The sequence below is a fragment of the Vibrio sp. 10N.247.311.13 genome (assembly GCF_041467595.1).
Taxonomy (GTDB): Bacteria; Pseudomonadota; Gammaproteobacteria; order Enterobacterales; family Vibrionaceae; genus Vibrio; species Vibrio crassostreae_C.
Window position 1 is genome coordinate 173,015 of the sequence record NZ_JBFSUX010000001.1, and the last position, 57,671, is coordinate 230,685.

Annotated in this window: 44 protein-coding genes (2 of these 44 running past the window's edge); 25 read left to right on the plus strand and 19 right to left on the minus strand. The window is 45.6% G+C overall.

Annotated elements, in window-relative coordinates:
• From AB6E52_RS00750 to AB6E52_RS00795, 10 genes are all read left to right on the plus strand, one after another.
• A protein-coding gene (locus AB6E52_RS00750) for an ABC transporter substrate-binding protein (RefSeq protein ID WP_009847561.1) crosses the window boundary here: on the plus strand, nt 1–1,155 show its 3' portion. 528 nt of this gene lie to the left of the window's left edge; the window shows 1,155 of its 1,683 coding nt (coding positions 529–1,683); the start codon falls outside the window, past its left edge; it ends in the stop codon at nt 1,153–1,155.
• A 169-nt stretch (nt 1,156–1,324) separates the two neighbouring features.
• Entirely contained in the window at nt 1,325–2,311 is a 987-nt protein-coding gene (locus AB6E52_RS00755) for an ABC transporter permease (protein ID WP_017059409.1), read from the plus strand.
• A 2-nt stretch (nt 2,312–2,313) separates the two neighbouring features.
• Nucleotides 2,314–3,339 carry an ABC transporter permease gene (locus tag AB6E52_RS00760; protein WP_017056648.1) on the plus strand — a complete coding sequence of 342 codons (1,026 nt, stop codon included), beginning with the start codon at nt 2,314–2,316 and terminating at the stop codon, nt 3,337–3,339.
• Between the two features lie 2 nt (nt 3,340–3,341).
• On the plus strand, nt 3,342–4,325 hold the full coding sequence (locus AB6E52_RS00765; protein ID WP_017059410.1) for an ABC transporter ATP-binding protein: 984 nt from the start codon (nt 3,342–3,344) through the stop codon (nt 4,323–4,325).
• Nucleotides 4,326–4,412: 87 nt separating this feature from the next.
• Nucleotides 4,413–5,408, plus strand: a complete 996-nt coding sequence (locus AB6E52_RS00770) for an ABC transporter ATP-binding protein (RefSeq protein WP_017059411.1) — start codon at nt 4,413–4,415, stop codon at nt 5,406–5,408.
• Between the two features lie 98 nt (nt 5,409–5,506).
• On the plus strand, nt 5,507–7,228 hold the full coding sequence (locus AB6E52_RS00775) for a glycoside hydrolase family 9 protein (RefSeq protein WP_102319897.1): 1,722 nt from the start codon (nt 5,507–5,509) through the stop codon (nt 7,226–7,228).
• Nucleotides 7,229–7,230: 2 nt separating this feature from the next.
• Complete coding sequence (locus AB6E52_RS00780; protein ID WP_017066804.1) at nt 7,231–8,115, plus strand: N-acetylglucosamine kinase; 885 nt, start codon at nt 7,231–7,233, stop codon at nt 8,113–8,115.
• A 12-nt stretch (nt 8,116–8,127) separates the two neighbouring features.
• Nucleotides 8,128–10,089, plus strand: a complete 1,962-nt coding sequence (locus tag AB6E52_RS00785) for a beta-N-acetylhexosaminidase (RefSeq protein ID WP_102319896.1) — start codon at nt 8,128–8,130, stop codon at nt 10,087–10,089.
• Nucleotides 10,090–10,216: 127 nt separating this feature from the next.
• Nucleotides 10,217–12,622, plus strand: coding sequence for a GH36-type glycosyl hydrolase domain-containing protein (locus AB6E52_RS00790; RefSeq protein WP_102319895.1), 2,406 nt, complete (start codon nt 10,217–10,219; stop codon nt 12,620–12,622).
• Nucleotides 12,623–12,696: 74 nt separating this feature from the next.
• A complete protein-coding gene (locus AB6E52_RS00795; protein ID WP_102319894.1) occupies nt 12,697–14,109 on the plus strand; it encodes a phosphoglucomutase/phosphomannomutase family protein in 1,413 nt (470 codons plus the stop codon).
• Nucleotides 14,110–14,259: 150 nt separating this feature from the next.
• On the opposite strand, the gene AB6E52_RS00800 is transcribed toward AB6E52_RS00795, so the two are convergent.
• The 6 genes from AB6E52_RS00800 to AB6E52_RS00825 form a co-directional block, all read right to left on the minus strand.
• Nucleotides 14,260–15,288 (minus strand): ABC transporter ATP-binding protein, encoded by a 1,029-nt coding sequence (locus tag AB6E52_RS00800; RefSeq protein WP_017059417.1) that lies wholly within the window; start codon nt 15,286–15,288, stop codon nt 14,260–14,262.
• Complete coding sequence (locus tag AB6E52_RS00805; protein WP_017059418.1) at nt 15,288–16,913, minus strand: iron ABC transporter permease; 1,626 nt, start codon at nt 16,911–16,913, stop codon at nt 15,288–15,290. The genes AB6E52_RS00800 and AB6E52_RS00805 overlap by 1 nt, the downstream gene beginning before the upstream one ends.
• A gap of 244 nt (nt 16,914–17,157) precedes the next feature.
• Nucleotides 17,158–18,171, minus strand: a complete 1,014-nt coding sequence (locus AB6E52_RS00810; protein WP_102319893.1) for a Fe(3+) ABC transporter substrate-binding protein — start codon at nt 18,169–18,171, stop codon at nt 17,158–17,160.
• Nucleotides 18,172–18,466: 295 nt separating this feature from the next.
• Nucleotides 18,467–19,696, minus strand: a complete 1,230-nt coding sequence (locus tag AB6E52_RS00815; RefSeq protein WP_017059420.1) for an ammonium transporter — start codon at nt 19,694–19,696, stop codon at nt 18,467–18,469.
• A 27-nt stretch (nt 19,697–19,723) separates the two neighbouring features.
• Entirely contained in the window at nt 19,724–20,062 is a 339-nt protein-coding gene (gene glnK, locus AB6E52_RS00820) for a P-II family nitrogen regulator (RefSeq protein ID WP_004738200.1), read from the minus strand.
• A gap of 238 nt (nt 20,063–20,300) precedes the next feature.
• Nucleotides 20,301–20,669 carry a YacL family protein gene (locus tag AB6E52_RS00825; protein WP_019824378.1) on the minus strand — a complete coding sequence of 123 codons (369 nt, stop codon included), beginning with the start codon at nt 20,667–20,669 and terminating at the stop codon, nt 20,301–20,303.
• 131 nt (nt 20,670–20,800) lie between these two features.
• Here AB6E52_RS00825 and AB6E52_RS00830 point away from each other — a divergent pair, with 131 nt between their 5' ends.
• The 3 genes from AB6E52_RS00830 to AB6E52_RS00840 all read left to right on the plus strand — a co-directional run bounded on the left by AB6E52_RS00830 (nt 20,801) and on the right by AB6E52_RS00840 (nt 24,498).
• Nucleotides 20,801–21,955: a sugar diacid recognition domain-containing protein gene (locus AB6E52_RS00830; RefSeq protein WP_102319892.1), complete on the plus strand. Its 1,155-nt coding sequence runs from the start codon at nt 20,801–20,803 to the stop codon at nt 21,953–21,955.
• 127 nt (nt 21,956–22,082) lie between these two features.
• Nucleotides 22,083–23,348, plus strand: a complete 1,266-nt coding sequence (locus AB6E52_RS00835; RefSeq protein ID WP_017059423.1) for a GntP family permease — start codon at nt 22,083–22,085, stop codon at nt 23,346–23,348.
• Nucleotides 23,349–23,364: 16 nt separating this feature from the next.
• On the plus strand, nt 23,365–24,498 hold the full coding sequence (locus tag AB6E52_RS00840) for a glycerate kinase (protein WP_017059424.1): 1,134 nt from the start codon (nt 23,365–23,367) through the stop codon (nt 24,496–24,498).
• Between the two features lie 101 nt (nt 24,499–24,599).
• On the opposite strand, the gene acnB is transcribed toward AB6E52_RS00840, so the two are convergent.
• From acnB to hrpB, 4 genes are all read right to left on the minus strand, one after another.
• Nucleotides 24,600–27,188: a bifunctional aconitate hydratase 2/2-methylisocitrate dehydratase gene (gene acnB, locus AB6E52_RS00845; protein WP_017059425.1), complete on the minus strand. Its 2,589-nt coding sequence runs from the start codon at nt 27,186–27,188 to the stop codon at nt 24,600–24,602.
• Nucleotides 27,189–27,460: 272 nt separating this feature from the next.
• The gene (locus tag AB6E52_RS00850) at nt 27,461–29,794 is read right to left on the minus strand and encodes a patatin-like phospholipase family protein (protein WP_017059426.1); all 2,334 of its coding nucleotides are present in this window, start codon (nt 29,792–29,794) and stop codon (nt 27,461–27,463) included.
• A 38-nt stretch (nt 29,795–29,832) separates the two neighbouring features.
• On the minus strand, nt 29,833–32,232 hold the full coding sequence (gene mrcB, locus AB6E52_RS00855) for a penicillin-binding protein 1B (protein ID WP_017063253.1): 2,400 nt from the start codon (nt 32,230–32,232) through the stop codon (nt 29,833–29,835).
• Nucleotides 32,229–34,727, minus strand: a complete 2,499-nt coding sequence (gene hrpB, locus AB6E52_RS00860) for an ATP-dependent helicase HrpB (protein ID WP_102319891.1) — start codon at nt 34,725–34,727, stop codon at nt 32,229–32,231. The genes mrcB and hrpB overlap by 4 nt, the downstream gene beginning before the upstream one ends.
• Nucleotides 34,728–34,761: 34 nt before the next feature.
• On the opposite strand from hrpB, the gene sfsA reads away from it, so the two are divergent.
• From sfsA to panC, 7 genes are all read left to right on the plus strand, one after another.
• Nucleotides 34,762–35,487 (plus strand): DNA/RNA nuclease SfsA, encoded by a 726-nt coding sequence (gene sfsA / locus AB6E52_RS00865; RefSeq protein ID WP_017066814.1) that lies wholly within the window; start codon nt 34,762–34,764, stop codon nt 35,485–35,487.
• Nucleotides 35,488–35,622: 135 nt separating this feature from the next.
• Nucleotides 35,623–36,069 (plus strand): RNA polymerase-binding protein DksA, encoded by a 447-nt coding sequence (gene dksA, locus AB6E52_RS00870; protein ID WP_017059430.1) that lies wholly within the window; start codon nt 35,623–35,625, stop codon nt 36,067–36,069.
• A 218-nt stretch (nt 36,070–36,287) separates the two neighbouring features.
• Nucleotides 36,288–37,163, plus strand: a complete 876-nt coding sequence (gene gluQRS / locus AB6E52_RS00875) for a tRNA glutamyl-Q(34) synthetase GluQRS (RefSeq protein WP_102319890.1) — start codon at nt 36,288–36,290, stop codon at nt 37,161–37,163.
• A 183-nt stretch (nt 37,164–37,346) separates the two neighbouring features.
• Entirely contained in the window at nt 37,347–38,702 is a 1,356-nt protein-coding gene (gene pcnB, locus AB6E52_RS00880) for a polynucleotide adenylyltransferase PcnB (RefSeq protein WP_017063249.1), read from the plus strand.
• Nucleotides 38,699–39,184 carry a 2-amino-4-hydroxy-6-hydroxymethyldihydropteridine diphosphokinase gene (gene folK / locus AB6E52_RS00885; protein ID WP_004735459.1) on the plus strand — a complete coding sequence of 162 codons (486 nt, stop codon included), beginning with the start codon at nt 38,699–38,701 and terminating at the stop codon, nt 39,182–39,184. Before pcnB ends, folK begins: the two co-directional genes overlap by 4 nt.
• 22 nt (nt 39,185–39,206) lie before the next feature.
• Nucleotides 39,207–40,001, plus strand: coding sequence for a 3-methyl-2-oxobutanoate hydroxymethyltransferase (gene panB, locus AB6E52_RS00890; RefSeq protein ID WP_017059433.1), 795 nt, complete (start codon nt 39,207–39,209; stop codon nt 39,999–40,001).
• Nucleotides 40,002–40,009: 8 nt separating this feature from the next.
• Nucleotides 40,010–40,900: a pantoate--beta-alanine ligase gene (panC, locus tag AB6E52_RS00895; protein WP_017059434.1), complete on the plus strand. Its 891-nt coding sequence runs from the start codon at nt 40,010–40,012 to the stop codon at nt 40,898–40,900.
• An 85-nt stretch (nt 40,901–40,985) separates the two neighbouring features.
• On the opposite strand, the gene AB6E52_RS00900 is transcribed toward panC, so the two are convergent.
• The 3 genes from AB6E52_RS00900 to AB6E52_RS00910 all read right to left on the minus strand — a co-directional run bounded on the left by AB6E52_RS00900 (nt 40,986) and on the right by AB6E52_RS00910 (nt 44,644).
• Nucleotides 40,986–41,756 (minus strand): ABC transporter permease, encoded by a 771-nt coding sequence (locus AB6E52_RS00900; RefSeq protein WP_010435987.1) that lies wholly within the window; start codon nt 41,754–41,756, stop codon nt 40,986–40,988.
• Between the two features lies 1 nt (nt 41,757).
• Nucleotides 41,758–42,675: an ABC transporter ATP-binding protein gene (locus AB6E52_RS00905; RefSeq protein ID WP_017059435.1), complete on the minus strand. Its 918-nt coding sequence runs from the start codon at nt 42,673–42,675 to the stop codon at nt 41,758–41,760.
• 337 nt (nt 42,676–43,012) lie between these two features.
• Nucleotides 43,013–44,644: a SulP family inorganic anion transporter gene (locus tag AB6E52_RS00910; protein ID WP_017063247.1), complete on the minus strand. Its 1,632-nt coding sequence runs from the start codon at nt 44,642–44,644 to the stop codon at nt 43,013–43,015.
• A 286-nt stretch (nt 44,645–44,930) separates the two neighbouring features.
• Between AB6E52_RS00910 and can the strand changes: the two genes are divergently transcribed.
• The gene (gene can, locus AB6E52_RS00915) at nt 44,931–45,599 is read left to right on the plus strand and encodes a carbonate dehydratase (RefSeq protein ID WP_017059437.1); all 669 of its coding nucleotides are present in this window, start codon (nt 44,931–44,933) and stop codon (nt 45,597–45,599) included.
• A gap of 74 nt (nt 45,600–45,673) precedes the next feature.
• Here the strand turns inward: can and hpt are convergent, their stop codons facing one another.
• Nucleotides 45,674–46,204 (minus strand): hypoxanthine phosphoribosyltransferase, encoded by a 531-nt coding sequence (gene hpt / locus AB6E52_RS00920; RefSeq protein ID WP_102319889.1) that lies wholly within the window; start codon nt 46,202–46,204, stop codon nt 45,674–45,676.
• 336 nt (nt 46,205–46,540) lie between these two features.
• Between hpt and AB6E52_RS00925 the strand changes: the two genes are divergently transcribed.
• Complete coding sequence (locus AB6E52_RS00925; protein ID WP_102319888.1) at nt 46,541–47,146, plus strand: LuxR/HapR/OpaR family quorum-sensing transcriptional regulator; 606 nt, start codon at nt 46,541–46,543, stop codon at nt 47,144–47,146.
• A 203-nt stretch (nt 47,147–47,349) separates the two neighbouring features.
• Here the strand turns inward: AB6E52_RS00925 and lpdA are convergent, their stop codons facing one another.
• The 5 genes from lpdA to ampD form a co-directional block, all read right to left on the minus strand.
• Nucleotides 47,350–48,780 (minus strand): dihydrolipoyl dehydrogenase, encoded by a 1,431-nt coding sequence (lpdA, locus tag AB6E52_RS00930; protein WP_102319887.1) that lies wholly within the window; start codon nt 48,778–48,780, stop codon nt 47,350–47,352.
• Nucleotides 48,781–49,022: 242 nt separating this feature from the next.
• Nucleotides 49,023–50,963 carry a pyruvate dehydrogenase complex dihydrolipoyllysine-residue acetyltransferase gene (aceF, locus tag AB6E52_RS00935; RefSeq protein ID WP_102319886.1) on the minus strand — a complete coding sequence of 647 codons (1,941 nt, stop codon included), beginning with the start codon at nt 50,961–50,963 and terminating at the stop codon, nt 49,023–49,025.
• 26 nt (nt 50,964–50,989) lie between these two features.
• Complete coding sequence (gene aceE, locus AB6E52_RS00940) at nt 50,990–53,653, minus strand: pyruvate dehydrogenase (acetyl-transferring), homodimeric type (RefSeq protein ID WP_017059442.1); 2,664 nt, start codon at nt 53,651–53,653, stop codon at nt 50,990–50,992.
• A gap of 62 nt (nt 53,654–53,715) precedes the next feature.
• A complete protein-coding gene (gene pdhR, locus AB6E52_RS00945) occupies nt 53,716–54,477 on the minus strand; it encodes a pyruvate dehydrogenase complex transcriptional repressor PdhR (protein WP_017059443.1) in 762 nt (253 codons plus the stop codon).
• A 483-nt stretch (nt 54,478–54,960) separates the two neighbouring features.
• On the minus strand, nt 54,961–55,560 hold the full coding sequence (gene ampD / locus AB6E52_RS00950; protein WP_017068879.1) for a 1,6-anhydro-N-acetylmuramyl-L-alanine amidase AmpD: 600 nt from the start codon (nt 55,558–55,560) through the stop codon (nt 54,961–54,963).
• 83 nt (nt 55,561–55,643) lie between these two features.
• On the opposite strand from ampD, the gene nadC reads away from it, so the two are divergent.
• The 3 genes from nadC to pilB all read left to right on the plus strand — a co-directional run.
• Nucleotides 55,644–56,534: a carboxylating nicotinate-nucleotide diphosphorylase gene (nadC, locus tag AB6E52_RS00955; RefSeq protein ID WP_102319885.1), complete on the plus strand. Its 891-nt coding sequence runs from the start codon at nt 55,644–55,646 to the stop codon at nt 56,532–56,534.
• Nucleotides 56,535–56,787: 253 nt separating this feature from the next.
• Nucleotides 56,788–57,192, plus strand: a complete 405-nt coding sequence (locus AB6E52_RS00960) for a pilin (RefSeq protein ID WP_102319884.1) — start codon at nt 56,788–56,790, stop codon at nt 57,190–57,192.
• Nucleotides 57,193–57,671, plus strand: the start of a protein-coding gene (gene pilB / locus AB6E52_RS00965; RefSeq protein ID WP_102319883.1) for a type IV-A pilus assembly ATPase PilB. It continues 1,207 nt past the right edge of the window; the window shows 479 of its 1,686 coding nt (coding positions 1–479); it begins with the start codon at nt 57,193–57,195; its stop codon lies beyond the right edge, outside the window.

The following is a 57,671-nucleotide window of genomic DNA, read 5'->3' on the forward strand; positions in this document are numbered from 1 at the left end:
AAAGACGTTAAAGATCCATCAACGTTTACCAATGAGAACCCGGTAGGTTCTGGTCCATTTACAGAAATCGATACGTTTACAGCGCAGCTATACATCCAGTGTGCAAACCCGAACTACTGGGATGCAGACAACCTAGATGTTGACTGTCTACGTGTTCCACAAATTGCGAACAACGACCAATTCCTAGGTAAAGTTGTAAACAGTGAAATGGACTGGACGTCTTCTTTCGTTCCAGATATCGATCGTACATACGCAGCAGCTAGCCCTAAACACCACTACTGGTACCCGCCAGCAGGTACACAGGCATTCATCGTTAACTTCAAGCACCCAGATGCTGCGAAGCATGAAGCATTGAGCAACGTTGAATTCCGTCGTGCTTTCTCTATGGCTCTTGACCGTCAAACTATCATCGACATCGCATTCTACGGTGGCGGTACTGTAAACGATTTCGCATCGGGTCTTGGCTACGCGTTTGAAGCTTGGTCTGATGAAAAAACTCATGACAAGTACAAAGGCTTCAACACTTACAACGCTGAAGGCGCGAAGAAGCTTCTTGCTGACGCTGGCTTCAAAGATGTAAACAAAGATGGTTTTGTTGACACTCCATCAGGCAAGTCTTTCGAACTAATGATTCAATCGCCAAACGGCTGGACTGACTTCAACAACACAGTTCAACTAGCGGTAGAACAGCTAAACGAAATCGGTATTAAAGCAAAAGCTCGTACACCTGACTTCTCTGTTTACAACCAAGCAATGCTTGAAGGTACATACGACGTAGCATACACAAACTACTTCCACGGTGCGGATCCATACACGTACTGGAACAGTGCTTACAACTCATCACTACAATCTGGTGATGGTATGCCTCGTTTCGCAATGCACTTCTACAAAAACGACAAGCTAGATGGTCTTCTAAACAGCTTCTACAAAACAGCTGATAAGAACGAGCAGCTAGACATTGCACACGGTATCCAGCAAATCATCGCTGCAGACCAAGTGACAATCCCTGTGATGTCTGGTGCTTACATGTACCAATACAACACAACTCGCTTCACTGGTTGGTGGAACGAAGAAAATCCAAAAGGCCGTCCAAACATTTGGGCTGGTATTCCAGAGCGTCTACTTCATGTACTGGACCTAAAACCAGTTAAATAAGTAATCGTTCAATCCTTGCGGCGTAACCTCTTACGCCGCTTATAAAAATCCCCACACTCTCAATTGAAAGTATGGCGCTAGTCGTCAGGGGATTTTTCGTTCCAAATTTCGCTAGGAGCGACCTGAATCCAGAAACAGGGAAACAATCTGGGTGAGTAAGGTGTGAGTTATGGGTTATTTTTTAAGACGTTTGTCATTTTATTTTGTCGCGCTATTAGTTGCTGCGACGTTAAACTTTATTATTCCAAGAGCAATGCCTGGTGACCCAGTTACCATGATGTTTGCGAACGCTTCTGTACAAGTTACTCCAGAGCGTATTGCTGCAATGAAAGAACTATTAGGCTTCGTTGATGGTGGCTACTTAGTTCAATACGTGGCGTACATGAAGAACATTCTTAGCTGGGAACTTGGTACATCAATTCAATTCTACCCACTTTCTGTAAACACACTGTTGGGTGGAGCATTCGGTTGGTCGCTTTTCTTAGCCGGCACCGCAGTTATTCTTTCTTTCTCGATTGGTTCAATCCTAGGTATTTTCGCAGCGTGGAAACGCGGCAGTAAGTACGATGCCTTCGTAACGCCAGGGATGCTGATTCTACAAGCCGTTCCTCAAGTTGTTATCGCGATGATTGCACTATTTACCTTTGCAATTGGCTTGAAGTGGTTCCCAACAGGGTATGCCTACACCGCTGGTACTATACCTGATTGGACAAGCTGGGCATTCATTAAAGATGTCGCTTACCACGCCTTCTTACCACTGTTCTGTGCTTCTGTTGTTCAAATTGGTGGCTTCCTAGTAAACATGCGTAACAACATGATCAACCTATTAGCCGAAGACTACATCACCATGGCGAAAGGCAAAGGCCTGAGCGAAAACCGAGTGGTATTCAACTACGCAGCTCGTAACGCGATGCTACCTAGTGTGACAGCCCTGTCAATGTCGCTAGGTATGGCAATCGGCGGTCAGTTAATTATCGAAATCATCTTTAACTACCCAGGTCTTGGCAGCGTACTTTTCAACGCAATTAACGCTCGTGACTACCAAGTACTGCAAGGTCAGCTGCTTATCATGACGCTATTCATGCTGTTCTTTAACCTAGTTGCAGACATGCTTTACGTTGTTCTTGACCCTCGTCTTCGTAAGGGTGGTAAATAATCATGAAAGACTTTTTAAAACTCATTTGGCGTAACCCGATGGCCCTAACAGGCGTCATCATCCTAAGTATTTTTATTCTTGGCGCGATTGCAGCTCCATTAATCACCAAACATGTACCAGACAAGCGTACAGGTAACCCACACGAATATCCTGGTTTCGTGGTGAAGTCTGCACAAACTAACCCTGATGGCTGGGTTGCTCAAAATCTAGCAGACGACCGTCGTACATTGATCATGTCTAAAAAGGCAGACCACGTACTAGGTACAACTCGTATGGGTCGTGACGTTTGGTCTCAAGTGGTATACGGCGCACGCGTATCTCTTGCTGTAGGTTTTGGTGCGGGTCTAACCGTATGTTTACTCGCAACTGTTATTGGTGTTTCTGCAGGTTACTTCGGTGGCCGTGTCGATGACGTTCTAACAGCCGCAATGAACATCATGCTGGTAATCCCTCAATACCCATTACTGTTCGTAGTAGCAGCCTTTATCGGTGAGGCAGGGCCACTCACCATAACCTTGGTTATCGGCTTTATGTCTTGGGCTTGGGGTGCCCGTGTTGTTCGCTCCCAAACCTTAGCACTGCGTGAAAAAGAGTTTGTAAAAGCCGCTGAAGTTTTGGGTGAATCTTCATTCCGCATCATCTTCGTAGAGATTCTGCCAAACCTTATCTCTATCGTTGGCGCAAGCTTCATCGGTTCGGTGATGTACGCAATCATGATGGAAGCAACCATCTCGTTCCTAGGTCTTGGTGACCCGAACACAATCAGCTGGGGCATCATGCTTTACAACGTTCAAACCTCTTCATCAATGCTGATTGGCGCTTGGTGGGAACTGCTGGCTCCTTGTATCGCACTGACACTACTTGTAACTGGCCTTGCTCTACTTAACTTCGCGGTCGATGAAATTGCTAACCCGCAACTGCGTTCTCACAAAGGCATGAAGCGTTGGAAGAAACTAGCAGCTCAAGACAAAGAAGAACGTGAACCAGAACTACCACCACAAAATGCACTTTGGAGCGGAGATAAATAATCATGTCTGAACCACTAATTTCTATCCGCAACTTATGCGTGGATTACATCACAGAGTCTGGCGATGTTCGTGCGTGTAACAACGTAAGTTTCGACATCGCTCCAGGTGAAGTCTTCGGCCTAGCTGGTGAATCTGGCTGTGGTAAATCAACGGTCGCTTTCTCTCTTATGCGTCTTCATAAGCCGCCCGCTTACATCAGTGGTGGTGAGGTTATCTTCAACGGTGAGAACATCCTTGAATACAGTGATGACCGTATGCAGTCGTTCCGTTGGAGTGAGATGTCGATGGTATTCCAGAGCGCGATGAACGCACTCAACCCAGTACTACCGATGGAAGAGCAGTTCTGTGACGTAATCATGCGTCACACCAACATGACTCGCGAGCAAGCTAAGCAGCGTGCTGAAGGTCTACTTGAAATCGTCGATATTCACCCGAGCCGATTGAGTGACTATCCTCACCAATTCTCTGGCGGCATGCGTCAGCGCTTGGTTATTGCTATCGCGTTAGCACTGAATCCAAAGCTGATCATTATGGATGAGCCGACAACCGCACTTGATGTGGTTGTGCAACGCGAAATCCTACAAAAGATCTATGCACTAAAAGAAGAATTTGGCTTCTCAATTCTGTTCATCACCCATGACTTGTCATTGATGGTCGAGTTCTCTGACCGCATCGGCATCATGTACTCAGGTGAGCTAATCGAAGTGGCTAACTCTCAAGATATTCTAGAAAACCCTTACCACCCTTACACCAAAGGGCTGGGAAATTCTTTCCCTCCACTGACAGGGCCAAAGACAAAGTTAGCAGGTATTCCGGGTAACCCTCTGAACCTGTTAGAGATCCCTGAAGGGTGTCGTTTCCAAGCTCGTTGTGACCGTGTACATGAAAAGTGTACCAAGGTGCCAACCAAGCTGCGTTCTATCGACCCGGGACATTTGTCTAACTGCCACCTGTACGGTGACCCAATAGTACAAAGGAAGCTATAGCTTGCACGCTGACTCAGCGTGAATAACGAACAAGGCGGCTCGACCGCCTAAAAACAAGCAAAGCGAATAAGGATTCTGGAGACAATTATGAGCAAAGATTTCGGTCAATTATTGGTAGAAGGCAAGAATGTCGTAAAAGACTTCCCAATAAGCAGTACCACCATTCAAACCCCAATGATGCGTGCGATTAACGACGTGTCATTCAAGATGTACAAAAGCCGTGGCCTAGCAGTGGTTGGTGAGTCTGGTTCAGGCAAATCAACAACCGCAAAAATGATCGCAAAAATGTACGCACCTTCAGGCGGCACGATCGAATACAAAGGTCGTGATATCCAAGAGATCTCAAGCAGAAAAGATCTTATGCACTACCGTGAAGGCGTGCAGATGGTATGGCAAGACCCGTTTGGTTCATTGAACCCAACGCACAATATCTTCCACCACATTGCTCGACCACTGTTGATCCACAAGAAAGTATCTCCGGGCAACAAGAAAGAGCTAGAAGAACGTGTTTACGATCTTTTAGAGCAAGTGGGCCTGATCCCACCAAAAGAGACGGCGAAGAAGTACCCTCACCAACTGTCTGGCGGCCAACGTCAACGTGTCAACCTAGCCCGCAACATCGCGGTAGGTGCCGAAGTTGTACTAGCCGATGAGCCAACTTCAATGCTTGATGTATCGATTCGTGCCGGTGTTTTGAACCTGATGGAAGAGATGAAGTTCGAGAAGCAAATGTCTCTGCTTTACATCACTCACGATATCGCAACCGCTCGTTACATCGCTGAAGACCTTTCGGTGATGTACGTGGGACACATGGTGGAATGGGGCGATACCGATGACGTGATTGCTAATCCTCAGCACCCATACACCCAATTGCTTGTTTCGGCCGTTCCAGATCCTAAGAAGTCGATCCACGAGCAACTTGCAGGCAACAAAGGTGAGATTCCTCTGTGGACACCAGTATCAGCAGGCTGCCCATTTGCAGGCAGATGTACTCACGCAATGGATAAGTGCAAAGAGCAGCTACCAGGGGTTACGCAGCTCGCTGATAACCACTTTGTGCGCTGTTACCTACACGAAAGCTAAGTAATAAAACCCAAGTTAGGGTCTTCGGACCCTAACTATTTATATCCAAAACATTCAAGTACCTAGCCAATAGAAACTAGGACTGTCGGAGAATATTGATGCTGTTATTGACCAACCATATTGGCTATGAGTCCACAGGCCCGAAGCAAGCTATCCTACAAACTAAGAAAGCTCGCCTATCAAGCACTACGGCTCTACTCGTCTGTGCTGACAACCATATGACTGTCGGAAATTTTGATGTGGTTAAACAAGGCCGCGTAGCAAATTGGCATCAAGGGCAATTCTTCACTATTGATTTCAGTTCAGTCACTGAATCTGGTCGCTACTACCTACGTTTTGACAACCTGCGTTCAGAAGTATTTGAGATTGGTAGCAACCTATTAATGAACCACACGTTTTCTGATGTGCTTCATTACTTTAAGTCACAACGCTGTGGCGGTATTTTCGACAAAAAAGATCGACAAGCACAAATTCTAGGTACCGACCGATACGTCGATGTCCACGGTGGATGGTATGACGCATCAGGTGATGTCAGTAAGTATTTTAGCCACCTGTCTTATGGTAACTACCTAAACCCACAACAAATTCCGATGGTCGTTTGGAACATGCTAAAAAGCGTACGCTTGACTGGCCATAACCCAGACTTCCCGAAATTCTCCATGATTCGTCTAACGGAAGAGGCTCTGTTCGGTGCCGACTTCTTAGTGCGTATGCAAGACGCTGACGGATACTTCTATATGACGGTATTCGACAAATGGAGCAAAGATATCAACCAACGCGATATCTGCGCTTATGCGACTCAAGAAGGTCATAAATCAACGGACTTACAAGCGGGCTACCGACAAGGTGCAGGTGTTGCTATCGCAGCATTAGCCGCAGCTTCTGAGCTTGAAATCTCTGGCAGCTACTCGAGCCACACATACCTTGAAATGGCGGTTAAGGGTTACTGGCATCTAAAAGAGTACAACCTCCAGTATCTAAACGATGGTGAAGAGAACATCATCGATGAGTATTGCGCCCTACTCGCAGCCAATGAGCTGTATCGCGTAACACAAGACCAGCAATACCTATCAGAAGCAAGAACTTGGGCGACTCGTTTAATCTCTCGTCAGCAATCCGATGATTCATTTGAGCACTTCTGGTCGGCAAACTCTGATGGCTCTCGTCCATACTTTCACGCAGCTGAAGCCGGTCTTCCTGTGATTGCACTATGTGAATACATCGACAATGAAACCGATGCTGAATTAAAAGAACAGGCGCGCACAGTTGTTGAACAAGCTTGTCAGTTCGAAATCAACATCACCGACAAAGTCACCAACCCATTTGGCTATCCAAGACAATACGTTAAATCTGTCGATGGTGATAAACGTGATGCCTTCTTCGTCGCTCAACAGAACGAAACCGGTTACTGGTGGCAAGGCGAGAACGCACGCCTTGGCTCACTCGCAACCATGGCTTACCTAGTTCAACCGCACATTAAAGATAGCGAACTTCAAGAGCGCTTAATCCAGCTTTCACAAAATAGCCTTGATTGGATCTTGGGCCTCAACCCATACCACATGTGCATGCTCGATGGTCATGGCCATAACAACCCAGACTACCTACCTCAGCTTGGGTTCTTCAATGCGAAAGGCGGTATCTGTAATGGCATCACAGCTGGTTTTGAAGATGAACAAGACATTGCGTTCAATCCACCAGCACAAAAAGATGACATGCTTCAAAACTGGCGCTGGGGTGAGCAATGGATCCCTCATGGTGCGTGGTTCTTATTAGCAACCGCTGCACAGTTCAACTTCTTAGCTCAGCGTAAGGAGCAATAATAATGACTCTTTACTACGTCGGTATTGATGGTGGTGGTACTTCTTGTCGTGCTCGTATTCGTGACGCTCAAGGCAAACTGATTGGTGAAGCGAAAAGTGGCAGTGGCAACATCCTTTTGGGTGTTGATGTTGCGATGAGCTCAATTATTGATGCCATCACAAAAGCGGCACAACAAGGGCAACTCAACTCAGACCATTTTTCAAATATGCATGTTGGCCTAGCGCTGGCTGGCGCTGAGCAAAAATCAGCATGGTTCGACTTCATGGCTCAACCACACCCTTTCGCAAGCATGACACTAAATACCGACGCTTATGGCGCTTGCATTGGTGCTCACAATGGCCAAGACGGCGCAATCATGATCGGTGGTACGGGTTCTTGCGGTATCTTCCTAAAAGACGGTGAGCAATATGTGGTTGGCGGTCGTGAATTTCCGATTTCAGATCAAGGCGGCGGCGCAGTCATGGGCTTACGTTTGATTCAACAAGTCTTGCTTGCAGAAGACGGTATTCGCAACAAAACCCCGCTGACTCTACATGTGATGAATCACTTTAATAATGATGTGGATGCCATTGTCGAATGGTCAAAAGGTGCTATTCCAAAGGATTACGGTCAATTCTCACCAGTTATTTTTCAACTCGCTAACGAAGGTGACGAACTGGCTATCGATATGCTCAAGCAAACCGCGGCTGATATCGAAATGTTTGTCTTAGCACTGCATCGAAAAGGCGCTGACAAGGTGTGCTTAATGGGAAGTATCGCTGAGCGTATTCTCAACTGGCTATCACCACCAGTACAACAATGGATCGTTAAACCTCAATTCGACGCTATTGAAGGCGCATTGATGTTTGCCGGAAAACCACAACACAACTTGTATCAACAGGCTTAGCAGGGAAGTTATATGAATTATCGCATCGACTTAGCTGTTCTTTCTGAACAAAAAAATAACTGCCGATTTGGCCTTACGGTACATAACTTAAGTGACCTCGACGTAAAAGATTGGTCTCTGCACTTTGCATTTGATCGTTTCATCCTTCCAGAGAGTTTATCGCAAGGAGAGCTGACTCAAGTTGGCAGCTTTTGCTCATTCACACCAAGTTCGTCAGTGTTAAAGGCCAACAACCATTACTACCTTGAATTCAGTATTCAAAGCGCACCATTCCGCTTCTATTCTGATGGCCTTAACGATGCCTTTATCCAGTCACATAATGATGGAGAAACATCGGTACTCCCTGTCGCGATATCACCCATAGTACTGGCTTCGCCATACCGTGAACGCAATCAAATACCTGAAGTTAACGCTGCTGAGATTGCATTGATTCCTCAGCCTAATCAGATCGAATTTCAGCAAGGTAGTTTCGCGCTAAGTAACTTCGCGCTAAATAACGACTGCAGAATTGAGGTTCAATCTCATCTTGCTGATAAGGCAGTCTCTTGGTTCCAGCAAGAGTTGCTCTCGACCTTTGAGCTGTCTCTTTCGACCGCGCTTTCAGCTGAACTTTCAAAAGACGAAAGCGGCAACATTCTATTTCGCAGCAACCCGACGTTAGATGAAGCCGAATACAAACTGACCATCACTGCACAACAGATTATTGCTGAATCAGGCAGCCAGTCGGGCTTTACACACGCTGTGGCAAGCTTGATTCAACTAGTTCAACAACTGGACGCAGAGAACTTCTCTCTACCATGTTGCAAGATAGCCGACCAACCGCGCTTTAAGTACCGCGGCATGATGTTGGACTGCGCTCGTCACTTCCACTCAGTAGAGCAAGTGAAGCGTTTAATCAATCAACTGGCGCACTACAAGTTCAACGTATTTCATTGGCACCTAACTGACGATGAAGGTTGGAGAATTGAGATAAAGAGCCTGCCACAGCTAACAGAAATTGGCGCTTGGCGTGGCCCTGATCATGCACTAGAGCCGCAATATACCCACATTGCGGAAAACTACGGCGGCTTCTACACGCAACAACAAATTCGTGAAGTCATTGAATATGCAGAGCAACGCAGCATCACGGTGATCCCAGAGATCGATATTCCGGGACACTGCCGTGCCGCAATCAAATCACTGCCTGACATGTTGGTAGAGCAAGCTGACACTACTCAATACAAAAGCATTCAGCACTACAACGACAACGTCCTAAATCCAGGTTTACCAGGCACTTACCAATTTCTAGATGCAGTTATTGAAGAAGTCGCAGAGCTGTTCCCGAGCGAATTAATTCACATGGGTGCAGACGAAGTGCCACCGGGAGTGTGGAGCAACAGCCCTGCTGCTCAAGCGTTGATGAAAGAACACCAGTACCAAGACAGCAAAGACCTACAAGGTCACCTATTCCGCTATGCCGAAAACAAGCTTAAGCAACTCGGCAAACGCATGGTCGGCTGGGAAGAAGCACAGCACGGCGACAAAGTGAGTAAAGAGACCATCATCTACTCATGGCTCAGTGAAGAAGCGGCTGTCAATTGCGCTCGCCAAGGCTTTGATGTGGTGTTGCAACCTGCACAGTTTACCTATCTCGACATGACCCAAGATTATGCACCGGAAGAACCGGGCGTAGATTGGGCTGCCGTTATCCCATTAGAACAAGCTTATACCTACGAAGCACTTGCTGAGATATCCGACACCGACCCAATTCGTAAGCGGATCCGCGGAATTCAGTGTGCTCTATGGTGTGAGATCGTCACCAACCAAAAGCGTATGGATTACATGGTATTCCCAAGAATTAGCGCTTTAGCTGAAGGATGTTGGACACATAAAAACAACCGAAACTGGCTAGATTACCTATCTCGCCTAAAGGGGCATCTGCCATTACTCGACAAACTCAATGTTGATTATCGCAACCCTTGGAAAGCTCAATAAAACAAACCAAAGTGACACTCATATCGAGTGGTTGCTGACTCAAATTAAGGTGCTCAGTTAGATACGACTCAGCATCACTATTTAAAAATTAGCTGCATAGATGCAGTTTGTTAAAAAGGAAATGACAATGAAATACGGCTATTTCGATAACGACAATCGCGAATACGTCATCACTCGCCCTGATGTACCAGCACCTTGGACAAACTACCTAGGTACTGAAAAGTTTTGTACCGTGATTTCGCACAATGCGGGCGGTTACTCGTTCTACAATTCTCCGGAATACAACCGTGTTACTAAGTTCCGTCCAAACGGCACCTTTGACCGCCCAGGACACTATGTTTACCTGCGTGATGATGAGACGGGTGATTACTGGTCTATCTCTTGGCAACCAGTGGCAAAGAGCCTAGATGAAGCGAACTACGAAGTTCGTCACGGCCTGTCATACTCAAAGTTCAAATGTGAATACAGCGGCATTACCGCAACCAAGACGCTATTCGTACCTAAGGGTGAAGATGCAGAAGTTTGGGACGTTGTATTAAAGAACAACACTGACAAGCCACGTACTATCAGCACTTTCTCGTTTGTTGAGTTCTCTTTCAGCCATATTCAATCAGACAATCAAAACCATCAGATGTCTTTGTACTCTGCGGGCACGTCTTACCAAGAAGGTGTTCTGGAATACGACCTGTACTACAACACTAACGACTTTGAAGGCTTCTACTACCTAGCTTCAACTTTCTCACCAGACAGCTACGATGGCCAACGTGACAACTTCCTTGGTATGTACCGTGATGAAGCAAATCCAATTGCGGTTGAAAACGGTAAGTGTTCTAACAGCGCTCAAACTTGTTACAACCATTGTGGTTCTCTGCACAAGCAATTTACGATTCAACCCGGTGAAGAAGTTCGCTTTGCGTATGTACTCGGTATCGGTAAAGGCAACGGTGAACGCCTACGTGAGAAGTACCAAGACACAGCAAACGTAGACGCCGCTTTCCAAGGCATCAAAGATCACTGGGACGAGCGTTGCAACAAATTCCAAGTTAAGTCGCCAAACGAAGGCCTAGACACAATGATCAACACGTGGACGCTATACCAAGCGGAAACCTGTGTGGTTTGGTCACGCTTTGCATCATTCATCGAAGTTGGCGGTCGTACTGGTCTTGGTTACCGTGATACGGCTCAAGATGCTATTTCAGTACCCCATGCCAACCCACAAATGACCAAGAAACGTATTATCGACCTGCTTCGCGGCCAAGTGAAAGCGGGCTACGGTCTACACTTGTTCGATCCTGACTGGTTCGATCCAGAGAAAGCCGACGTTGAGCCATCAAAATCACCAACAGTTGTTCCAACACCGTCAGATGACGACAAGATCCACGGCATTGACGATACCTGTTCTGATGACCACCTATGGATCGTTCCGACCATTATCAAATACGTAATGGAAACCGGTGAGCACGACTTCTTTGATGAAGTGATCCCATACGCAGACGGTGGCGACGCGACAGTTTACGAACACATGAAAGCGGCACTGAACTTCTCTGCTGAATACGTGGGTCAAACGGGTATTTGTAAAGGCCTTCGTGCTGACTGGAATGACTGTTTGAACCTAGGTGGCGGTGAATCATCAATGGTTTCATTCCTACACTTCTGGGCGCTACAAGAATTCCTAGATCTTGCTAAGTTCCGTAATAACGATGCTGACGTTGCGAAATACACTGAAATGGCTGCTAACGTTCGCGAAGCGTGTGAAACGCACCTTTGGGATGACGAAGGCGGCTGGTACATCCGTGGTCTAACTAAAAATGGCGACAAGATCGGTACCGCTCAACAAGCTGAAGGTCGTGTACACCTTGAGTCAAACACGCTAGCCGTTCTATCTGGTGCTGTATCTCAAGAACGCGGTGAGAAAGCGATGGACGCTGTTGATGAGAACCTTTTCTCAGAATACGGCCTACACCTAAACTCTCCTTCATTTGCAACACCAAACGATGATATCGGTTTCGTAACTCGCGTTTACCAAGGCGTAAAAGAGAACGGCGCAATCTTCTCTCACCCTAACCCATGGGCCTGGGTAGCAGAAGCGAAACTAGGCCGTGGTGACCGTGCGATGAAATTCTATGACGCACTGAACCCATACAACCAAAACGACATGATTGAAACGCGTTACGCAGAACCATACTCGTACGTGCAGTTCATCATGGGTAAAGATCACCAAGACCACGGCCGTGCAAACCACCCTTGGTTAACCGGTACCTCTGGTTGGGCTTACTTCGCGGTAACCAACTTCATTCTTGGTGTTCGTACAGGCTTTGAAGGCTTAACGGTTGATCCTTGTATCCCGACTGATTGGCCAGAATTCGAGGTTACTCGTCAATGGCGTGGCGCAACTTACAACATCACAGTGCAAAACCCGAATGCAGTAAGCAAAGGCGTTGCCTCTATCACTATCAATGGTGAATCAGTTGAAGGCGCTATCCCAGTACAAGCAGAAGGCAGCGTGAACGATGTTGTCGTTGTTCTAGGCTAGTCACGCAATTTAACGAACAGCTCTTGTCTCAAGTCTTTACAGGCTTGAGACAATGAGACTAAAAGGATTTTCTAATGATTAAATTTGGTACAGGTGGCTGGCGCGCTTTCATTGGTGAGGAGTTCACTAGAGAAAACGTCCGTTTGGTAGCGCAAGCACTCGCTAACATCATCAACAACGAAGATGCAGCCAAGAATGGGTTTGTGATCGGCTATGACCGTCGTTTCCTTTCCGATAAAGCCGCATGTTGGTTTGCAGAAGTACTTGCGGCGAACAACATCAAAGTAAGCTTCATCGATAAGTTTGTTCCAACACCTATCGTGATGTTCCAAGCAAAAGAGATGGGATGCACCTACTCGGCGTGTATTACCGCCTCTCACAACCCAGCCGATTACAATGGCATCAAGGTATTCATTGAAGGTGGCCGTGATGCTGATGAGATCATCACAGAGAAGATCGAACAGCAAATCGCAACACTGACCAACGAAGATATTATTCGTGTCGATTTCGAGCAAGCGTTGAATGACAAAGAGATCGAAATCATCAACCCGATGAACGCCTTTGTTGATTCCATCATTAATGCCATCGATATTGAATCGATTAAGAAAGCGAATCTACGCGTGCTGATCGACCCAATGTTTGGTGTGGCGAAAAACGCTCTGCAAACCGTGCTGATTAACGGTCGCTGTGATGTCGACGTCATCAACGATGGCAAAAACCCAGATTTTGGTGGCTTAATGCCGTCGCCAAATGCTGCAACGCTGTATCGCTTGAAGCACTTAGTTGCAGCAGAAGGCTATGACATTGGTATTGGTACTGATGGCGATGCTGACCGTTTGGGAATCATCGATGAGAAAGGTCACTTCATTCACCCTAACGAAGTACTACTCCTACTTTACTACTACTTGCTGGAATACAAAGGTTGGAAGGGCTCTGTCGTTCGTAACATCGCAACCACACATCTACTGGATAAAGTCGCGGCGGATCATGGTGAGAAGAGCTTTGAGGTTCCTGTAGGCTTTAAGCACATCAGCTCACAAATGGAGGCCGATGACTCTCTGATTGGCGGCGAAAGTTCGGGGGGTTTAACCATTCGTGGTCATATCAAAGGTAAGGATGGCGTATTTGCTTCAAGCTTACTGGTTGAGATGATCAGTGTGACAGGCAAGAAGCTGTCTGAATTACTTGATGAGATTTACTCTAAATATGGCTATGCCTACACCGCAGAAGGCGATTATAAGTTTAAACCTTCAGAGAAAGAAGCGCTCTACACTAAGATCTACGTCGAGAAGCAACTGCCTGAATTTGAATACGAAATTGAAAGAGTCAGCTATGAAGATGGTGCCAAGGTGTACTTCAAGAATGGCGGCTGGGTGATTGCTCGCTTCTCAGGAACAGAGCCGTTACTGCGAATCTTCGCAGAAATGGAAGATAAAGACACTGCAGAACGTGTTCTTCAAAAAGTGAAAGACTTCCTCTCTCTATAGGCTTATAGAGTGCAGCAGTTTTGTATGGGACTTAACAAATCACTGCCTTGTTAAAGCCTATAAGTGAAGAACTCTTGCCCAGTACTTTGATTAAAGTGCTGGGCTTTTTTATCGCGATTCTTGTAACGATTAGTATCGCGTTATATCTCTTTAAAAAGCCAATACGCCTTTGGTATCGACTTTTACGTTGACCGGCATACCCACTTCAAGTGCTTCTGACGAGGTTGCTAATAACTTCTGACCATGCGCTTCGATTACATAACGACAGTGATCACCCATAAATTGCTGTTCTAGCACCGAAATAGCACTATCTTGCTCGTAACTTGCTTGGATATGCTGGGGCCTTAGCAGAAGCTCACATGTATTGCCGAACTCAATCTCCGTTTGCGGTTTGGCTTCAACCATACCCAAACTGGTTTCAAATTCATGCTCCGAAATACGCTGTGCATTGAGGTAGCTACCGCCACCCAAAAAGTCTGCAACAAACTTACTTGAAGGATGGAAATACAACTCAGATGCCGAACCATACTGCTCAATCACACCATGGTTCATTACTGCCATTTTATCTGCAAATGCGAACGCTTCTTCACGGCTGTGAGTTACGAAGATAGCTGTAACACCCTGCTTCTTAAAAATCTTGCGAATCTGAGAAATCAGCTCATGACGAACCTGAGTATCGATGTTTGAGAATGGTTCATCTAACAGTAGCAAGTCTGGCTTGTACGCCAAAGAACGAGCAATAGCGACACGCTGTTGTTGACCACCTGAAAGTTGGTGTGGGTAGCGGTCACCGTACTCATCTAAGTGAACCAACTCCAGCATCTCTTGAACTTTGTCTTTCTTTTGCTGCTCAGAAAGGTCTTTCAAGCCAAAGCCGACATTCTGGTTTACCGTCAGGTGCGGAAACAGGGCGTAATCTTGGAAAATCATACCAATGTTACGCTGCTCTGGTGGCAACCAATTCTCGCCATCATCAATGGTTTGACAGTTCAAACTCATCACACCGCTACTCAATGGAAGTAAGCCCGCAATCGCCTTCAGTAAGGTCGTTTTACCGCAGCCACTCGCACCAAGAAGACAAACAATTTCACCATGCTCAACTTCTAACGAGAGCGCTTCCAAAATGGTTTGCGACTCATACTTACAAGTCAGATCTTTAATTGATAATGCACAACTCATTAGTTTTTCTGCTCCAAGGAACGGTTTACGATGATTAGAGGAATTAAACCCACCAACACCAATAATACAGCAGGCATCGCCGCCAATTCTAGGTGCTCATCTGAGGCATAGTTATAAACATAAGTCGCCAATGTTTCGAAGTTGAAAGGACGCAGCAGCAAGGCCGCATTCAACTCTTTCATTGATTCGATAAACACCAGTAAGCCAGCGATTAATGCGCCACGTTTAATCAAAGGTAAATGAACACGGCGTAACATCTGATTGGTATTGCAACCCATGGTTTTTGAGGCCATATCCAATGAAGGGGATACTTTACTCAAGCTGCTTTCAATACTGCCAATTGCCACTGCAGAGAAACGTACGACCATGGCAAAAATTAGCGCGAACATGGAGCCAGAGAAGATCAAACCAGGTCGCCCCCACTCCATCACTTTCGCAATGTCATTGACCAAGTGATCCATGAACAAAACAGGTACCATCACCCCAATCGCTAACACGGTGCCTGGAACGGCATAGCCCATCGAAGCGAGACGCATATAAGCCTGATTTTTCTTACTCGGACTAACGCGTTGGTTAAAGTTAACAATCATCGCGATAATCACGCCAATAATTGCAGCAGCTACCGAAACGTAAAGGCTGTTGATGGCATATTCTCTGAATTCAGGGGTCCAGCTTTGAGCAAAATATTTGTAGGCGTAAATAATGAGCTGGCCAAGAGGGAATAAGAACGCAACGCAAACTAATCCCCAGCACCAGAATAGTGCCAGCCATTTTTTCCAACCAGAAAGGTCGTAACGAAAATCTTCGCGGCTGCTGAACTGATTCTGGAATAGCTTCTGCTTACGGCGACTGTATCGCTCTGAGCTCAACAGTAGGATCACGATAACCAGCATGATTGCCGATATTTTCGCAGCTGCCGTTAAGCTTGAGTAGCCTAGCCAAGTATCATAAACCGCAGTCGTTAAAGTATTTACCGCAAAGTAACTCACGGTACCAAAGTCACCGATGGTCTCCATAGCAACAAGCGATAAACCGACCGCCATTGATGGACGAACAAGTGGTAAGGAGATACGACGGAAGCTTTCCCAAGGCGAGCATTTTAGCAAACGAGCAGATTGTAATAAGGAGACGTTTTGCTCCATAAATGCCGCGCGGCACAGCAAATAAACATAAGGATAGAGAACGAGAGACAGAACAATAATAGCGCCGGATAAGGTTCTAATATCTGGGAACCAATACTCACCGGGTCCCCACCCAGTAAGATCTCGCAGTAGAACCTGAACAGGGCCGGCAAAGTCGAACCAATCGGTAAAGATATAGCCAACAATATAGCCTGGCATTGCTAATGGCAGGACGAGTGCCCACTGCAAAACACGCTCTCCCGGAACACGGCACATTGCCATAACCCAAGCCGACGGAATACCAAAAACTAAAGACAGGAACATGGTTCCTATGACTAAAACCACCGTATTGTAGGCATAGGTAGGCATCACTGTGGACATCAGATGAGAAAATAGCTCATCTGTTTCTCCAACAGCCGTCGTAAAAATCGCTAAGATCGGTAAGACCAGTAATACAGCAATAATGCCGCTACTGGTGTTCCATAAATAATTCTTTTCTTTCATCGCCTAACTACAACGAGGCTTAATGAAACACAAATGCATTTGCAAATACATCTCATATCCTTTTAATGGTGGGGTTATTTATACCCATATACTCTAATGACTTCAAGGTGAGATGCTAATAACTCAAGGGATCAACGGGGTGCTTTGTATCAAAAAGTGATTTTCCAATAACAAACAACCCCAAGTAGCCAAAATGGCGACTTGAGGTTGTCATTTTACTTAGGCCGAAGCCTACCGTAATAAATTATAGATCGAACTTAACTTCGTCTAATAGCTTGATTGCAGCCGCGTGGTGGTTTGCAATTTCGTCTAGAGAAATAGTATCCGCTTTGAACTCGCCCCATGAAGCAACAAGCTCAGAAGGTTTAACATCAGCTTTCACTGGGTATTCATAGTTCACTTCTGCATACATGCTTTGTGCTGTGTTACCCGATAGGAATTCCATTAGCTTAACGGCATTCTCTTCGTTTGGAGAGTATTTAGCCATTGCCATACCAGAGATATTCACGTGAGTACCCGTTGTCTCTTGGTTAGGGAAGTTAATGTAAACAGCGTCAGCCCAAGCTTTTTGCTCTTTATCGTTAACCATCTTGCCTAGGTAGTAGCTGTTACCAAGAGCAACATCACATAGGCCTTCTTTAATCGCTTTAACTTGTGCACGATCGTTACCTTGAGGCTTGCGTGCTAGGTTTGCTTTTACGCCTTCTAGCCATTCTTTCGTTTCAGCTTCACCTTTGTGAGCAATCATCGAAGATACTAGAGAAACATTGTATGGGTGCTTACCACTACGAGTACAGATTTTGCCTTTAAATTCAGGCTTAGTTAGATCTTCGTAAGTGAACTCTTCACCTAGACGACCAACACGGTCACGTGAAGAATAAACGCTACGTGTACGAGTTGTTAGAGCGAACCACTCGTTATCTGTATCTTGGTATTGAGCTGGGATGTTCTTTTCAAGTACATCGCTCTCTACAGATTGAACTAGACCTTGTTTAGTTAGCTCAGATAGACGGCTGATATCTACAGTTAAGACAACGTCAGCTGGGCTGTATTCACCCTCTTGAGCTAACTTCTCTGCTAAACCTTTTTTAGCAAACTTAACGTTTACTTTAATACCAGTCTCTTTTGTGAACTCTTTGAACATTGGCTCAACAAGGAAAGGTTGACGGTAAGAGTATACGTTTACTTCTTCCGCAGCCATTGCTGTCGGGGCAATTACACCACACGCTAGAGCTGAAAGTGTTAGCAGTTTCTTCATTGTAAAATCCTTTATATCGAAATGATAATGTCTATCAGTTGCGTTATTATATTCATCATTAACATAATTACAATGACGACCAACAAAAAATCCGTCTACTCAGACCATTCAAACTCTCACTTTTGTAACAAACCATTTCAACTTTGTGTCTTGTCGTTCCCCTTAAACAATGAGCCTAACTTCAACGTTCGTGTTTATATATTGTGCAACCGTAAATACAACAAAGCCCCGCAACAAGAGTTGCGGGGCTTTCTTTGTCCAACCTAACCCATTCAGATTAGGCGACGACTGTTGATTATTTTACTGATACAAACTCAGGGTAAGCGCCGACACCACAATCGTGCATGTCCATACCTTCAAGTTCTTCATCTTCCGTTACTCGGATACCGATTGTTGCTTTAAGCACCGCCCATACTGCTAGGCTAGCACCGAATACCCATGCAAAGATGACTGCTGCACCCATTAGCTGAGCACCAAACGTTGCATCAGCGTTGCTTAGTGGCACAGCCATTAGACCGAAGAAACCACATACACCGTGTACAGAGATAGCACCTACTGGATCATCAATCTTAGCTTTGTCTAGAGCGATGATGCTGAATACAACCAATGCACCAGATACCGAACCAATCGCTACAGCAAATAGAGGTGATGGTGATAGAGGGTCTGCAGTGATTGCTACTAGGCCAGCTAACGCGCCGTTAAGAATCATTGTTAGGTCTGCTTTACCCCAAGTTGTTTTACATACTAGTAGTGCTGCAATTGCGCCTGCTGCTGCTGCTGCGTTGGTGTTAAGGAAGATTTGACCTACTGCTGTTGCGTTCTCAAAATCCGAAACCATCAGTTGAGAACCGCCGTTGAAACCGAACCAACCGAACCAAAGGATAAATGTACCTAGCGTTGCAAGTGGCATGTTTGAACCAGGAATCGGGTAGATTTCACCGTTCTTACCGTATTTACCTTTACGAGCACCGAGTAGTAGAACACCAGCTAACGCTGCTGCTGCACCAGCCATGTGTACGATACCTGAACCTGCGAAGTCACTGAAACCCGCTTCTGATAGGAAACCACCGCCCCAAGTCCAATAACCTTCAACAGGGTAAATGAACGCTGTTAGTACTACAGAGAAGATTAGGAATGACCAAAGCTTCATACGCTCAGCAACCGCACCAGATACTACAGACATTGCTGTTGCAACGAATACTACCTGGAAGAAGAAGTCTGATTCTAGAGAGTGATCTGCGCCTTCACCTTGTGTACCAATTAGAGTACCAAATGATGGCAACCAACCGCCTTCACCGTTGTCGACATACATGATGTTGTAACCAACCACTAAGAAAGCTGTACAAGCAATTGCGTACAAACAGATGTTCTTAGTTAAAATTTCTGTGGTGTTCTTTGAACGAACTAGGCCAGCTTCTAACATCGCGAAGCCTGCTGCCATCCACATTACCAACGCACCTGAAATGAGGAAGAAAAAAGTGTCTAGTGCGTAACGTAGTTCCGTTACTGTTGTTGTAAGTTCCATATTAAAGTCTCCAGTCCTTGTAATTCTTTAAAGTGCTTCAGCATCCATTTCACCAGTACGAATTCGTACGGCTTGGCTTAGGTCATACACAAAAATTTTGCCGTCGCCGATTTTTCCGGTGTGTGCCGCTTGGCTAATCGCTTCAACAACTCGGTCAACATTCTCAGCTTGGGTAGCAATCTCTAGCTTCACCTTTGGTAGGAAATCCACTTGGTACTCTGCACCACGATACAATTCAGTGTGTCCCTTCTGACGACCAAAGCCTTTCACTTCAGAAACAGTCATACCTTCAATACCCACATCAGAGAGCGCTTCGCGTACATCGTCTAATTTGAATGGCTTAACAATGGCATTTATTAATTTCATATTCGTTCCTTAAATTCTTACTTAATCCGTTAATTCTCTTATTACAATCCAAGTAGCGTGCCAAAAAGTTAAGTGCTTGATTTTAAATAAGATGAAGATAATAAGGTCGTAATAACGAAAAAGGCCGCACCAACATGGTGCAGCCTTTTCACTATCTTAATGCGCGATGCTCTTATTGCTCCAGTTTTGGGCAACGGAGCCTTCAAAGCTCTGAATGACTAACAAATAGGTCTTAGGACTAGTAACCTAAAAAATCCATCCAGCGTTCGATGAGCAGTTCGAAATCGTCGATTCCACAGCTTGCTTGGCTTTCACAGTTATAGAAGTCGAACTCACTGCCCTCTTCCATCTCTTGCTCATGCGCTAACACGTTTTCTTGAATCGTTACTTCGTCTTCATTAATCGCAAGGCTAATCTCTTTGCCAAGCAACGTCACTTCATTGCTCAAGTCCTGTCGAGATTGCTCAATCAACGCCATCACATGATCTAATTTTTGCTTATCTTTACCGATCTCTTCTTGAAGCCAACGGCCAACAATCTCATGGCCCATGCTGCATTTCACATAGTATTCACCCATTAGAGTGTTTCTAGTAAATTCAAACTCCATAACTCAACCTATACTGCATTAATACTCAAGCGATACTATTTCTGAGTATACCATTGTCTTGTCAGAAACGAGCGTATTGACGAATTTATCGTTACGATCCAACCTACACAGTCAATGAAGAGGAGGGCTCTATGCAGTTGAACGAAATGATTGCCAAACAAATTGTCGAACGAACCATGAAGATCATCCCACACTCGATTAATGTGATGGATAATAAAGGTCGCATTATTGGATCCAGTGATCCTACTCGCTTATACCAAAAACATGAAGGAGCGGTACTTGCCATCAACGAATCACGAGTCGTTAATATTGACGAAGCCACTGCCGAACACCTAAAAGGGGTTAAGCCTGGAGTTAATTTACCGATTCTATTTCAGGATAATGTCATTGGGGCGATTGGGGTTTCTGGGACACTGCAGCAAGTTCATCATTTTGGTGAGCTGGTGAAGATGACCGCTGAGCTTATTGTTGAACAAGCTGTACTTATGTCTCAAGTAGAATGGAATAAGAGGCATCGTGAAGAATTGGTATTGCAATTAATCCGAGGTAGCACGCTTAATGACATGCAACTGCAATCCATCGCACAGCGTCTGGATCTCGACCTTGCACAACCGCGGATTGCCGCCATCGTCAAGGTGTTACCGATAGGAGACACTGCGCCTTCATTGGAAAACTTACAGCAATTAGTACATTTACTTGAATATCCCGAGCGCGATAATTTAGTCGGTATCTTGTCTGTTTCACAAAACGAAGTGGTGGTACTCAAGCCTATAACCCTGATAGGGAACAGCTGGTCCAAGGATGCAGAAGCCAAGCGCGTGAAATTGCTACTCAAAAGAATAAAGAAAGAAGCTAAGTTTCAAATCAAGATTGCGCTTGGGGATTACTTTACCGGACTTTCTGGTTTAGCACGCTCATATGATACCGCTGAGCTCACTATGCGCAGTGTCGGTAACCGCCCCGGAGACATGTTTTTCTATCAAGACTATCGACTGCCGGCCATTATGAGTAGCCTGTTACAAGATCCATGGATTCGTGAGCAACTGGAGCAGTCTTACCTACATCTTCAACAACAGGACAGTAAAGGGATACTGATCAAAACTTTGAAGACATATTTAAAGCAGAACTGTGATTCAGCTCTCACCTGTAACGAACTACATATCCATCGCAATACGCTACGCTATCGAACAGACAAGATAAACCAAATAACATCATTAAATATCAACAATATAGACGATCTATTTCAACTCTACATTGCAATAAATCTATTCCACTGGTCGAGCTAAAAAATGTGCAACTGCACAATTTAAAAGGACCGATTTGAGCACTTATTTGTAGAGAATGACAAAGACTTACCAACCCTATATCTTTATATTTGCCGAAAATGACACATCGTTATCTGGGAAATAGAACATGATTGAAGTTTCAACTCTTGGCGCACTTTCAGCATTGATTGTTGCTATCGCGCTCATCCTTAAAAAAGTGCCACCCACCTACGGCATGATCATCGGTGCTTTGGTTGGCGGCGTGGTTGGCGGCGTTTCTCTCACCGAAACCGTTGAGTTAATGATAGGTGGTGCCCAAGGGATCGTCACTTCAGTGATGCGAATTCTCGCCGCTGGTGTGTTGGCTGGCGTACTAATTGAATCAGGGGCGGCTACCTCGATTGCAGAATCCATCATCAAAAAAGTAGGCGAAACTCGCGCCTTACTTGCTCTTGCCATTGCGACCATGATTTTAACCGCTGTTGGCGTTTTCGTTGATGTGGCCGTTATCACGGTTTCTCCTATTGCACTGGCTATTGCTCGCCGCGCAGACCTTTCTAAAACCGCGATCCTTTTGGCGATGGTGGGCGGCGGTAAAGCAGGTAATGTCATGTCGCCTAACCCAAATGCCATTGCGGCGGCTGATGCGTTCAATGTTCCGTTAACCTCTGTGATGGCTGCAGGCGTGATTCCGGGTCTATTTGGGCTGCTTTTCGCCTACTTCTTGGCAAAGCGCCTCGTCAATAAAGGTTCAAAAGTAGCGGAAAGTGAAGTGGTCAAAGCGGATCAAAGTTCACTGCCAAGCTTTTCTTCTTCAATCGTTGCACCGTTAGTGGCTATTGCCCTACTCGCGCTGCGACCACTCGCTGATATCAATGTTGATCCTCTAATTGCATTACCCTTGGGTGGATTGCTGGGTGCACTGGCTATGGGTCGCTTCAAACAAGCCAATAGCTTTGCGGTTTCAGGCTTGTCTCGTATGGCACCGGTTGCTGTAATGCTACTGGGCACAGGAACCATTGCAGGCATCATTGCTAACTCAGGACTAAAAGCTGATCTGATTGAAGTGCTGACGATGTCTGGGCTGCCTTCTTACTTACTTGCTCCGTTTTCTGGCGCACTGATGGCACTATCAACCGCATCGACAACTGCCGGAACAGTAGTGGCATCGAATGTATTTGCCAGCACCATTCTTGAGCTAGGTGTTCCAGCTCTCGCAGGCGCAGCAATGATCCACTCTGGTGCGACAGTACTTGACCATATGCCACATGGTAGCTTCTTCCATGCCACGGGTGGTGCGGTACATATGAGTATTCATGAACGTCTAAAACTCATCCCTTATGAGTCAGCGGTCGGTCTTGTTATCGCCTTCGTCTCAGTAATGATCTTCGGTGTATTTGGTCTGTTTGTTTAAGTTTAAAGGTATCAAAATGAAAATTGTAATTGCTCCTGACTCATATAAAGAAAGCCTATCAGCAATGGGCGTTGCTCAAGCGATTGAAGATGGCTTTAAACAGCTAATACCAAACGCCGAATACGTAAAATTACCAATGGCTGATGGTGGTGAAGGCACAGTACAATCTCTGGTGGATGCGACCAATGGCTCTATCATCCAACATCCAGTGATTGGTCCATTAGGTGAAATTGTCGAAGGCTTCTACGGTATGTTCGGTGACGGTAAAACTGCCATTATTGAAATGGCGGCCGCTTCCGGCCTAGATTTAGTCTCTCCAGAACAACGTAATCCACTAAAAACCACTACCTATGGTACGGGTGAGTTGATCAAAGCCGTATTAGATAAAGGTGTTGAGCATATTATTATTGGCATTGGTGGTAGTGCGACCAATGATGGTGGCTTAGGAATGGCTCAAGCGCTAGGCATTCGTATGCTAGATGCAGAGGGTCACGAGCTGGTGTTTGGTGGTGGTGAACTGTCAAAACTGACAACCATTGATCTCACCAACCTCGACCCACGCCTACAAAACGTACGCTTAGAGGTCGCTTGTGATGTCGATAATCCATTATGCGGACCAAAAGGGGCATCACAGGTATTCGGTCCGCAAAAAGGCGCAACACCAGAAATGGTTGAGCTGTTAGATGCTAACCTTGCTCATTATGCCAGTATCATGAAAAACCAGTTAGGCGTCGATGTCATTGATCTCCCTGGTGCTGGCGCGGCAGGCGGTCTAGGCGCGGCACTTGTTGGCCTGTTAAATGCGGAGCTTCGCCCTGGTATTAACATCGTAATGGACGCCGTCAATTTAGATGAAATAGTCTCAGATGCTGATCTTGTGATTACAGGAGAGGGGCGCATTGATAGCCAAACCATTCATGGCAAAACACCGATTGGTGTCGCTCGCACAGCCAAAAAACATAAACTGCCTGTCATCGGTATTGCCGGCTGTCTAGCCAGTGATTGTGGTGTGGTTCATGAGCATGGTATCGACGCGGTATTTGCGGTAGTGAACCGTTCAGTAGACTTGCCGACAGCTTTGGCTGAAGCGGCTGAAAATATTGAACTTACTGCTCGCAATGTTGCAGCAATGTATACGATTAAGCACTAATCGAGCTCTCTGTAAGCTAAAAGCAATTTTCGCTGTATGCTAAAAGCAATTAAGGCCGCTATTCACAGCGGCCTTAATTATATTTACAACAAAATCAGACGTTACGCAGGCTCTTGGAAGATAACCGTGTCTGCTTTTTCCGTGTACTGACCCATTTTATGGAAGTTCAGGTAACGGTATGTATCAGCAGCCGTTGCATTAATCTTCTCAGCGTACTCTAAGTACTCTTCTTTCGTTGGGATGCGACCTAGAATCGCGCCAACAGCAGAAAGCTCAGCAGAAGCCAGATAAACGTTCGCGCCATTACCTAAGCGGTTCGGGAAGTTACGCGTTGACGTCGACATAACCGTCGAAGCATCAGCAACACGAGCTTGGTTACCCATACATAGTGAACAGCCAGGAGTTTCGATACGTACCCCAGCACGACCGAAGATGCCGTAGTAGCCTTCTTCTGTCAGTTGGTCTTTATCCATCTTCGTTGGCGGAGCAACCCATAGGCGAGTGTTTAGAGAACCATTGAACTCTTCAAGCATCTTACCAGCGGCACGGAAGTGGCCGATGTTGGTCATACAAGAACCGATGAACACTTCTTGAATCTCTGTGCCTTGAACGTCAGATAGAAGACGAGCATCATCTGGATCGTTTGGTGCACATAGGATTGGTTGATCGATATCAGCAAGGTCAATCTCGATAACGTGCGCGTATTCCGCATCTGAATCAGCAGACAGCAACTCAGGGTTAGCTAGCCACTCTTCCATTGCTGTAATACGACGCTCAATCGTACGAACATCACCGTAACCTTCAGCGATCATCCACTTCAGCATCACGATGTTCGAGTTCAAGTACTCAGAGATAGACTCTTCAGAAAGCTTAACGGTACAACCTGCAGCAGAACGCTCAGCAGATGCATCAGAAAGCTCAAATGCTTGCTCAACAGATAAGTGCTCAACACCTTCAATTTCTAGTACACGACCAGAGAATTCGTTGATCTTACCGGCTTTCTCTACCGTTAGTAGGCCTTGCTTGATGCCGTAAAGAGGAATGGCATGTACTAGGTCACGTAGCGTGATACCCGGTTGCATTTCACCTTTAAAGCGAACCAAGATAGATTCAGGCATATCAAGAGGCATAACGCCTGTTGCTGCAGCAAATGCTACCAAGCCAGAACCCGCAGGGAATGAAATACCTAGAGGGAAACGAGTATGCGAGTCACCACCTGTACCTACAGTATCAGGAAGAAGCATACGGTTTAGCCATGAGTGGATAACGCCATCACCCGGACGAAGTGAAACACCCGCACGATTCATGATGAAATCAGGTAGCGTATGGTGAGTGTTTACATCGACTGGTTTAGGGTATGCCGATGTGTGACAGAAAGACTGCATTACAAGGTCTGCAGAGAAACCAAGACACGCCAGATCTTTAAGCTCATCACGAGTCATAGGACCGGTCGTATCTTGAGAACCGACTGTCGTCATTTTAGGTTCACAGTACTGACCAGCACGAACACCTTCAACGCCACATGCTTTACCAACCATCTTCTGAGCTAGCGTGTAGCCTTTATCAGATGCAGATGGATCGATTGGTTTAGCAAACAGATCCGTTTCAGCTAGACCTAGAGCGTCACGAGCACGACCCGTTAGACCACGACCGATGATCAGTGGAATACGGCCACCAGCACGCACTTCATCAAGAAGTACTTTGCTTAGCTCAAAGTTTGAAATCACAGAACCGTTCTTGTGAACAACACCTTCGTACGGGTAGATATCAATGATATCGCCCATGTTCATGTCTTGTACGTTCAGTTCAATGGGTAGTGCGCCTGAATCTTCCATTGTGTTGTAGAAGATTGGTGCAATTTTACCACCAAGACAAACACCGCCAGTACGCTTGTTTGGTACGAATGGGATATCTTCACCCATGAACCAAAGTACTGAGTTTGTTGCCGATTTACGTGAAGAACCTGTACCAACAACATCACCAACGTAAGCCAGTGGAATGCCATCTTTTTGCATTTCTTCAATTTGTTTGATTGGACCAACGCTACCCTGTTCATCAGGAGTAATGCCATCACGTTCCATCTTCAGCATCGCTTTCGCGTGTACTGGGATGTCAGGACGTGACCATGCATCAGGCGCTGGAGATAGGTCATCGGTGTTCGTTTCACCAGTGACTTTAAATACTTTTACTGTGATTTTTTCTGCTACTTTATCTTTCGCTGTAAACCATTCAGCATCAGCCCAAGATTGAAGTACTTGTTGTGCAGCAGCATTGCCAGCTTTCGCTTTCTCTTCTACGTCATAGAACGCATCGAACATCAGTAGAGTATGAGATAGCGCTTTAACAGCGATTGGAGCAAGCTCAGCATCGTCTAGTAGAGATACTAGAGATTCGATGTTGTAACCGCCTTGCATGGTACCAAGCAGTTCTGCAGCTTTTGCTTTGCTTACTAGTGGCGAAGCTACTTCACCTTTAGTGATAGCCGTAAGGAAGCCAGCTTTTACGTAAGCAGCTTCATCTACACCCGGTGGAATGCGATTTTCTAGTAGGTCAAGAATGATTTCTTCTTCACCTTGAGGTGGATTCTTCAGAAGTTCAACTAGGCCAGCTACCTGCTCAGCATCTAGTGGTTTTGGAACAACTCCTTCGGCAGCACGTTCTTCGACGTGTTTACGGTAGGCTTCAAGCACGACTTTTTTCCTCTCATTGCGGTTCACTTCTTCCCTTCATAATTGTTAGTAAAATAAAGAAGTGAACATCCTTGGAAACTTGGCTCTCCATTGCCATTTTTGTCATTCAATTTGTATTGATGAGCGGCGTCATAGAGGCCAAACTGTGGGCGGTAGAATAGCAAATTTAACGTTAAATTAAAATCTTATCATTTTGACCAACATAGCAAGTTAAGACGAAAGTCCCACTATTTTTGCCTAATTACGCACTTAAATGGCGACTCTGCGCATGATTATTTGTAGGACGTACCTACAATCAGATACACCGAATCGAAATTATCTTCGGTTCGGCCATAAGCTAAAATGATCGGCCCGATTGGAGAATCAACACCCGCGAAAACAGAACCCGCGGTGTACATTGGCGCTTCATCAATACTCAAATCATTGTTCGACCAAACACCACCATGCTCAATGGATGCGCCCACGTAGAATGGTGATTTAAAAAGGCCGAAGTCATTTTCAAACCACTTATAACGATAAATAAGGCTGGTGTAAGCCAAGTTCTGACCAATCATACTATTCCTTGGAATACCTGACAGGTTTAAGAAGCCACCAAGCTCTTTGGGATCAATAGGGAAAATCGAATTTTTGCTCTCTACAATACCGTAATCCAGCTTTGCGACTAAAGTATGCTTCTCAATACTCTTTGCTGCCATGAAATTGGCCGAAAACTCATAAACCGTATCACTCTCAGACGTTAAATCCGATTCACCAAGAGAGCTGTCATTATCAAAATCATCATGAGAAACGAGGTACTCTAAATCGACAAAGTAACCCTTGGTCGGTAAGCTGAAATTATCCAAAGTATCCAGTCGGTAACCCATGAAGCCACCAATACGCTTGTAGCCACCACTGCCCAATGAAGGTAACGAAGAAACCTCAACATCCCCATCTGTATAACGAACACCAAATGTCAGCTCCTGCCACAAGGTTGGTTGATAGCCTAATGCCAATTCACCGACATATTCACTATACGTCATAGGGAGATAATCTTTCGTTACGTCCAGTGTCGGTTCTTCAATATCATCAATATCTGCGGGTAGGTTTCTGTTCTCTTTGCTGTAAACAACCGATGCCGAAGTAAACAGCTTTTGACTCGAAAAGAATGGCGAGTATAGTTCCGCTTCAATTCGCTTGTCCGTTCCCATCTCGATATTGGTTCTTAGCTCTGCACCATGCTTATTAATATCAGTAAAGTTGGCTGAGACACCGAGCGAGTATTGGCTTGTAGTAGAGAAATCATCTTCAAGAAAGAATCGAAAGTTGAGGTAGTTTGGCCCCCAAGATTTTTCGTTCACATCGACCAGCAGTTGCTCCTCGCCATCTACCGTGTCAAATTCATAAGTCACCAACTCGAATCTATCTAGCGCATAGAGGTCTTGTACTTTAGATTCAATTTCACTGGTCTTCAGAATCTCACCTGAATCAAGGTTTAAACGGTTTTCGATCAGCTTATCGGAATAGTGGGTATTGTTATTGATAACAACTCGGTCAACGACGGTCTTATCGCCGTGTTTTAGCTGTCTGCGCGCTTTTTGTTTGTCCTCGATATAATGCTGATAATCGGCATTTGAGAGAGATAGCTTAGAAAGTTCATCAGTATGCTGCTTAGCAGCTTCATAGCCCGCGAGGAAAGCCGATGGCATTTTATCAAATTCTGTCGTCTCCATTTCCCCAACATCTGGGCGCAGGAAGACATCATCGTCTGTTAAAGTTTCAGCTTGCTCTTGGGTGCTGCGTTGAACAAGATAATTAGAGAGTTGGTCAGCTGCGGCTAGAAAATTCGTGAAATCATCTTTGCCTTTGTAGTTGGTACTGATATCCACCGCAATGACGATGTCTGCACCCATCGCTCTGGCTACGTCGACGGGCATGTTATTGGTGACACCACCATCAACCAGCATTCGACCATCGAGGTCATAAGGGGGAAGCGCGCCGGGAACTGACATACTCGCCATCATGGCATCAACAAGGTGGCCATGATCGATGACCACCTCTTCAAGTTCGATAATGTCAGTTGCGACTGAACGGTATGGGATAGCAAGATGGTCGAAAGAATCGAATGAGGATAGATTACCCGTGGTCTCACGCAGAATACGCAACATATTCTGGCCTTGCACCACCCCTTTCCTTGCTTTGATTTCGCCCCAACCTAAGCCGAGATCGGTGTTCAGTTGGTAGCGGTCTTCATATTCTTTGTCACGTACACGGCGATCACTACGGTTAACGCGATCACGATAACCGCGATTCCAATCAACCGTATAAATAAAGCTCTCGATCTCGTCTGCGCTCATCCCTGTCGCATAAAGACCACCAACGTATGAGCCCATACTGGTACCGGTAATGTAATCAACCGGGATTTGCATCTCTTCTAGAGCTTTAAGCACACCAATGTGAGCTGCACCTTTTGCCCCACCACCAGCAAGAACGACAGCAACGGTTGGCCTTTTATGAGCTTGTTCAGCCTGCTGAGATTGATCAATCTGTGTCGCGGTGGATGCAAACAGCTGAAAACTGATCACAGTACCGACAACACCTAAGCCACTCACTAACCAACGAGAAATCATTATTTTAACTGTCCTTGTCATTCTTTCTTGTTACGACTTTACCACTGGAAAAGCTTCTTTAGCCACTGTTTTGGTTGACTTTCACAGCCCTTTTTAATGTTTCCACCCTCATCCCAAAGTGGCAGTTTAACTGCACCATCACAATCAAACTCTAAAGCCCCTTCAGAAGTTCGAGTAAAGTTAGCGGTGACAATTCCTGTCGGCCAAGGCAGTAATAACTGCTCGGGTGTTCTCTGTTTGAGATAATCGGCATAAACACGTAACGCACCACTCGAACCAGTAAGCTTAGTCGGCTTATTATCATCACGTCCTAGCCAGATGGTCGTCACTTCACGGCCATCTACGCCCACGAACCAACTGTCTCGGCTGTCATTACTAGTGCCAGTTTTACCAGCTAACCCTGCCCATGCAAACTGACCTTGTAGGAAACGGCCCGTGCCTTCCGACACGCCACGTTTCATTGCATAGGTTGTAAGCCAAGCGGCTTGCTGGTCAACGCTTTGTGATACACGAGGGATCGACTGATACAGAACCTCGCCATCGTTATCAACAACTGAGCGAAGCGCAGACAAAGGTGCTATACGCCCAGAATTGGTAATGGTTTGATACATCTGCGCAACTTGGAACGGAGTCAGTGAGAACGAACCCAAAAACATCGACGGCACTGGGCGAATCTCATTTTTATCGACCCCCAGTTTTCCAATCGTATCCGAGACACTATCAATGCCCAATTGCATGCCTAAACGAACAGTAGGTACGTTGTAAGACTTAGAAAGCGCCACATACAAAGGCACATCGCCACGGAACTTACGATCGAAGTTTCTCGGGCTCCACACGCTACCTTTACTGCCTTTCAAGCTCAGTGGCGTGTCTTTCAATGTTGTCGCCAACGTGTACTTCTGAGGCTGCTCTAGTGCGGTTAAGTAAATTGCAGGCTTGACCAAAGAACCAATTGGGCGACTCGCGTTCAAGGCACGGTTAAAGCCATCGTAGCCAGTACGCTTACCACCGACCATCGCCCGGATTTCACCGGTATTTCTATCCACGGCAATAGCTGCTGCTTCCAGCTTATTACCTGCGGTTTTCGATAAATCAGGCACCTTACGAGCAATCGACTTCTCTAACTTGTCTTGAGATACCGGATCCAGAGAGGTAAAGACTCGAATCCCTTTTTTCGCCTCAAATCGATCGCCGACATACTTCTTAAGCTCAATGTTTACTTGTTGGAAATAAGCGGGCTGACGGCTAGCAATGCGTGGGTTGTCTTGAATATCCAAATCACGACTCGCCGCCTCTTCGTATTGTCGCGGAGTTAAGATGTCTTGTTGCATCAATAAGCGAAGAACCAGATCGCGTCGAGTCTTAGCACGCTCAGGATAGCGAACCGGATTGTAATACGACGGTCCTTTCACCATACCCACCAGCAGTGCTAGCTGATCGATGCGCAGCTCTTGAATAGGTTGACCAAAATACAAACGAGACGCTAAACCGAAGCCATGAATCGCTTGCCCACCATTCTGTCCAAGATAAACCTCATTTAAGTAAGCCTCTAGGATACGGTCTTTGCTGTAACGATGGTCTAAGATAAGTGCAATGTAGGCTTCACGAACCTTACGCCACAATGTACGTTCACTGGACAGGAACAGGTTTTTTGCCAACTGTTGTGTCAGCGTACTACCACCTTGTACCGTTCGCCCAGCTTTGACGTTAACGACCATTGCACGAGCGATGGCCAGTGGCGACACACCATCGTGTTGATAGAAGTTTCGGTCTTCGGTTGCCAGTAAGGCATCAACCATCACTTCTGGGAACTGATTGCGTTTTAAGAACAGGCGCTGCTCATCGTTACTTTTCTCAAGCATGCCAAGCATTTTCGGTTCAACACGCAGGTAGCCCATGTCGCCTTTCTTCTCCAGCGACTGAATGCGAGTTAATTCGTTACCATTGAAGTGCAGCATCACATGACGATCCGCTTCCGGTCCATCAACAAACTCGAACGGACGACGAATCATTTCAATCTTGGTCGAAGAAGAAGAGTATTCGCCTGGGTGACGAGGCGCGTTCACCTTACGGTAATTAAGTACATCGAGCTCATTCTTAACCTGAACCAAACTCACCGGAGTTCCCGGAGACAGGTCTAGCACTCGCGCATAAACCACGGTTGGCAAATCAAACAGCTGACCTTCAAAGCGCTGTTTGACCACAGAATCAAGATAAATACCGACGAACAACAGCAATGCCGCAAGCGCTAAGCCCGCTTTCCAAGAAATGCCCCATAGGATCTTCAACCAACCTCTTTTGCCAGATTTCTTAGCCTTAGGTTTGGTCTTTTTCGCAGCCGCTCTTGGTTTTCTTGGCTTGGCTTTGGTCGCTGGTGACTTCTTTGCTGGCGCTTTTTTAGGTGGTGCCTTTTTTGGCGTTAACATTTTGGTCATCATCGATTCAACTGTCGTTTAGTTTTAGTGGTTGCTACATGGTTAGCAGGGTCATCCGGCCAAGGATGTTTTGGGTAACGGCCCTTCATCTCTTTTTGTACTTCTTTGTACGCGCCAGCCCAAAAGCCAGCTAAATCTTGAGTAATTTGTAGTGGTCGCTGTGCTGGAGAAAGGAGCTCAAGCACTACTTTTTTACGCCCTTGCGCGATCAATGGCGAGTCTTGTTCGCCAAAGACTTCCTGCATTCGCACTGAGATCACTGGTTCAGATTGATATTGATAACGAATGGCCTTCTTGCTGCCTGTTGGCATCAGATAGTGCGTTGGCAACCATTGGTCGATTTCTTGATTCAAAGGCCAACCAAGATAAGCCGACAATGCTTGCTCAATCGAAACACTAGACAGTCCTTTTGCCGACTTAATGCCATTCAGATAGGGAGATAGCCACTCATCAAGGTGTTCAATCAAACTCGCATCGTCCATCGCTGGCCAATCATGCTCAGGCATCCAAAGCTCTGCACAGCGTACACGCTCAACCAACTGCTTAGCCGAAGCTGTCCAATTTAAGCGATCCAACCCACATCGAGCGACATAATTGAGCAGCGCTTGGCTCGCCTGATTCGCATCGGGATCAGGTAAAGCTTTGGTGCTGATAATCAACTTGCCCAGAGATACACGCTGCTCAGCAACTAAACGGCCACGTTTCTCATCCCAATCGGCGTAATCGGAACGCACAAACAGTTTTGGAAATTCAGCTTCTAACTGTGCGATATCAACCGCGGTGGCTAAGAAAATCTGACTGGCTCGCCCTGTGCTGCGCATCAAATCAATCACTACGATATAGTTATTGTTCGCCAGTGGATCATCATCACGAACCTCAGCACCGTGGCCATTCGCCAAAAGGAAAGCACTGCTGGTCGCGCTTCTCACTTGTGCAATCCGGTCTGGGAAGGCAAAACAAAGCACTAATGGTAGCAATGATTCGTCAGCTTGTGACAAATCTAAGTGATGATTGAGTTTGCTCGCGAGACTTTTCGCTCGCTGCATCACAACGCTATTTTTGGAATGTTTTCTTTGCTTAAGTCGATGCAAAGAGTGTTGAATATCCGTCACATTGCGCTCCGGCTCTTCCAGCAAAGCAGCAGCAACAATCGCGACATTCAACAGAGCAGGACTACCTTGCTGCGCTTTAACCAACATGCTGGCAATACGAGGCTCTAGACCTAAACGTTGGACCTGTTTTCCTAATGCCGTAAATTGACCATTATCGTCTAACAATTCAAGAGTCTGTAAGAGTTGCTTGGCTTGCCCGATAGAAGCTTTGGGTGGAACGTCTAACCATTGCAGTTCATCAGCACTCGCAGCGCCCCATTGCGTCAATTCAGACACCAGCGAAGACAAATCAGAATGAAGAATTTCAGGTTCTGGTATAGCTGGTTGCTGCATCAGCTGCGTTTCGCTGTACAAACGAACGCACAAGCCCTCTTCAATTCGTCCCGCACGGCCCGCTCGTTGTTCAGCTGAAGATTGCGAGATTTTCACTTGCTCAAGCTTAGTAATACCGGTTTTCAGATCGAACTTCGCCACACGTTCAAGCCCAGAATCAACCACCAATCGAATACCTTCAATCGTCAAAGAAGTCTCAGCAATATTGGTCGCTAACACCACCTTTCGACGCCCTTTCTCTGATGGCGCGATCGCTTTCTGCTGTTGAGAAAAGCTGAGTTGCCCATACAGAGGACACACATCGATATCATTGGCGAATTGTTCTAGTTGAGATTCCACCTGCTTAATCGCAGAAACGCCCGGCAAAAAGGCCAGAAGTGAGCCTGACTCTTTCTCCATCAGAGAGCGAATCACGTTAGCCATTTTAGGGGCTAGATATTCATTTGCGTTAAGAGGCTGATAACGGAAATCGACCGGAAAGGTGCGACCTTGTGATTCAACGTATTTGGCATTCGGCAGCAAAGTTTGCAGAGCTTGTTGATCTAAAGTTGCCGACATCACTACCACTTTCAGATCGTCACGCAACGCCTCTTGGATCTCTAAGCTAAACGCCAATGCGGTATCGGCGTGAATACTGCGCTCGTGAAATTCATCAAAGATCACCATATCAACCCCAGTTAATTCAGGGTCGGTTTGGATCATTCTTGTCATGATCCCTTCAGTAACAATCTCTAAGCGAGTCGCACTGCTGCTTTTAGATTCACCACGAACTCTAAAGCCAATGCTCTCTCCCACCTTTTCTCCCAATTGGCTCGCTAAGTAAGTAGCAATATTCCTTGCAGCCAAACGCCTCGGTTCAAGCATGATGATTTTGCCTTGAACGGCGTTGGTCTTAACTAACTGTAAAGGGAAGAATGTTGACTTACCCGCACCGGGAGCGGCCTTTAGAATAAGTTGAGTGTGTGTTTCTAAGCCAGCGAGCAGATCTGGCATCACAGCTTCTATGGGCAGTTGTGGCAATGGGAGAACCTTGTGGTGTAATGTTGGCAACATTGTACATAAAAACCTACCTGTCTAAATAAGTAATATGCACTTCAATCCTCCATTAGAGCCAGCGACTCTTATTAAACGCTATAAACGCTTTCTCACTGACATCCAACTTCCAGACGGTAGCGAGCGCACTATCCACTGCGCTAACACTGGAGCGATGACAGGATGTGCGACTCCTGGCAATACGGTGTGGTACTCAACCTCCGATAATGCAAAGAGAAAGTACCCAAACAGCTGGGAGATCTCAGAAACAGACAAAGGTCATCGTATTTGTGTAAATACTGCGCGGGCAAACCAGCTAGCAGTGGAAGCAATTGAAAATGGGACTATAGTTGAACTCTTAGGTTATAACGCGTTACGAACCGAAGTGAAATATGGCAGTGAGAATAGTCGCATTGATATTCTGCTTGAAGATAACGAAAAGCCGCCTTGCTATATCGAAGTGAAAAGCGTCACTTTGCTCGACGAGCAAGAAACGTCAACTAAAGGGCAAGGTTTTTTCCCTGATGCGGTCACAACCAGAGGCCAAAAACATCTGCGTGAACTCACAGAAATGGTCGAATCTGGAAATAGAGCCGTACTTTTATTCACTGTTTTACATTCAGGTATTGAAAAAGTGTCTGCGGCACACCATATAGACGCCAAATATTCGTTATTACTAAAACAAGCACAAGACGCTGGAGTTGAAGTGCTTTGCTATAAAGCAGAGCTCAGCAGTACTCAAATACAACTAAAACAAGCTGTTGAATTTATCAATAGCTAAGCAAAGATGCTGAACTAATCACATTGATTGCAAGTTTGAATAAGAGTATTTGCCACCATTCGTTCTTTCTGCTATAGATACCCGCCTTAAAATTAGCTGCTTTGCAGTTGACTAGGTGTAAATAGGAGATGCTGTATGCCAGAATCTAAGAAAAAAGCGCTAGGCATCCTAGCCATCGCAGGTGTTGAACCGTACCAAGAGAAGCCAGGTGAAGAGTACATGTCACTTGAGCAAACGGAACATTTTACAAAAATTTTAGCAGCTTGGCGCAACCAGCTCAGGGAAGAAGTTGATCGTACTGTGCACCACATGCAGGACGAAGCAGCGAATTTCCCAGACCCAGTTGACCGTGCTTCTCAAGAAGAAGAATTCAGCTTAGAGTTACGTAACCGTGACCGTGAACGTCGTCTTATCAAAAAAATTGAGAAGACATTAGACAAGATCGAAGAAGACGATTTCGGCTTCTGTGATTCTTGCGGTATCGAGATTGGCATTCGTCGCCTTGAAGCTCGTCCAACTGCTGATCTTTGTATTGACTGTAAAACACTTGCAGAGATCAAAGAAAAACAGATGCAAGGTTAATTCTTGCAGATGTAAAGAAAGGGAGCCTTGGCTCCCTTTTTTGTTTGTTATCCAAGCGAAGTATTTCACACGCTTGATAGTAAATAGCAGCTTTAAGCCTTAGTTCTATACATCAAACCTTGTTCTATAGATTGAAGCTTAGTTCTAGGCATTAAAGCTCTTGTCAAACGTCTTAAGAATCGGCTACTGCGGTACCATTTAGATTAGGTTGTTCACTCATGAATTATATCGGGCGCTTTGCACCATCACCGTCAGGTCCTCTTCATTTTGGCTCACTTGTTGCTGCTCTTGGTAGCTACTTTCAAGCGAAATCTAACCAAGGAAAATGGTTAGTTCGTATGGAAGACCTCGACCCACCAAGAGAAATGGCCGGCGCTGCAGACCTCATTCTTAAGACGCTTGAGGCTTACCATCTATTTTGGGATGGTGAAGTCGTCTATCAAAGCCAACGTCATGACTTGTATCAAGCTCAAATCGATCAATGGGTTGCTGACAATCAAGCCTACTACTGCCAATGCACCCGCAAGCAGATAAAGGCTTTGGGCGGTTTTTACAATGGTCATTGTCGAGATGCAGGCTTAATCGATTCAGGCGAACAGGCGGTGCGCTTGTGCATGGACTTTCCAGTGGAGTCCTTTGATGATGTTCGCCACGGCACCATTCAAATCCCTAAAGCACTAGCTGTAGAAGATTTTATTATTAAACGCAGAGATGGATTGTTTGCCTATAACTTGGCCGTTGTCCTTGATGACATCGAACAAGGAGTAACAGAAGTCGTAAGAGGCGCAGATCTGATAGAACCCACCGGTCGACAAATCAGTTTGTATAAGACGCTCAAGCAAAAAACAGTGAGCTACTTGCACTTACCATTGGCAACCGATGGCTTGGGGAATAAACTGTCAAAACAGAACCATGCCACCGCGATAGATCTAGACAACCCAAAACCAACGTTACTCAACGCGATGCGATTCTTAGGTTTTGATATCCCGACGGCCCTTTATGAGGCTTCAATGGATGAGATTTTATTGTGGGGCTGCCAACAATGGAACGTCAGTCAGTTACCTGATAGTTTACAAAAAGAGCACTGTAATTAGCTCGAAACTCACGGCAAATAGCAAAAACGACACATAAAAATGCCATAACCAACCACTGTGGTTAAGCAGACGATGTTCTCAAATGGCTCGCGCTAAGCTATTATTAGCCGCAATTAAACTCTGCACTACCACTTTGGACTAAGAGAAAAACAAAGTTGGCGATACCTACTTTGTTCTAAACTAATGAATACAAACGACAATACCCCAAGCGAACAACGCGGATTCCACGAATTAGCTCTGAATATTTATACTCGTCAAGAGCACAATATTTCACGCAAGCAGATCAGCGACAACGCACTAAAAGTGCTATATCGCCTGAATGGTGCGGGTTTTGACGCATTTCTAGTCGGTGGTGGTGTGCGCGATATCTTATTAGGCTCTCAGCCAAAAGATTTTGATATTGCGACCAACGCAACGCCAGAGCAAATCAAACACCTCTTCAGAAACTGTCGTCTTATCGGTCGCCGTTTCCGCTTGGCACATATCATGTTTGGTCGCGACATCATTGAAGTGGCAACTTTCCGTGGTCACCACCAAGAACCATCGAAGAACGTTTCTGCACAATCGAAAGAAGGCATGCTACTTCGCGATAACGTGTACGGCAGTGTTGATGAAGATGCAGAGCGTCGTGATTTCACAATCAACGCGATGTACTACAACATTGCAGACTACAGCATCCACGATTACGCGGGTGGTGTAGAAGATTTAGAAGATAAACTGATCCGCCTGATTGGCGATCCAGAAACGCGTTACCGCGAAGACCCAGTACGTATGCTACGTGCAATGCGCTTCGCCGCTAAACTGGATTTCGACATCGAAGAAGACACGGCTGACCCGATTGAAGAGTTAGCTCACCTTCTAAGAGATATCCCAGCAGCGCGCCTTTACGAAGAGTCTCTGAAATTACTGCAATCAGGTCACGGTTTAGAAACCTACCACTTGATGCGCGAGTACAATCTATTCCAACAGATGTTCCCAACGGTAGCGGAGCACTTCACCGAAGATTACGACTCACACACAGAGCAGATGCTTGATTTGGTTCTCGATTCAACCGACCTTCGCATCGAAGATGGTAAGCGAGTAAACCCAGCATTCATGTTCGCAGCGATGCTTTGGTACCCAATGAACAAGCTGGCAGACAAACTTGTCGCTGAACAGGGTATGGCACACTACGATGCGATCATGGAAGCGAGTAACATCATTCTAGATCAGCAAGTAAAGTCTATTGCGATTCCTCGTCGTCACACAGCAACCATTCGCGAAGTTTGGCAACTGCAACTTCGACTGCCTCGTCGCAACGGTAAACGCGCTGTTCGTCTAATGGAATTAAACAAATTCCGTGCAGGCTACGATTTCCTAGAAATGCGTGGTGAGATTGAAGGTGGCGAAACCAAAGAGTTAGCAAAATGGTGGGAGCGTTATCAGACTGCGGGTCGCAACATGCGTCAAGCAATGGCTAACGACGTTGCAGCACCATCAAAGTCAGGCCATCGTCGCCGTAAGACTTACCGAAACAAAAAGAGTAAGCAATCCGAATGATAACTGCTTACATTGCGGTCGGCAGCAACCTTGCCGACCCAGTTAGCCAAGCAAATTTGGCTATCGAAACGCTAAAAAGCCTACCGCGATCAACGTTTATTGCGACCTCTCAGCTATATAGTAGCACCCCAATGGGACCGCAAAATCAACCAGACTACATCAACGCGGTAGTCGCTATCCAAACCGAATTAACGCCAATTGAACTGCTTGATTGCACTCAAAAGATCGAACTAGAGCAAGGGCGCGTCCGTAAAGACGAACGTTGGGGACCAAGAACCTTGGATCTCGACATTGTGCTATACGGCAATGAGGTGATCGATTCAGAGCGCTTAATCGTTCCTCATTATGGAATGAAAGAACGAGAGTTTGTACTCTACCCGCTTGCTGAAATCGCACCAAGTTTACAACTCCCTGATGGGACTGAGCTGACAGAACTACTGAAAATAGTAGATAAGAACGGGCTCAATGTTTGGCAACAATAGCCAAGCGCATTAAGGAAAACCAATGAAAAAAGTAACCATTAACGACCTGATCAAATGCAAACGTGAAGGCCGTAAATTCGCGACTTCGACAGCTTATGATGCGAGCTTTGCTCAATTATTCGAAAGCCAAGAAATGCCAGTTCTGCTTGTCGGTGATTCACTGGGTATGGTTTTACAAGGCCATAACGATACATTACCAGTAACTGTTGAAGACATTGCTTACCATACTCGCTCAGTGCGTGCTGGTAGCCCGAACTGTCTTCTTATGGCTGACATGCCTTTCATGAGCTACGCAACGCCAGAACAAGCTTGTGAGAGCGCAGCTACCTTGATGCGTGCTGGCGCGAACATGGTAAAAATCGAAGGCGGAAGCTGGTTGGTTGATACTGTGAAAATGCTAACAGAACGCGCAGTACCAGTATGTGCGCACTTAGGCTTAACGCCTCAATCTGTGAACATCTTTGGTGGTTACAAGATTCAAGGTCGTGACGACGAGCAAGCCGACAAAATGGTTGCTGACGCGTTAGCACTGCAAAACGCAGGCGCTCAAATCGTTCTACTTGAATGTGTGCCAGCTTCATTGGCAAAACGAATTACAGAAGCTTGTGACGTACCGGTTATCGGTATCGGCGCAGGTAATGTTACCGATGGTCAGATCTTGGTTATGCATGACATGTTCGGTATTTCTGCGAACTACATGCCGAAGTTCTCTAAGAACTTCCTAGCAGAAACAGGTGATATGCGTAAGGCAGTAGCTCTATACAAAGAAGAAGTAGAGAGCGCGCGCTTCCCTGATGAAGCTCATACAATCGCTTAGGAGTAAGTATGCAAACTTTTGCTGAAATAGCGGCTCTTCGTGAGCAGATTAAACAGTTTAAGCGTGATGGACGTACGGTTGCTTTTGTACCGACAATGGGAAACCTGCATGAAGGCCACCTGACTCTGGTAAAGAAAGCTCGTGAACTGGCCGACATCGTTGTGGTAAGCATCTTTGTAAACCCAATGCAGTTTGACCGTGCAGACGACCTAAACAACTACCCTCGAACGTTAGAAGCAGATTTAAGCAAACTAACAGGTGAAGGGGTTGAGCTAGTATTTACACCAACGCCAGAGGTGATGTACCCAGATGGATTAGACAAGCAGACGTTTGTTGAGGTCCCTGGCATATCTCACATGCTTGAAGGTGCCTCTCGTCCAGGTCACTTCCGTGGTGTATCAACCATTGTCACTAAACTGTTTAATATCGTTCAGCCAGACTTTGCATGCTTCGGCGAGAAAGACTTTCAGCAACTTGCTGTTATTCGCCAGATGACCACTGATTTAGCATTAGACATTGAAGTTGTCGGCGTTGCGACCGTTCGTGAAATGGATGGTTTGGCAATGAGCTCTCGCAATAGCAACCTAACGATTGACGAGCGCCAACGAGCGCCCGTTTTAGCGCGTACTATGCGCTGGATCAGCAGCGCTATTCGTGGTGGTCGCGATGATTACGCATCAGTGATTGAAGATGCTACTGACCAGCTACGCGCTGCAGATCTTCAACCTGACGAAATCTTCATTTGTGATGCTAAAACTCTGCAAGCGATCACTTCAGAATCAACTCAAGCAGTGATTCTAATGTCGGCTTTCCTAGGTAAGACGCGTCTTATCGATAACCAAGTTCTCGATTTGGTAACGGAAACCAAAGAAGAAGTGAAAGAAGAAACGACTGAATAGTCGGCTTCTGCTCTTAACGCAAAACAAAAAAAGGTCGATGTTATATCGACCTTTTTCTTTACCTGTTACTTAGATGAACCAAAGGTTAGCTACGTAAGCCAATACCCTTTGTCACTAGGTAGTGTGCAATGCCATACAACAGCACGATAAACACACCTAGTACGCCAAACGACGTCACGATCCCCACATCAGACACACCCAAGAAGCCATATCTGAACGCGTTAACCATGTACACGATAGGGTTCAACTTCGATACACCTTGCCAGAATTCAGGCAATAGACTGATCGAGTAGAACACACCACCAAGGTACGTCAGCGGCGTTAAGATAAAGGTTGGGATAATAGAGATATCATCAAACGTGCGTGCGAATACCGCGTTAATCAAGCCACCCAAAGCGAATACTACCGACGTTAAAAATACCGTCGCAATGATCACGCCCCAATGGTCAACTTGTAAGTCGACAAAGAACAACGACACGAAGGTTACTATGGTACCCACTAACAAGCCACGAACCACACCACCCATTACGAAGCCGGCGATAATCACGTAGTTAGGAACAGGCGCTACAAGCAGCTCTTCAATGTTCTTCTGGAACTTGGCACTAAAGAACGATGAAGCAACGTTGGAATATGAGTTGGTGATCACCGACATCATGATCAGACCTGGAACAATGTATTCCATGTAGCTAAAGCCGTTCATTTCACCAATACGCGCACCAATCAGGTTACCGAAGATGATGAAGTAAAGCGTCATGGTAATCGCTGGCGGCACCAGAGTCTGCACCCAGATACGAGTAAAGCGATTGATCTCTTTGGTCAACAAACTGCAGAAAGCGGTCCAATATAGGCTGTACATATTATTTACTCCCCTCACGGACGATACTCACAAATAGCTCTTCTAGACGGTTTGCTTTGTTACGCATAGAGAGGACTTTAACCTGTTGCTCGCTCAATTGAGCAAAGATGGTATTCAAACCTAGGTTCTTGTCGATTTCGATTTCTAGCGAGCCATTGACCATCACTTGGCTATTCACGCCTTCAAGCTTAGGTTCAGTCGTGCCCTCTTCCAGATCCAGAATAAAGGTCTCAGCACTCAATTTGCCCAACAGCGCTTTCATTGTTGTGTTCTCAATCAGCTCACCGCGATTGATGATACCAATGTTGCGACACAGCATTTCTGCTTCTTCTAGGTAGTGCGTGGTCAAGATAATGGTAATGCCCTGCTTCTCATTGATCTCTTTTAGGAATTCCCACATTGAACGACGTAGTTCAATATCAACGCCTGCTGTCGGTTCATCAAGGATCAACAAATGAGGTTCATGCATCAATGCACGCGCGATCATCAAACGACGCTTCATACCACCAGACAAGTTACGCGCGCGTTCGCCACGCTTTTCCCACAGATCGAGTTGAGATAGGTACTTTTTCGCTCGCTCTTTCGCTAATGCTTTTGGCACGCCGTAATAACCCGCTTGTTGCAGCACGATCTGTTCAACGGTTTCAAACGGGTTAAAGTTAAACTCTTGAGGCACAAGGCCTAAGTTCTGCTTCGCCAATTCCAGATCGGTATCAATGTCGTAGCCGAACACTTTAACCTTGCCTGACGTTTTATTTACCAGTGAAGAGATAACACCAATGGTGGTTGATTTACCCGCACCATTGGGACCAAGTAGTGCGTAAAAGTCGCCTTTTTCTACTTGTAAACTAACGCCCTTAAGAGCCTCGAAGCCCCCAGCATAAGTTTTTCTTAATTGCTCAATTTCTAATGCATACATAGAGATAGACTGCCATTTGCTATAGATAAGATGTAGACGGCCGAGCTTGAGGAAGAGAGTAATGCTTAAAACGAACTAGCTGAAAGCTAACCCAAGATTTGTTTACTCGGCCATTTTGCGAACAAGTTTATCGTTGATTGACGATGAATACAAATATCGTGTGAGAGTTTCTTTCGAAAACAAATAAGCGTCTTGGCTACGTGAAGACTAAATCAACGTTCAATAAATATAAAAATGCCGCTAAGTGATTCACTTAACGGCATTAATGATCAGTCTTGAAGTGAGCGTCTATGGCTTATTCATATCAGGTCATTCATATCAGCTTATTACTGAAAAATTAAACTGACTCAAATTGATGCTCATCTCTGTCGACATAGCTTGTTGCTGCCGTCAGGGCTTCATATCTGAATCGATAAGTGTTGGATTCAGGTACTAGGTCAATCACGTGGAACTTCTCTAGTTGTTGACGAGTATTCTCATTAGGACACAGCAGATACACCTCACACTGCGCATCCAATGCATCTTTAATCGCATTCTCTAGCGCTAGGCCAACAGTGACATCAATCATAGGTACATCTGTCAGGTCTAGAATCATCGCTTCATAGTCAGAGATACTTGAGTGCTGACGTGAAATCGCCTTTGAAACGCTGAATATCATCGGCCCTGATAGGTAGAAGAATAGCACCTTACCATTGGCACTATCGAGTAACTGACGTTCGCTATCAGTCAATGGGATATCGTCTTCATCATCACCATCACTGATCGCCTTAACTTGTCTGGCTTGCTCTCGGCTTAATCTTTCAATAATCAGAATATTCGAGATAAACACACCCAGTCCAACGGCAATAATCAAGTCAACAAACACAGTCAATAGCATCACGCCGTACATCACGCCCATGCCGGCATAGCTAACCTTGTGCGCGCGCTGGATAAAGCTCCAATCTAGGATATTGAAACCAACATACATCGCGATACCAGCCAGCACTGCCATAGGAATCGGTTCTGTTAAACCACCTGCAACCAATACCACGAGCGCAAGTACTAAAGCTCGAATAACACCTGAAAGCGGAGAACGCGCTCCCACCTGAATATTGGTTACAGTCCCCATAGTGGCACCCGCGCCAGGTAGTGCACCAAACAGGCCAGAGATCATATTGGCAATGCCTTGGCCACGAAGCTCTTTGTCTGAGTCATGCTCTTTACGAGTCAATGAATCTCCGATAACCGCGGTCAAAAGCGTATCAATACAACCTAATGTACCAAGCACCAAGGCATCGATAACCATAGTCGTGAACTGTTCAGCGCTGATCGTAGGGATAACGAGGGAAGGTAAACCAGCTGGGATTTCACCAATACGGCGAATAGAGTCGGTATCAAAAATAATGACGGACAAGAGCGTTACAGCCACTAACGCGACCAGTTGAGCAGGCACATACTTACGATACTTAGCGGGGAAGCCAAAAAGAATACCGAGTGTCAGAGCACCTAGAAATAGCTCACTCACTTTTAAGTTTGCTAGCGTATCAGGTAAAGCAGAGAGCGTGCCCATTACACCACCGGATGGAGCGGCATGCCCTAACAATGGAGACAGCTGCAAGATAATCAGAATAACGCCAATGCCCGACATGAATCCGGAGATCACGCTATATGGCATCAAAGTGACGTATTTTCCTAGCTTTAACGTACCAAGTAATATCTGGAATGCACCGGCCATCATCACGACAGTAAAGGTCATTGCCATACCCGTTTCAGGATATTTAGCAACCATACTCGTCATTACGGCAGTCATGATCACCGTCATCGGGCCGGTAGGTTCAGAAATCAAACTACTCGAACCGCCAAACAATGCTGCAAATAGGCCAACCATAATGGCGCCCCACAAGCCAGCTTCAGCTCCCGCGCCAGAAGCAACACCAAATGCCAATGCTAAAGGTAATGAGATGATGGCTGTAGTAACACCACCAAACATGTCCCCTTTGAGATTGATATCCGTAAAACGACTTCCAAACAAAACACACCTTCCTGATGATGAAATGACAAACCTTATCACTTTAACAAATGTATCAAGTGTTCAGAAAGTGTTAATTCAATCACATTATTCATGTCTTATAACCGGATCATAGCTTCTACGCTAAGTTAATGATTTTAACGACGAGTACACGTCAGATGAGTACTATTTGACACAGTTTTTACGAGATTGAATTTGTAACATTGTGTATAGTTGAGATTCTTAATTAAGGGATGTAAGACGCAAAATGCCAGAGATTAAACAGCTTTTTGAAAACAACTCTAAATGGTCAGAAGAAATTCGATCTCAACGACCTGAGTATTTTACAACGCTTGAAGAGGGTCAAAGCCCTGGTTTTCTATGGATAGGTTGTTCAGATAGCCGAGTTCCAGCCGAGCGCCTGACTGGCTTATATTCTGGAGAACTGTTTGTTCACCGAAACGTGGCCAACCAAGTGGTTCATACAGACCTAAACTGTCTATCTGTTGTTCAGTACGCAGTAGATGTGCTTAAAGTGAAACACATTATTGTCTGTGGTCACTACGGTTGTGGCGGTGTTAACGCGGCGATTGATAACCCTAAACTTGGTCTTATCAACAACTGGTTACTGCACATCCGTGACAATTACCTAAAATACCGCAAGCAAATCGAGGGGCTTCCTCGTGAGCAATGGGGTGACAAGTTATGCGAAATTAACGTCGCAGAACAGGTTTATAACCTAGGTAACTCAACCATTATGCAAAATGCGTGGGAGCGTGGCCAAGACGTTGAAATCCATGGTGTGGTTTATGGTATTGGCGATGGCAAGCTACAGGACCTTGGCGTACGTTGCTCAAGTAACGATACTTTAGAGAACAGTCACTTAGATGCATTAAACAAGATCTTAACGACGCCTCTTCTTAGTCAACAAAGCTAACCCATTCCGTCATATATACAAAAAGCCCGCATCAAGCGGGCTTTTTAATGACTTCTAAACCACAAGCGTAATGATTACTCTTGAGGTACTACCTTACCGATGTACGGTAGGTGACGATATTTTTGTGCGTAGTCGATACCAACACCAACAACAAACTCGTCTGGGATCTCAAAACCAATCCATTTTGTATCGACAGTCACTTCACGGCGAGAAGGCTTGTCTAATAGCGTACAAATTTCGATAGACTTAGGACCACGTAGGCTCAGAATCTCTTTTACTTTAGTCAGCGTGTTACCTGTATCGATAATATCCTCTACAAGTAGAACGTCTTTACCTTGGATGTCGTCATCTAGGTCTTTCAAAATACGAACATCACGTGAGCTTTCCATGCTGTTGCCGTAGCTAGACGCAGTCATGAAATCAACTTGGTGAGTTAAATCGATAGCACGAGCAAGATCCGCCATAAAGACAAACGATCCACGTAATAAGCCAACTAAAACCAGATCTTCACTGCCTTGGTAGTGTTCCGTGATCTGTTTGCCTAGTTCGTTCACTCGATCCTGAACTTCTTGCTCAGAGATCATGACTTCAACTGTATGCTTCATACTGCTCTCATTTTGTTTGGTGATTGCGACAAGTGTAGACAGTTATGCCATGGGTGCCGCTCAATTTGTGCGTAAGTCTAGCACTGCTCAAATACCCACACCACCTTATGGTTCCAATTTACTGTGAGATTATCAATGAAATGTGCACTTGTGCCTTGTCTGATAGTCGCCTCCTTTCACATCAATGTGGATCACGCTTTATGTATCAAGTTTGATGTAACTGTCTATTAAATAAGCTCAAAGGATTGACCATTCGCATATGCACCATTACACTCATCTTGGCTTAAATAATAATAAAATCATTAATATAAAAATTTCGTTGGCAAGGAAAATAAAATGGACTCAATATCTAAGAGACCTAGAACTAGGCTTTCACCTTTAAAAAGAAAACTTCAATTGATGGAAATCGCTCTTGAGGTATTCTCTCGCCGCGGCATCGGTCGTGGTGGACACGCTGATATTGCAGACATCGCTCAGGTGTCTGTCGCAACGGTATTTAACTACTTCCCAACCCGTGAAGATCTGGTTGATGAAGTACTAAATCACGTTGTACGCCAATTCTCTAACTTCCTTTCAGACAATATCGATCTGGATATTCACGCAAAACAAAACCTACATAATATTGCGACTGAAATGGTGACGTTAGTGGCTCAAGATAGCCATTGGTTAAATGTATGGTTCGAATGGAGCGCTTCGACTCGTGATGAAGTATGGCCGCTATTCGTAACAACGAACCGTACTAACCAAATGTTAGTACAAAACATGTTTAGCAAAGCGATTGAACGCAGCGAAGTCTGTGACGATCACGACCCTAAACATCTAGCCAATCTATTCCACGGCATTTGCTACTCGCTATTCATCCAAGCGAAACGTGTAGAAACGCCAGAAGAGCTTTCAAGCTTAACGGATAGCTATTTGAACATGCTGTGCATTTATAAATAGATTTGAAATTCGGTCTTCGAAAAAAACTTAGGGATTGGCGTATTGCGTCAATCCTTTTTTGTTTTTAGCACTCGCTCTTCGTATCCCGGAGCGCAGCGTACTCGCATCTCGAAGTGAAACGTTACTGCTCTTTACCTCAGACATAAAAAAACCGCTGACGAATCAGCGGTTTTTAAAAACATTAGCGAGTGGCTAAAGGAGAATTACTTCTTCTTTTTCACTGCTTTCTTGTTTGGAAGGTCAGTGATTGAACCTTCGAATACTTCCGCAGCAAGACCAACAGACTCGTGTAGAGTTGGGTGAGCGTGGATAGTAAGAGCGATATCTTCTGCGTCACAACCCATTTCGATTGCTAGGCCGATTTCACCAAGAAGCTCACCACCGTTAGTACCAACAACAGCACCACCGATTACGCGATGAGTATCTTTATCGAAGATCATCTTAGTCATACCATCTGCACAGTCAGAAGCGATTGCACGACCAGAAGCAGCCCAAGGGAAAGTCGCCACTTCGTAGTTTAGGCCTTCCGCTTTCGCTTCTTTCTCAGTCTTACCTACCCAAGCAACTTCCGGCTCAGTGTACGCAATTGATGGGATTACTTTAGGGTCGAAGTAGTGCTTCTTACCAGAGATAACTTCAGCAGCTACGTGACCTTCATGCACACCTTTGTGAGCAAGCATTGGTTGACCAACAACGTCACCGATCGCGTGGATGTGAGGAACGTTTGTACGCATTTGCTTATCAACGTTGATGAAGCCACGCTCGTCAACTTCGATACCTGCTTTTTCAGCGTCGATAAGTGCACCGTTTGGAACACGACCGATAGCAACAAGAACAGCATCGTAGCGCTCAGCTTCAGCTGGTGCTTTCTTGCCTTCCATTGAAACGTAGATACCGTCTTCTTTCGCTTCAACTGCAGTTACTTTAGTCTCAAGCATTAGCTTGAACTTGTTCTTGATACGCTTAGTGAAGACTTTAACGATGTCTTTATCCGCAGCAGGGATAACTTGGTCGAACATCTCAACTACGTCTACTTTAGAACCTAGAGAGTGGTAAACCGTACCCATTTCAAGACCGATGATACCACCGCCCATGATAAGCAGTTTTTCAGGAACTTCTTTCAGCTCAAGTGCATCCGTAGAATCCCAAATACGTGGGTCTTCATGTGGAATGAAAGGAAGTTTGATTGGGCGAGAACCCGCAGCAATGATTGCGTTGTCGAAGTTAACAGTTGTTGCTTCGCCTTCGCCTTCAACAAGAATGCTGTTAGGACCAGTGAACTTACCGAAACCGTTAACAACAGTAACGTTACGCATCTTAGCCATACCGCCAAGACCGCCAGTTAGTTGATCAACTACTTTTTCTTTCCAGATACGGATCTTGTTGATGTCCGTTTGTGGCTCGCCGAATACAACGCCGTGCTCTGCCATCGCTTTAGCTTCTTCGATTACTTTAGAAACGTGAAGAAGTGCTTTTGATGGAATACAACCAACGTTTAGACATACACCACCAAGAGTGCTGTAACGTTCAACTAGTACTGTTTCTAGACCTAAATCCGCACAACGGAATGCCGCTGAGTAACCAGCAGGACCTGAACCAAGTACAACAACTTGGGCTTTAATTTCTTTGCTCATTGTGACCTCTTGTAGTCATTATCCCTAACAGGCTGAGTAGATGTTCTTAAAATTATTGGGCTTTCAAACAGGAAACATTTTACAGAGATGTTAACAGTGTGAAAGTAGCTTTAAGTTAGCCTGTGAGCTAGACAACAATTCCCCATCAGATTATGAGAAATGCAGGAAACTGTTGTCTAAAAATAGTCTTTATATAAAGAATTAAGGTGACCCGAAAGTCACCTTAATAATTACTTTCTCAATTACAGTACTAGACGACGAATGTCAGATAGTGCGCTGTTTAGGAAAGTAATGAAGCGTGCACCTTCAGCACCATCGATCACACGGTGGTCGTATGATAGAGACAGTGGAAGCTGTAGACGTGGTTGGAACTCTTTACCATTCCAAACTGGCTTAATTTCAGACTTAGATACACCTAGGATACCTACTTCTGGAGCATTTACGATTGGAGTAAATGCAGTACCGCCAATACCACCAAGGCTAGAGATTGTGAAACAACCGCCTTGCATGTCTGCCGCTGTTAGCTTACCAGAACGTGCTTTCTTAGAAACAGCCATTAGCTCTTCTGATAGCTCGTAAATGCCTTTCTTGTTCACGTCTTTGAAGACAGGAACAACTAGACCGTTTGGTGTATCAACAGCGATACCCACGTTTACGTACTTCTTAAGAATGATGCTTTCGCCATCTTCAGAAAGAGAAGAGTTAAACGCTGGGAATGCTTCTAGCGCTTTAGCGACAGCTTTCATGATGAACACAAGTGGAGTGATCTTCATGCCAGTGTCTTTCTTCGCTTCGATTGCGTTCTGTTCTTTACGGAATGCTTCTAGCTCAGTGATGTCTGCGTTGTCCCATTGTGTAACGTGAGGGATCATTACCCAGTTACGGTGCAGGTTAGCGCCAGAGATCTTCTTAATCTTAGAAAGCTTCTGAACTTCAGTTTCGCCGAACTTGCTGAAGTCAACTTTTGGCCATGGTAGTAGACCAAGAGCAGAACCGTCGCCGCCTTTGCCAGATGCAGCTGCACCAGACTCAAGACGCTTAAGTGCATCTTTAACGTAAGACTGAACGTCTTCTTTAAGGATACGGCTCTTACGACCAGTACCTTTAACCTTAGAAAGGTTAACGCCAAATTCACGAGCTAGACGACGAACTACTGGAGAAGCGTGCGCGTAGTCACCGTTCTCTTGGAAGTCGCCAGCTGCTGCTGGAGCCGCTGCAGGTGCTTCTGCTTTAGGAGCAGGTGCCGCCGCTGGAGCTGCTGCTTGTGCAGGTGCTGCAACAGGAGCAGGAGCTGCGCCTTCAACCGGAGTGCCGGCCACGACGAAAGTCATGATTAGAGAGCCAGTTGACACTTTGTCGCCAGCTGCAATCTTGATTTCTTTTACTGTACCAGCGAATGGTGCAGGAACTTCCATTGAAGCTTTGTCGCCTTCAACAGTAATTAGAGATTGCTCTTCTTCTACTGTATCGCCAACCGCTACCATGATTTCAGTAACTTCTACTTCGTCACCACCGATATCAGGAACGTTTACTTCTTTCTCAGCAGATGCTGCTGGAGCAGCTGCAACTGGTGCTGCCGCTGGAGCAGGAGCTGCTGCAACTGGAGCGCCAGAGCCCGCTACTTCACCTGTTTCTACAGAGAAAATCATTACTAGAGAACCAGTCGATACTGAGTCACCAGAAGCGATCTTGATTTCTTTAACGATACCAGCGAATGGTGCAGGAACTTCCATTGAAGCCTTGTCACCTTCAACAGTAAGAAGAGATTGCTCTTCTTCTACTGCGTCACCGATAGCAACCATGATTTCAGTTACTTCAACTTCATCACCGCCGATGTCAGGAACGTGAACTTCTTTAAGCTCAGCTGCCGCTGCAGGAGCAGCTGCAACTGGTGCCGCCGCTTCAACTGCTGGAGCAGCCGGTGCTGCTGCAGCACCTTCCGCAGGAGAGCCTGCCTCTTCAAAGATCATGATAAGAGAACCAGTAGAAACAGAATCGCCTTCTGCTACTTTGATTTCTTTAACGATACCCGCTTGAGACGCAGGAACTTCCATTGAAGCTTTGTCGCCTTCAACAGTGATCAGTGACTGCTCTTCTTCAACCTTGTCGCCAACGTTTACAAGAATCTCAGTTACTTCAACCTCGTCAGCACCGATGTCTGGTACATTAATTTCGATTGTCATTGTATTTACCTACCTTAATGCCAGTCTTATGCGTATTGCGGGTTAGTTTTTTCAGTGTCGATATCGAATTTAGCAATTGCTTCAACAACTACAGATTTCTCGATGTCACCACGTTTAGCCAGTTCAGTTAGAGCTGCAACTACGATGTAGCCAGCGTTAACTTCGAAGTGACGACGTAGGTTTGCACGGCTGTCAGAACGGCCGAAACCATCTGTACCAAGTACTTTGTAAGACTCAGTTGGCATGTACGCACGTACTTGCTCAGCGTAGTTCTTCATGTAGTCAGTCACTGCGATTGCAGGTTCTTTACCAAGAACAGTCGTGATGTACGGTACTTTCTCTTCAGCTTCTGGGTGAAGCATGTTGTCACGCTCTACCGCTTGGCCGTCACGAGTTAGTTCGTTGAACGACGTTACTGAGAATACGTCAGATGCTACGCCGTACTCTTCGCTTAGAATTTCAGCCGCTTTACGCGCTTCGTTCATGATAGTACCAGAGCTCATTAGTTGAACTTTGCCCTTAGCACCAGCGTGAGATTCAAGCTTGTAGATACCTTTACGGATGCCTTCTTCAGCGCCTTCTGGCATTGCTGGCATTGCGTAGTTCTCGTTCATTACTGTTAGGTAGTAGTAAACGTTCTCTTGCTCAGGACCGTACATGCGACGGATACCGTCTTGCATGATTACCGCTAGCTCGTAAGCGAACGTTGGGTCGTAAGAGATACAGTTAGGGATAGTGTTCGCTTGGATGTGCGAGTGACCATCTTCGTGCTGTAGACCTTCACCGTTCAGTGTTGTACGACCTGCAGTAGCACCTAGTAGGAAGCCACGAGCTTGTTGGTCGCCTGCTAGCCATGCCATGTCACCAATACGTTGGAAACCGAACATTGAGTAGTAGATGTAGAACGGGATCATCGGTAGATCGTTTGTGCTGTATGAAGTTGCAGCAGCAACCCATGAAGCCATAGAACCTAGTTCGTTGATACCTTCTTGAAGAACTTGACCAGACGTTGCTTCTTTGTAGTAAGAAACGATGCCTTTATCTTCAGGTGTGTATTCTTGACCGTGTGGGTTGTAGATACCAACCTGACGGAATAGACCTTCCATACCAAATGTACGAGCTTCATCACAGATGATAGGAACGATGTTCTTACCAATGTTCTTATCTTTAAGAAGGATGTTTAGCGTACGTACATAAGCCATAGTTGTAGAGATATCACGCTTCTGTTCACCTAGTAGAGGTGCGAATGCGTCTAGCTCAGGAACTTTGAATTCTTGAGTAAATTTAGGCAGACGTGCAGGTGTGTAACCGTGTAGAGCGTTACGACGAGCGTGCATGTATTCGTACTCAGGCGTACCTTCTTCCAATTTCAGGTAAGGAAGTTCAGCGATCTTCTCATCTGAAAGGATGTCTTCTAGGCCTAGGCGATCACGTAGGTGTTGAACATGAGTCATGTCCATTTTCTTAACACCGTGTGCAATGTTCTTACCTTCAGCTGCATCACCCATGCCGTAACCTTTAACAGTCTTAGCTAGGATTACAGTCGGCTTACCGTTTGTCTCTTTAGCATTGTTGAATGCAGCAAACAGTTTAGAAGAATCGTGACCACCACGCTTAAGAGCGAAGATTTCGTCATCAGTCATGTCTGCAACTAGTGCAGCTGTTTCTGGGTACTTACCAAAGAAGTGCTCACGTACGTATGCGCCATCTTTAGATTTGAATGTTTGGTAGTCACCATCGATAGTTTCGTTCATTAGTTGAAGAAGCTTACCAGTAGTGTCTTTAGCTAGTAGAGAATCCCAGTTGCTACCCCAGATAACTTTAACAACGTTCCAACCTGCACCTTTGAATAGGCCTTCAAGTTCTTGGATGATGCTACCGTTACCCATTACAGGGCCGTCTAGACGCTGTAGGTTACAGTTGATTAGGAAACATAGGTTGTCTAGCTTCTCACGCGCAGCGAAAGAGATAGCACCACGTGATTCTGGCTCATCCATCTCACCGTCACCTAGGAACGCGTATACGCGTTGCGCTGAAGTTTCTTTCAGGCCACGGCCGTCAAGGTACTTAAGGAAGCGCGCTTGGTAGATAGCAGAGATAGGGCCAAGACCCATAGATACTGTCGGGAACTGCCAGAACTCAGGCATCAGTTTCGGGTGCGGGTAAGAAGGGATACCTTTACCATCAACTTCTTGACGGAAGTTATCTAGCTGTTCTTCAGTTAGACGACCTTCAACGAATGCACGAGAGTAGATACCTGGAGAGATGTGACCTTGGTAGTAAACTAGATCGCCACCGTCTGTCTCGTTTGGAGCACGGAAGAAGTGGTTGAAACATACTTCGTAGAACGCTGCTGCTGACTGGTAAGAAGCCATGTGACCACCAAGGTCTAGGTCTTTCTTAGAAGCACGCAATACGATCATGATTGCGTTCCAGCGAATAATCGAACGAATACGACGCTCAAGAGTTACGTCACCAGGGTAAGCTGGCTCTTGTGCTGCTGGAATTGTGTTGATGTAGTTTGTGTTGATGCCTGTAGCCATATCAACACCATCTAAACGTGCTTTATCTAGAACTTGTTCTAGTAAAAACTGTGCACGTTCTACACCTTCTTCACGTACTACTGACTCAAGAGCTTCTAACCAATCTTGAGTTTCCAGAGCATCAACGTCATGCTTCATGTCAGACATGGCGATCTATCCTTTTTGTTAGTTGGATTCTACTAAACACGTAAAAAGCCGAAGTATTACGGCTATTTACCCTGTTGAATTCGACGTAGAGAACGTTCGCGGCGCGACTCTTCCTTCGTCAAATCCAGCAATGTTTCTTCGATGTAAGCTAAATGAGAGTGTGACATTTCACGTGCCTGTTCTGGCTGCCCTGAAACAATCGCATCTACAATGTTAGCTCGATGTATACTCACTTTCTCCACAACGTCTTTACGACGATGCAACAGCTTTAAATTCTCTAAGACGTTTTGTTCGAGTAACGGAGCCAAGCTACGAACAATGTGCAATAACACCACATTGTGCGCTGCCTCTGTTAAAGCAATAAGAAAAGCCATCACCGCTGCAGATTCGGCTTCAATATCACCCTTTTCTTGCGCGCCGTGAATTTTTTCTTGGCAGGCTTGAATACGAGCAAAGTCTTCATCAGTGCCACGCAATGCCGCGAAGTAAGCCGAAATCCCTTCCATCGCATGACGCGATTCCAACAAGTCTAGTTGGGTTTCAGAATGGGACGACAACAAATTAAGCAAAGGATCTGAAAAGCTTTTCCAGATATTTTCGCTAACAAACGTACCTCCACCTTGACGGCGAGTAAGCAAGCGTTTTGCTTCTAAACGTTGTATCGCTTCTCGGATCGAAGGACGAGACACATCGAACTGTTTCGCCAGTTCGCGCTCAGGCGGCAGCTGCTGCCCTGGAGCCAGTGTTCCTTCCACTATCAACCTTTCTAACTCTTGTTCGATAACATCGGAGAGTTTTGGCTGACGAATCCTTTGATAAGCCATAGTTTGTTGTTCTTCTTTTTCTTCGCTGACAATTGGTAATACCAATTTTAAGTTGGGCAGAAATTAACATAATTAAAACGACACTGTCCAGCCTAAAATTGACCTGCATCATAGAATACAGCGTGAATTAACCATGATTTAACAAATGAAATTTAAAACAGCAACCAAATTGGTCTTACCATTTACAGGGGTAATACTTTTGGGGAGTGTTCGTGCTAGAAAGTTTCAGGATAAAAATGAATTGTTTCAGAAAGATTAGTGTCACTCGTTTAAAAATCGAACCAAGCGCACATTTAGGGTGGAAATTCTGTTCATAAGTTTTAATAAATGAGTGTTTGATAAGTTCGTCACACTCTCAATTTATTGATGCTCCCCGTCCGACCACTTCCTTTACAAAAGCACAACAAAAATTCACAAACAATTATGCTCATCGTTGATTATCTAGAGCCCTTCAATGAGCAGAGTCTTGTTGTGAATTCGGATTTAGAAACTCAGTTGGCCTTGATATTTCTTCCAATCAAAAACCAAACCGGGGTCAGTCTTTCGTAGCGGAGCGATGTATTGATGGCCAGTGATACGCTGACGCGTAATCTGCGGGAAGTTCGACACCAATGTCTCCGTTAATTGAGCCAAAGATTGGTATTGCTGCTCGGTATAAGCAACAAAGTCACTGCCTTCCAGTTCAATACCAATAGAGTAGTCATTACATCTTTCACGGCCAGCGAAGCTCGATTGACCCGCATGCCAAGCTCGGTCTAAGAAAGAGACGAACTGCACCACTTCCCCATCACGACGAATCAAGCAATGCGCCGAAACGCCCATTTGGTGAATCACCTTAAAAAACGGATGTTCGACAGGGTCAAGTTTTCCCGTAAAAAACTGTTCAATGTAAGGCCCACCAAATTGACCCGGAGGCAAGCTAATGTTGTGAACCACCAGCAGAGAGATATCGTCGGCACTAGGCCTTGCATCAAAATACGGGGAAGGAACATGCCGAGCGTTGTCGTACCATCCGTTGGAGCTGATCGTCATCTTGGTCTCACTTTCTTTTCTGCTAGCACAATAAGATGTGACCTTGCCCATAGAGCAGTCGCGCTAGCCTCTTTAATTTGAAGTTAAGCAAGAGTATCATTCCATTCCCACTCCCTTTCAAGATTAGATTTGCGATGAAAAACACACATAACAGCCACCAACGCCTTGACTACTTAAAAGAGCAACTGCCTCTAGAGATCACTCGTGCAGTAGCCGAGACTATCAAAGAAGACCTAGGTGGCACGTTAGATCCAGCGGCTGACATCACAGCAAGTCTAATCCCAGCAGACGCAATCAACAGCGCAACCATCATTACTCGTGAGCACGGTGTGTTCTGTGGTAAAGCTTGGGCTGATGAAGTGTTTAAGCAACTGGGCGGTGAAGTGACTATCGAGTGGAATGTAGAAGATGGCGACAAGGTTGAACCAAACCAAACACTTTGTACCTTAACAGGTCCAGCACGCGCGCTATTAACGGGTGAGCGCAACGCAATGAACTTCATTCAAACGCTATCTGGTTGTGCGACTACGACGGCTACCTACGCGGACAAAATCAAACACACAGAGTGCCGCCTGTTAGATACTCGTAAAACGATACCTGGCCTGCGCAGCGCACTAAAATACGCAGTCGCTTGTGGCGGCGGTTTCAACCACCGTATCGGTGTTTTCGATGCCTACCTAATCAAAGAAAACCACATCATCGCATGTGGCGGTATTGAAAAAGCTATCTCAACAGCAAAAGAGCTTAACCCAGGTAAGCCAGTAGAAGTGGAAACCGAAAGCCTAGAAGAGCTAGAGCAAGCTATCAACGCGGGCGCAGACATCATCATGCTAGACAACTTCACTACTGACATGATGCGTGAAGCTGTGAAGATCAACGCTGGCCGTGCTGCACTAGAAAACTCTGGCAACGTGACGTTAGACACCATCGCTGAGTTCGCTGAAACGGGTGTCGACTACATCTCAGTAGGCGCTTTAACCAAGCACCTAAAAGCAATGGATCTATCCATGAGATTCAAAGCATAATTGACTGAATAATAAATAATTTATGTGAAGGCACTGTTTATAACGGTGCCTTGTTTATTGCCTGAATTATCAGTATTTCAAGCAGTTATTTAAGCTGATCGCATAATTTTGCCTGCTATATGAAACACTACACCAATAAACACCAAACCACTCGCGACCTCGCCTGAACACCATTCCACTACCCCATCTCAACTTCTATTCTTTCCATCAACCAGTGCCTGCACTGAAACAAACTAAAGAATGGAATTAGACAATGAATAACAAGAACAAAAGAACGAACCAAAAAGGCTTTACGCTGATTGAATTGATGATTGTAGTGGCCGTGATTGGAGTATTGTCTGCAATTGCGGTACCTGCATATCAAGACTATGTAAAAAAAGGAGCTCTAGGGGCAGCACTAGCAACATCTTCTGCTTTTAAAACAATAATCGAGGATGAAATTGCATTTAATGGTTCTTTCCCATCAGCAATTTCGGATAGTTTTAGTATCGGTAGTCTAGATGTAAGTGCTGCATCAGGGTCAACATCTGGCTCTATTATTGCCACAATCAACGAAGGCGTTGCTAGCGGTGCTTCTATAACACTTCAACGAGATGCTAATGGTACTTGGACTTGTGAAAACTCCGAATCGACTATCACAATAAATGGCTGCTCATAAGTGCTAACCAACCTCCCAACCGTTCTACGTCAGGCCGACTTACTCAGCCTGACTCAAGAACAAGCCGTGGCGGAACATGTACAAGCTTCAGGTATTTCGACACCTGAAGCTTTGCTCGTTCTAGATTTGTTCAGCGGTGATTCCTTAGCAAACAACATTAAAACCATCTTCGGTTTACCGTTAGTACAACTTACCAATGTTGATTATGAAGTCTTATGTGATCAATTAGGGCTTCGTGAACTGATAACCAAGTATCGTGCGATACCAATTTCAGTCTCTAACTCTACTCTCACGCTGGCTTCAGCTGACCCTACCGACTTGCAAGCGGAAGATGACTTTCGATTCGCAACCGGATTACAGATCGAATTGGTTGTCGCCAACTACTCCGAATTAGAAGGCGCTATACGCAAGCTGTATGGCCGTTCTATTTCAGGGCAAGATTCCAAACGCAAAGAGATCACTCAAGATGAACTCGCCAA

Excerpts from the sequence above, each read along its gene's own strand:
- AB6E52_RS00755 (WP_017059409.1), top strand. The coding sequence starts at position 1,325 with ATGGGTTATTTTTTAAGACGTTTGTCATTTTATTTTGTCGCGCTATTA.
- AB6E52_RS00760 (WP_017056648.1), top strand. The coding sequence starts at position 2,314 with ATGAAAGACTTTTTAAAACTCATTTGGCGTAACCCGATGGCCCTAACA.
- AB6E52_RS00765 (WP_017059410.1), top strand. The coding sequence starts at position 3,342 with ATGTCTGAACCACTAATTTCTATCCGCAACTTATGCGTGGATTACATC.
- AB6E52_RS00770 (WP_017059411.1), top strand. The coding sequence starts at position 4,413 with ATGAGCAAAGATTTCGGTCAATTATTGGTAGAAGGCAAGAATGTCGTA.
- AB6E52_RS00775 (WP_102319897.1), top strand. The coding sequence starts at position 5,507 with ATGCTGTTATTGACCAACCATATTGGCTATGAGTCCACAGGCCCGAAG.
- AB6E52_RS00780 (WP_017066804.1), top strand. The coding sequence starts at position 7,231 with ATGACTCTTTACTACGTCGGTATTGATGGTGGTGGTACTTCTTGTCGT.
- AB6E52_RS00785 (WP_102319896.1), top strand. The coding sequence starts at position 8,128 with ATGAATTATCGCATCGACTTAGCTGTTCTTTCTGAACAAAAAAATAAC.
- AB6E52_RS00790 (WP_102319895.1), top strand. The coding sequence starts at position 10,217 with ATGAAATACGGCTATTTCGATAACGACAATCGCGAATACGTCATCACT.
- AB6E52_RS00795 (WP_102319894.1), top strand. The coding sequence starts at position 12,697 with ATGATTAAATTTGGTACAGGTGGCTGGCGCGCTTTCATTGGTGAGGAG.
- AB6E52_RS00800 (WP_017059417.1), bottom strand. The coding sequence starts at position 15,288 with ATGAGTTGTGCATTATCAATTAAAGATCTGACTTGTAAGTATGAGTCG.
- AB6E52_RS00805 (WP_017059418.1), bottom strand. The coding sequence starts at position 16,913 with ATGAAAGAAAAGAATTATTTATGGAACACCAGTAGCGGCATTATTGCT.
- AB6E52_RS00810 (WP_102319893.1), bottom strand. The coding sequence starts at position 18,171 with ATGAAGAAACTGCTAACACTTTCAGCTCTAGCGTGTGGTGTAATTGCC.
- AB6E52_RS00815 (WP_017059420.1), bottom strand. The coding sequence starts at position 19,696 with ATGGAACTTACAACAACAGTAACGGAACTACGTTACGCACTAGACACT.
- glnK (WP_004738200.1), bottom strand. The coding sequence starts at position 20,062 with ATGAAATTAATAAATGCCATTGTTAAGCCATTCAAATTAGACGATGTA.
- AB6E52_RS00825 (WP_019824378.1), bottom strand. The coding sequence starts at position 20,669 with ATGGAGTTTGAATTTACTAGAAACACTCTAATGGGTGAATACTATGTG.
- AB6E52_RS00830 (WP_102319892.1), top strand. The coding sequence starts at position 20,801 with ATGCAGTTGAACGAAATGATTGCCAAACAAATTGTCGAACGAACCATG.
- AB6E52_RS00835 (WP_017059423.1), top strand. The coding sequence starts at position 22,083 with ATGATTGAAGTTTCAACTCTTGGCGCACTTTCAGCATTGATTGTTGCT.
- AB6E52_RS00840 (WP_017059424.1), top strand. The coding sequence starts at position 23,365 with ATGAAAATTGTAATTGCTCCTGACTCATATAAAGAAAGCCTATCAGCA.
- AB6E52_RS00850 (WP_017059426.1), bottom strand. The coding sequence starts at position 29,794 with ATGATTTCTCGTTGGTTAGTGAGTGGCTTAGGTGTTGTCGGTACTGTG.
- mrcB (WP_017063253.1), bottom strand. The coding sequence starts at position 32,232 with ATGATGACCAAAATGTTAACGCCAAAAAAGGCACCACCTAAAAAAGCG.
- hrpB (WP_102319891.1), bottom strand. The coding sequence starts at position 34,727 with ATGTTGCCAACATTACACCACAAGGTTCTCCCATTGCCACAACTGCCC.
- sfsA (WP_017066814.1), top strand. The coding sequence starts at position 34,762 with ATGCACTTCAATCCTCCATTAGAGCCAGCGACTCTTATTAAACGCTAT.
- dksA (WP_017059430.1), top strand. The coding sequence starts at position 35,623 with ATGCCAGAATCTAAGAAAAAAGCGCTAGGCATCCTAGCCATCGCAGGT.
- gluQRS (WP_102319890.1), top strand. The coding sequence starts at position 36,288 with ATGAATTATATCGGGCGCTTTGCACCATCACCGTCAGGTCCTCTTCAT.
- pcnB (WP_017063249.1), top strand. The coding sequence starts at position 37,347 with ATGAATACAAACGACAATACCCCAAGCGAACAACGCGGATTCCACGAA.
- folK (WP_004735459.1), top strand. The coding sequence starts at position 38,699 with ATGATAACTGCTTACATTGCGGTCGGCAGCAACCTTGCCGACCCAGTT.
- panB (WP_017059433.1), top strand. The coding sequence starts at position 39,207 with ATGAAAAAAGTAACCATTAACGACCTGATCAAATGCAAACGTGAAGGC.
- panC (WP_017059434.1), top strand. The coding sequence starts at position 40,010 with ATGCAAACTTTTGCTGAAATAGCGGCTCTTCGTGAGCAGATTAAACAG.
- AB6E52_RS00900 (WP_010435987.1), bottom strand. The coding sequence starts at position 41,756 with ATGTACAGCCTATATTGGACCGCTTTCTGCAGTTTGTTGACCAAAGAG.
- AB6E52_RS00905 (WP_017059435.1), bottom strand. The coding sequence starts at position 42,675 with ATGTATGCATTAGAAATTGAGCAATTAAGAAAAACTTATGCTGGGGGC.
- AB6E52_RS00910 (WP_017063247.1), bottom strand. The coding sequence starts at position 44,644 with ATGTTTGGTGGTGTTACTACAGCCATCATCTCATTACCTTTAGCATTG.
- can (WP_017059437.1), top strand. The coding sequence starts at position 44,931 with ATGCCAGAGATTAAACAGCTTTTTGAAAACAACTCTAAATGGTCAGAA.
- hpt (WP_102319889.1), bottom strand. The coding sequence starts at position 46,204 with ATGAAGCATACAGTTGAAGTCATGATCTCTGAGCAAGAAGTTCAGGAT.
- AB6E52_RS00925 (WP_102319888.1), top strand. The coding sequence starts at position 46,541 with ATGGACTCAATATCTAAGAGACCTAGAACTAGGCTTTCACCTTTAAAA.
- lpdA (WP_102319887.1), bottom strand. The coding sequence starts at position 48,780 with ATGAGCAAAGAAATTAAAGCCCAAGTTGTTGTACTTGGTTCAGGTCCT.
- aceF (WP_102319886.1), bottom strand. The coding sequence starts at position 50,963 with ATGACAATCGAAATTAATGTACCAGACATCGGTGCTGACGAGGTTGAA.
- aceE (WP_017059442.1), bottom strand. The coding sequence starts at position 53,653 with ATGTCTGACATGAAGCATGACGTTGATGCTCTGGAAACTCAAGATTGG.
- pdhR (WP_017059443.1), bottom strand. The coding sequence starts at position 54,477 with ATGGCTTATCAAAGGATTCGTCAGCCAAAACTCTCCGATGTTATCGAA.
- ampD (WP_017068879.1), bottom strand. The coding sequence starts at position 55,560 with ATGGGCAAGGTCACATCTTATTGTGCTAGCAGAAAAGAAAGTGAGACC.
- nadC (WP_102319885.1), top strand. The coding sequence starts at position 55,644 with ATGAAAAACACACATAACAGCCACCAACGCCTTGACTACTTAAAAGAG.
- AB6E52_RS00960 (WP_102319884.1), top strand. The coding sequence starts at position 56,788 with ATGAATAACAAGAACAAAAGAACGAACCAAAAAGGCTTTACGCTGATT.